The 57,671-nt window shown below is 47.3% G+C and carries 58 protein-coding genes (1 of these 58 cut by a window edge); 17 read left to right on the top strand and 41 right to left on the bottom strand.

Annotated elements, in window-relative coordinates; all coding sequences use genetic code 11:
- Positions 1-5: 5 nt before the first annotated feature.
- Complete coding sequence (locus KNQ05_RS06975; protein WP_214767516.1) at positions 6-881, bottom strand: SDR family oxidoreductase; 876 nt, start codon at positions 879-881, stop codon at positions 6-8.
- Positions 882-1,392: 511 nt separating this feature from the next.
- Positions 1,393-1,857, bottom strand: coding sequence for an NUDIX hydrolase (locus tag KNQ05_RS06980; RefSeq protein WP_214804895.1), 465 nt, complete (start codon positions 1,855-1,857; stop codon positions 1,393-1,395).
- A gap of 333 nt (positions 1,858-2,190) precedes the next feature.
- On the opposite strand from KNQ05_RS06980, the gene KNQ05_RS06985 reads away from it, so the two are divergent.
- Positions 2,191-2,925: a peptidoglycan DD-metalloendopeptidase family protein gene (locus KNQ05_RS06985; RefSeq protein WP_214804897.1), complete on the top strand. Its 735-nt coding sequence runs from the start codon at positions 2,191-2,193 to the stop codon at positions 2,923-2,925.
- A gap of 410 nt (positions 2,926-3,335) precedes the next feature.
- Entirely contained in the window at positions 3,336-4,265 is a 930-nt protein-coding gene (locus tag KNQ05_RS06990; protein ID WP_088836826.1) for a peptidoglycan DD-metalloendopeptidase family protein, read from the top strand.
- A gap of 46 nt (positions 4,266-4,311) precedes the next feature.
- Here the strand turns inward: KNQ05_RS06990 and KNQ05_RS06995 are convergent, their stop codons facing one another.
- The 9 genes from KNQ05_RS06995 to KNQ05_RS07035 form a co-directional block, all read right to left on the bottom strand.
- Positions 4,312-5,418 carry a glycerol dehydrogenase gene (locus KNQ05_RS06995; RefSeq protein WP_214804899.1) on the bottom strand — a complete coding sequence of 369 codons (1,107 nt, stop codon included), beginning with the start codon at positions 5,416-5,418 and terminating at the stop codon, positions 4,312-4,314.
- 94 nt (positions 5,419-5,512) lie between these two features.
- Positions 5,513-6,340, bottom strand: a complete 828-nt coding sequence (locus tag KNQ05_RS07000) for a sugar phosphate isomerase/epimerase family protein (protein WP_088836824.1) — start codon at positions 6,338-6,340, stop codon at positions 5,513-5,515.
- Complete coding sequence (locus KNQ05_RS07005; RefSeq protein WP_214804901.1) at positions 6,288-7,286, bottom strand: DUF6005 family protein; 999 nt, start codon at positions 7,284-7,286, stop codon at positions 6,288-6,290. The genes KNQ05_RS07000 and KNQ05_RS07005 overlap by 53 nt, the downstream gene beginning before the upstream one ends.
- On the bottom strand, positions 7,286-7,540 hold the full coding sequence (locus KNQ05_RS07010; protein WP_214767498.1) for a phosphopantetheine-binding protein: 255 nt from the start codon (positions 7,538-7,540) through the stop codon (positions 7,286-7,288). Before KNQ05_RS07010 ends, KNQ05_RS07005 begins: the two co-directional genes overlap by 1 nt.
- A complete protein-coding gene (locus KNQ05_RS07015; RefSeq protein WP_088836822.1) occupies positions 7,537-8,745 on the bottom strand; it encodes an AMP-binding protein in 1,209 nt (402 codons plus the stop codon). The genes KNQ05_RS07010 and KNQ05_RS07015 overlap by 4 nt, the downstream gene beginning before the upstream one ends.
- Positions 8,732-10,381 (bottom strand): IucA/IucC family protein, encoded by a 1,650-nt coding sequence (locus tag KNQ05_RS07020; protein ID WP_214804903.1) that lies wholly within the window; start codon positions 10,379-10,381, stop codon positions 8,732-8,734. The genes KNQ05_RS07015 and KNQ05_RS07020 overlap by 14 nt, the downstream gene beginning before the upstream one ends.
- Positions 10,338-12,065, bottom strand: a complete 1,728-nt coding sequence (locus KNQ05_RS07025; protein WP_214804905.1) for an IucA/IucC family protein — start codon at positions 12,063-12,065, stop codon at positions 10,338-10,340. Before KNQ05_RS07025 ends, KNQ05_RS07020 begins: the two co-directional genes overlap by 44 nt.
- A gap of 94 nt (positions 12,066-12,159) precedes the next feature.
- The gene (locus tag KNQ05_RS07030) at positions 12,160-13,077 is read right to left on the bottom strand and encodes an ABC transporter substrate-binding protein (RefSeq protein ID WP_214804907.1); all 918 of its coding nucleotides are present in this window, start codon (positions 13,075-13,077) and stop codon (positions 12,160-12,162) included.
- An 87-nt stretch (positions 13,078-13,164) separates the two neighbouring features.
- Positions 13,165-14,649 (bottom strand): helix-turn-helix domain-containing protein, encoded by a 1,485-nt coding sequence (locus KNQ05_RS07035; RefSeq protein WP_214804909.1) that lies wholly within the window; start codon positions 14,647-14,649, stop codon positions 13,165-13,167.
- A gap of 104 nt (positions 14,650-14,753) precedes the next feature.
- Between KNQ05_RS07035 and KNQ05_RS07040 the strand changes: the two genes are divergently transcribed.
- Together KNQ05_RS07040 and KNQ05_RS07045 are read left to right on the top strand one after the other, a co-directional pair.
- Positions 14,754-15,761 carry a FecCD family ABC transporter permease gene (locus KNQ05_RS07040; RefSeq protein WP_214804911.1) on the top strand — a complete coding sequence of 336 codons (1,008 nt, stop codon included), beginning with the start codon at positions 14,754-14,756 and terminating at the stop codon, positions 15,759-15,761.
- Positions 15,761-16,759, top strand: a complete 999-nt coding sequence (locus KNQ05_RS07045) for a FecCD family ABC transporter permease (protein ID WP_214804913.1) — start codon at positions 15,761-15,763, stop codon at positions 16,757-16,759. The genes KNQ05_RS07040 and KNQ05_RS07045 overlap by 1 nt, the downstream gene beginning before the upstream one ends.
- 42 nt (positions 16,760-16,801) lie before the next feature.
- Here KNQ05_RS07045 and KNQ05_RS07050 read toward each other — a convergent pair whose 3' ends face one another.
- The 3 genes from KNQ05_RS07050 to KNQ05_RS07060 form a co-directional block, all read right to left on the bottom strand.
- Positions 16,802-17,122, bottom strand: a complete 321-nt coding sequence (locus tag KNQ05_RS07050; RefSeq protein WP_214767482.1) for an antibiotic biosynthesis monooxygenase — start codon at positions 17,120-17,122, stop codon at positions 16,802-16,804.
- A 172-nt stretch (positions 17,123-17,294) separates the two neighbouring features.
- Positions 17,295-18,002: an AAA family ATPase gene (locus tag KNQ05_RS07055; protein WP_214767479.1), complete on the bottom strand. Its 708-nt coding sequence runs from the start codon at positions 18,000-18,002 to the stop codon at positions 17,295-17,297.
- 17 nt (positions 18,003-18,019) lie between these two features.
- On the bottom strand, positions 18,020-18,760 hold the full coding sequence (locus KNQ05_RS07060) for a hypothetical protein (RefSeq protein ID WP_214804915.1): 741 nt from the start codon (positions 18,758-18,760) through the stop codon (positions 18,020-18,022).
- A 149-nt stretch (positions 18,761-18,909) separates the two neighbouring features.
- On the opposite strand from KNQ05_RS07060, the gene KNQ05_RS07065 reads away from it, so the two are divergent.
- Positions 18,910-19,854: a DUF2268 domain-containing putative Zn-dependent protease gene (locus tag KNQ05_RS07065; RefSeq protein ID WP_214804916.1), complete on the top strand. Its 945-nt coding sequence runs from the start codon at positions 18,910-18,912 to the stop codon at positions 19,852-19,854.
- A gap of 160 nt (positions 19,855-20,014) precedes the next feature.
- Here KNQ05_RS07065 and KNQ05_RS07070 read toward each other — a convergent pair whose 3' ends face one another.
- From KNQ05_RS07070 to KNQ05_RS07080, 3 genes are read right to left on the bottom strand one after another with little or no spacing between them, the layout of a single operon-like run.
- Entirely contained in the window at positions 20,015-20,830 is an 816-nt protein-coding gene (locus tag KNQ05_RS07070; RefSeq protein WP_214804918.1) for a MetQ/NlpA family ABC transporter substrate-binding protein, read from the bottom strand.
- Positions 20,831-20,848: 18 nt separating this feature from the next.
- Positions 20,849-21,511 (bottom strand): methionine ABC transporter permease, encoded by a 663-nt coding sequence (locus tag KNQ05_RS07075; protein ID WP_088836810.1) that lies wholly within the window; start codon positions 21,509-21,511, stop codon positions 20,849-20,851.
- Positions 21,504-22,250, bottom strand: a complete 747-nt coding sequence (locus KNQ05_RS07080; RefSeq protein ID WP_214804920.1) for a methionine ABC transporter ATP-binding protein — start codon at positions 22,248-22,250, stop codon at positions 21,504-21,506. Before KNQ05_RS07080 ends, KNQ05_RS07075 begins: the two co-directional genes overlap by 8 nt.
- Positions 22,251-22,537: 287 nt before the next feature.
- Between KNQ05_RS07080 and KNQ05_RS07085 the strand changes: the two genes are divergently transcribed.
- The 3 genes from KNQ05_RS07085 (at position 22,538) to KNQ05_RS07095 (ending at position 24,308) form a co-directional block, all read left to right on the top strand.
- Positions 22,538-23,650, top strand: coding sequence for a GGDEF domain-containing protein (locus tag KNQ05_RS07085; protein WP_214804922.1), 1,113 nt, complete (start codon positions 22,538-22,540; stop codon positions 23,648-23,650).
- A 64-nt stretch (positions 23,651-23,714) separates the two neighbouring features.
- Positions 23,715-23,891 carry a hypothetical protein gene (locus KNQ05_RS07090; protein WP_167331096.1) on the top strand — a complete coding sequence of 59 codons (177 nt, stop codon included), beginning with the start codon at positions 23,715-23,717 and terminating at the stop codon, positions 23,889-23,891.
- Between the two features lie 12 nt (positions 23,892-23,903).
- Positions 23,904-24,308 (top strand): DUF350 domain-containing protein, encoded by a 405-nt coding sequence (locus KNQ05_RS07095; RefSeq protein ID WP_029333388.1) that lies wholly within the window; start codon positions 23,904-23,906, stop codon positions 24,306-24,308.
- A 41-nt stretch (positions 24,309-24,349) separates the two neighbouring features.
- On the opposite strand, the gene KNQ05_RS07100 is transcribed toward KNQ05_RS07095, so the two are convergent.
- The 3 genes from KNQ05_RS07100 to trhA all read right to left on the bottom strand — a co-directional run bounded on the left by KNQ05_RS07100 (position 24,350) and on the right by trhA (position 26,131).
- Positions 24,350-24,607 (bottom strand): hypothetical protein, encoded by a 258-nt coding sequence (locus tag KNQ05_RS07100; protein WP_088836807.1) that lies wholly within the window; start codon positions 24,605-24,607, stop codon positions 24,350-24,352.
- 68 nt (positions 24,608-24,675) lie between these two features.
- Positions 24,676-25,374, bottom strand: coding sequence for a ribose-5-phosphate isomerase RpiA (gene rpiA / locus KNQ05_RS07105; RefSeq protein WP_214767460.1), 699 nt, complete (start codon positions 25,372-25,374; stop codon positions 24,676-24,678).
- Positions 25,375-25,483: 109 nt separating this feature from the next.
- A complete protein-coding gene (trhA, locus tag KNQ05_RS07110; protein WP_088836805.1) occupies positions 25,484-26,131 on the bottom strand; it encodes a PAQR family membrane homeostasis protein TrhA in 648 nt (215 codons plus the stop codon).
- A gap of 115 nt (positions 26,132-26,246) precedes the next feature.
- Between trhA and KNQ05_RS07115 the strand changes: the two genes are divergently transcribed.
- Genes KNQ05_RS07115 through KNQ05_RS07125 form a run of 3 tightly spaced genes read left to right on the top strand, consistent with a single transcriptional unit; the run spans position 26,247 to position 28,392 of the window.
- Positions 26,247-26,768 (top strand): DUF1836 domain-containing protein, encoded by a 522-nt coding sequence (locus tag KNQ05_RS07115; RefSeq protein ID WP_214804924.1) that lies wholly within the window; start codon positions 26,247-26,249, stop codon positions 26,766-26,768.
- A 55-nt stretch (positions 26,769-26,823) separates the two neighbouring features.
- A complete protein-coding gene (locus tag KNQ05_RS07120; protein WP_214804926.1) occupies positions 26,824-27,798 on the top strand; it encodes a DUF4003 family protein in 975 nt (324 codons plus the stop codon).
- A 24-nt stretch (positions 27,799-27,822) separates the two neighbouring features.
- Positions 27,823-28,392 carry a class I SAM-dependent methyltransferase gene (locus tag KNQ05_RS07125; RefSeq protein WP_214804928.1) on the top strand — a complete coding sequence of 190 codons (570 nt, stop codon included), beginning with the start codon at positions 27,823-27,825 and terminating at the stop codon, positions 28,390-28,392.
- 112 nt (positions 28,393-28,504) lie between these two features.
- On the opposite strand, the gene KNQ05_RS07130 is transcribed toward KNQ05_RS07125, so the two are convergent.
- The 4 genes from KNQ05_RS07130 to KNQ05_RS07145 all read right to left on the bottom strand — a co-directional run bounded on the left by KNQ05_RS07130 (position 28,505) and on the right by KNQ05_RS07145 (position 32,738).
- Entirely contained in the window at positions 28,505-28,747 is a 243-nt protein-coding gene (locus KNQ05_RS07130; protein WP_214801197.1) for a hypothetical protein, read from the bottom strand.
- Positions 28,748-28,806: 59 nt separating this feature from the next.
- The gene (locus KNQ05_RS07135; protein WP_214804930.1) at positions 28,807-30,561 is read right to left on the bottom strand and encodes an EAL domain-containing protein; all 1,755 of its coding nucleotides are present in this window, start codon (positions 30,559-30,561) and stop codon (positions 28,807-28,809) included.
- A gap of 19 nt (positions 30,562-30,580) precedes the next feature.
- Positions 30,581-32,230: a sensor histidine kinase gene (locus KNQ05_RS07140; protein WP_251132424.1), complete on the bottom strand. Its 1,650-nt coding sequence runs from the start codon at positions 32,228-32,230 to the stop codon at positions 30,581-30,583.
- A gap of 70 nt (positions 32,231-32,300) precedes the next feature.
- The gene (locus tag KNQ05_RS07145) at positions 32,301-32,738 is read right to left on the bottom strand and encodes a YaiI/YqxD family protein (protein WP_214804932.1); all 438 of its coding nucleotides are present in this window, start codon (positions 32,736-32,738) and stop codon (positions 32,301-32,303) included.
- Positions 32,739-32,868: 130 nt separating this feature from the next.
- Between KNQ05_RS07145 and KNQ05_RS07150 the strand changes: the two genes are divergently transcribed.
- Entirely contained in the window at positions 32,869-34,617 is a 1,749-nt protein-coding gene (locus KNQ05_RS07150) for an ABC transporter ATP-binding protein (RefSeq protein ID WP_214801194.1), read from the top strand.
- The gene (locus KNQ05_RS07155) at positions 34,614-35,501 is read left to right on the top strand and encodes an NAD(P)-dependent oxidoreductase (protein WP_088836797.1); all 888 of its coding nucleotides are present in this window, start codon (positions 34,614-34,616) and stop codon (positions 35,499-35,501) included. The genes KNQ05_RS07150 and KNQ05_RS07155 overlap by 4 nt, the downstream gene beginning before the upstream one ends.
- A 995-nt stretch (positions 35,502-36,496) precedes the next feature.
- On the opposite strand, the gene KNQ05_RS07160 is transcribed toward KNQ05_RS07155, so the two are convergent.
- The 10 genes from KNQ05_RS07160 to acnA form a co-directional block, all read right to left on the bottom strand.
- Positions 36,497-37,129 (bottom strand): DUF975 family protein, encoded by a 633-nt coding sequence (locus tag KNQ05_RS07160; protein ID WP_088836796.1) that lies wholly within the window; start codon positions 37,127-37,129, stop codon positions 36,497-36,499.
- Positions 37,130-37,319: 190 nt separating this feature from the next.
- Positions 37,320-37,979, bottom strand: a complete 660-nt coding sequence (locus KNQ05_RS07165; RefSeq protein ID WP_088836795.1) for a copper homeostasis protein CutC — start codon at positions 37,977-37,979, stop codon at positions 37,320-37,322.
- A gap of 24 nt (positions 37,980-38,003) precedes the next feature.
- Positions 38,004-38,768, bottom strand: a complete 765-nt coding sequence (locus KNQ05_RS07170) for a DeoR/GlpR family DNA-binding transcription regulator (protein WP_029333368.1) — start codon at positions 38,766-38,768, stop codon at positions 38,004-38,006.
- A 205-nt stretch (positions 38,769-38,973) separates the two neighbouring features.
- Entirely contained in the window at positions 38,974-39,585 is a 612-nt protein-coding gene (plsY, locus tag KNQ05_RS07175; protein ID WP_088836794.1) for a glycerol-3-phosphate 1-O-acyltransferase PlsY, read from the bottom strand.
- Between the two features lie 17 nt (positions 39,586-39,602).
- Positions 39,603-40,616: a M15 family metallopeptidase gene (locus KNQ05_RS07180; protein WP_214804934.1), complete on the bottom strand. Its 1,014-nt coding sequence runs from the start codon at positions 40,614-40,616 to the stop codon at positions 39,603-39,605.
- A gap of 95 nt (positions 40,617-40,711) precedes the next feature.
- Positions 40,712-41,146, bottom strand: coding sequence for an acyl-CoA thioesterase (locus KNQ05_RS07185; RefSeq protein WP_034801290.1), 435 nt, complete (start codon positions 41,144-41,146; stop codon positions 40,712-40,714).
- Positions 41,147-41,158: 12 nt separating this feature from the next.
- Positions 41,159-43,402, bottom strand: a complete 2,244-nt coding sequence (locus tag KNQ05_RS07190; protein WP_088836792.1) for an AAA family ATPase — start codon at positions 43,400-43,402, stop codon at positions 41,159-41,161.
- A 76-nt stretch (positions 43,403-43,478) separates the two neighbouring features.
- Positions 43,479-44,186: a hypothetical protein gene (locus KNQ05_RS07195; RefSeq protein WP_088836791.1), complete on the bottom strand. Its 708-nt coding sequence runs from the start codon at positions 44,184-44,186 to the stop codon at positions 43,479-43,481.
- A gap of 198 nt (positions 44,187-44,384) precedes the next feature.
- Positions 44,385-44,849, bottom strand: a complete 465-nt coding sequence (locus KNQ05_RS07200; protein WP_214804937.1) for a DUF3939 domain-containing protein — start codon at positions 44,847-44,849, stop codon at positions 44,385-44,387.
- 65 nt (positions 44,850-44,914) lie between these two features.
- Positions 44,915-47,638, bottom strand: coding sequence for an aconitate hydratase AcnA (acnA, locus tag KNQ05_RS07205; RefSeq protein ID WP_214804939.1), 2,724 nt, complete (start codon positions 47,636-47,638; stop codon positions 44,915-44,917).
- 255 nt (positions 47,639-47,893) lie between these two features.
- Between acnA and KNQ05_RS07210 the strand changes: the two genes are divergently transcribed.
- Positions 47,894-48,388, top strand: coding sequence for a hypothetical protein (locus tag KNQ05_RS07210; protein WP_088836788.1), 495 nt, complete (start codon positions 47,894-47,896; stop codon positions 48,386-48,388).
- A 481-nt stretch (positions 48,389-48,869) separates the two neighbouring features.
- Here the strand turns inward: KNQ05_RS07210 and KNQ05_RS07215 are convergent, their stop codons facing one another.
- The 5 genes from KNQ05_RS07215 to KNQ05_RS07235 form a co-directional block, all read right to left on the bottom strand.
- Positions 48,870-49,529, bottom strand: a complete 660-nt coding sequence (locus tag KNQ05_RS07215; protein ID WP_214804941.1) for a hypothetical protein — start codon at positions 49,527-49,529, stop codon at positions 48,870-48,872.
- 1,418 nt (positions 49,530-50,947) lie between these two features.
- Positions 50,948-51,250, bottom strand: a complete 303-nt coding sequence (locus KNQ05_RS07220; RefSeq protein WP_088836784.1) for a type II toxin-antitoxin system HicB family antitoxin — start codon at positions 51,248-51,250, stop codon at positions 50,948-50,950.
- 557 nt (positions 51,251-51,807) lie between these two features.
- Positions 51,808-52,389 carry a hypothetical protein gene (locus KNQ05_RS07225; RefSeq protein WP_214804943.1) on the bottom strand — a complete coding sequence of 194 codons (582 nt, stop codon included), beginning with the start codon at positions 52,387-52,389 and terminating at the stop codon, positions 51,808-51,810.
- Positions 52,386-53,147 (bottom strand): hypothetical protein, encoded by a 762-nt coding sequence (locus KNQ05_RS07230; RefSeq protein ID WP_214804945.1) that lies wholly within the window; start codon positions 53,145-53,147, stop codon positions 52,386-52,388. The genes KNQ05_RS07225 and KNQ05_RS07230 overlap by 4 nt, the downstream gene beginning before the upstream one ends.
- A gap of 24 nt (positions 53,148-53,171) precedes the next feature.
- Entirely contained in the window at positions 53,172-53,669 is a 498-nt protein-coding gene (locus KNQ05_RS07235; RefSeq protein ID WP_214804947.1) for a cysteine hydrolase family protein, read from the bottom strand.
- Between the two features lie 113 nt (positions 53,670-53,782).
- Here KNQ05_RS07235 and KNQ05_RS07240 point away from each other — a divergent pair, with 113 nt between their 5' ends.
- Both KNQ05_RS07240 and KNQ05_RS07245 read left to right on the top strand, forming a co-directional pair.
- Complete coding sequence (locus KNQ05_RS07240; RefSeq protein ID WP_214804949.1) at positions 53,783-54,274, top strand: GNAT family N-acetyltransferase; 492 nt, start codon at positions 53,783-53,785, stop codon at positions 54,272-54,274.
- A gap of 101 nt (positions 54,275-54,375) precedes the next feature.
- Positions 54,376-54,906, top strand: coding sequence for a DM13 domain-containing protein (locus tag KNQ05_RS07245; RefSeq protein WP_214804951.1), 531 nt, complete (start codon positions 54,376-54,378; stop codon positions 54,904-54,906).
- A gap of 92 nt (positions 54,907-54,998) precedes the next feature.
- On the opposite strand, the gene KNQ05_RS07250 is transcribed toward KNQ05_RS07245, so the two are convergent.
- Together KNQ05_RS07250 and KNQ05_RS07255 are read right to left on the bottom strand one after the other, a co-directional pair.
- A complete protein-coding gene (locus KNQ05_RS07250; protein WP_214804953.1) occupies positions 54,999-56,189 on the bottom strand; it encodes an RtcB family protein in 1,191 nt (396 codons plus the stop codon).
- Positions 56,190-56,260: 71 nt separating this feature from the next.
- Positions 56,261-57,073, bottom strand: a complete 813-nt coding sequence (locus tag KNQ05_RS07255) for a LysR family transcriptional regulator (RefSeq protein WP_214804955.1) — start codon at positions 57,071-57,073, stop codon at positions 56,261-56,263.
- A 106-nt stretch (positions 57,074-57,179) separates the two neighbouring features.
- On the opposite strand from KNQ05_RS07255, the gene KNQ05_RS07260 reads away from it, so the two are divergent.
- Positions 57,180-57,671, top strand: partial view of a purine/pyrimidine permease gene (locus KNQ05_RS07260; protein WP_214804957.1) — the 5' portion only. 747 nt of this gene lie beyond the right edge of the window; only the first 492 of its 1,239 coding nucleotides appear in the window; its start codon is at positions 57,180-57,182; the stop codon falls past the right edge of the window.

Raw genomic sequence — 57,671 nt, forward strand, 5'->3', positions numbered from 1 at the left:
CCTCCTTATGATGTAATATAATCGCCGCCATTGATATGGATGGTTTGTCCCGTGACGTAACTCGAGTCGCGTGACGCGAGGTAAACATAAGCTGGAGCATTTTCTGAAGGTTGTCCCCGACGCTTCAGTAACGTGTCTTCCCCATGTGCTTCGACCTTCTCTTTCGAGAACGTCGCCGGAATTAACGGTGTCCAAATCGGACCCGGTGCGACGGCATTGACACGAATGCCTTTTTCGACGAGGCTCGATGCAAGCGAACGTGTTAACGTCGTAATCGCCCCTTTTGTCGCCGAATAATCGATCAACGTCGGTGCCCCGCGATAAGCCGTCACGGACGACGTATTGATGATTGTATCTTCTTCTTTCAGATGCGGTACGGCAGCCTGCGTCAAATAAAACATCGAGAAGATGTTCGTTTCAAACGTTTCCTGCAACTGTTCCGGTGTGATGTCTAAAAAATCATCTTGCGGAAATTGTTTTCCTGCGTTGTTGACGAGAATATTCAGTTGACCGAATTCCTGAAGCACCTGATCAATGACTGGTTTTGCGTTTTCCGGCCGGCTGACGTCTTTCGCAAATGCAAGGGCCTTAACTCCGTACCCTTCAATTAACTGCTTCGTTTTTTCCGCGTCCTGTCCTTCATTTAAGTAAACGATCGCGACATTTGCGCCTTCTTTTGCGTAAGCGACCGCGACGGCGCGACCAATCCCGCTGTCACCGCCAGTGATAAGCGCGACTTTCCCTTTCAGCTTCCCGGAGCCGACATACTCGGGATCGTCATAAATCGGTTCAGGATTCATTTCGGACTCAATTCCTGGTTGATGATCTTGTGTTTGCCCTTTTGCTTCTTCATGCATATCCCTCAGTTGCTTTTCGCGCATCTCACTCATCCCCTCTACTGTGATAATTGACTTCCTTAGTTAACATTCCCTTGCCATATATGAATAAACGTCATTCCATAAAAAAAATCCCCTTCAAAAAGGGGATACAGACTACAGACAAACTCTTATGAAACGTGACAGGCTATAAAAAGAGGCAATTCGTTTGCGCTGCCTTATCTCGCCTCGTCTCCAAAGCTGCAAGGTCGCGACCGATTGCTTTTCGCGGTTCTAAGCGATTCGAGACGAATTGCGCGCTAAACCGTCTGCATGCCTAGAGTTCTGTCACGGTATTACCTAAAAAGCGCCATGTTTCGTTGACTCCTATGGGAATTTAACGCGACTTGCCAAAGGCAGGCAAGACCCTGCTCGTTGTCCGTGAAGATCAAGGAGCAACGACTTGCGCCTCACTCGGGGAAAGCAACGAAAAAAGACGCTTGATCTCCCAATCGCCCGTTGTCTACAGCCAGAATCTCCTTCAAAAAAGGGTGCATACAAGTCTTACTCCAGGAATTCATTCTTTTATTAGACGGTCCCACTCACCTGTCTTCAGCATCGTTTTTAGCTGTAGGGGATAGAATTCGATGGATGGCAATTCGTCGATCGGGACGAACCGGTAAATCAGTTCCTCGCCCTCGACACCGTAAAAATCTTCCGTCGTCACATTGATCTCATCTAACAACTCGACTTCGTAATAAAAACCGACTTCATGAAAAGCGACGTCTTCATATGTAAAGAAATTTTCGTGAACGCACAAAAAACGTTTAACTTGTGCTTCTAATCCTAATTCTTCTTTGATTTCACGGACAACCGCTGTCTCCCCACTCTCCATCAGTTGAATCCGTCCCCCTGGTAATGCCCAAAAAGCATCTCGAATATTCCGATGAATTAAGAGACACCCTTCCTTGACGATCACGGCAGCCGCCCGGTGATTGAATCGTTGCTTCTCAAACTTAAAGTTAATATCCAACTGTTCCACACTCCTTTGTTATGTTTCGATACAATATCATAATTTCCCATAATTGACTTTGTAATAAAAAAGTCAAACAGATGACATGGACAAACCCTCGTCTCAAGGGATTGCGTAATTATCTCAAAACAAAGATTACAATATATATTATCTAAAGATATTTTAGAAATAAAATTGAAATATCGATTTGTAAATTCCGAATGCTATACTCAGTTTGTTCGAAAGCACCACTCACTCTACTAACTCAATCTACTCTATATACAACACATCCTATTTAATGACTCAGTCATTTCATTTTTCATTAACCCGTCACTTTGTTTTCACATCAGGAGGATTTACAACATGAAACGTATTTTGACAACTATGACGATGAGCGCGCTTGTCGTTTCAGGATTTGCAGCTACGGGTACAGGTAAGGTTGAAGCGGCTGGTACTTCTTATAAAGTAAAAGTCATGGCAGACGGACTTCGCGTTCGGACCGGCCCTTCAACAAAATACCGGATCATCGGAGGCGTCAACTCGGGCCAAACGTTTAAGTACCTTGGACGTAAAGGAAACTGGACGAAAATCATCTACGGTGGAGAAAAACGCTACGTATACTCAGGATACGTTAAAAAGTACAGCCTCAAGTCTAAAACTAGCACTGCAAAAAAAGCATCCGTCTCGTCTAGCTTTATTCGCCCGACAAGCGGGACTCTGACGCAACGCTATGGCAATGCAAGCGGCCGCTACGGATATACGTTCCATAACGGTGTCGACTTCGGAGCGAAGACAGGAACTCCTGTCTATGCGACAGCCACTGGGAAAGTCATCTCCTCAAAATATCAAGGCGCGTACGGAAACTACATCATGATGTCACATAAGGTGAACGGTTTAACCTACACAAGTGTTTATGCCCACCTCAATTCACGTAAAGTTTATGCGGGTCAAACGATTGCAAAAGGAACGAAGATCGGAACAGTCGGTAGCACAGGTAATGCGTTCGGTGATCACCTTCACTTCGAACTTCATCGTGGCAGCTACGTCTACAGCAGCTCTTCAGCCGCAAGTAGTGTCAACCCACTCAACTTACTTTAAACCAAAGAAAGGCACCTCTAATCAGGTGTCTTTTTTGTTTGGATTCCTATTTTGAAAACTTAAAAAATTTTTTAAACATCAAAATTACAAAAATTCAAATTTTAAAAAATACTATTATTTCCATTTCAACTTTATCTTAAACGACCTCAACTTGTCACACTTTTTTATTAATTCCCCAGTGTATGAACATTTTTTAAACATCTAAAATGTGTTGATATATATAGAAAAACCAATAAATGTCATATGTTATTTTTGGATAGCTTAAATATATTCTATTGAAACATTTCCGAAATGTTAATGTAATATTTAAACATTTTAAGTAATGTTATACTCATTTATGAAATTTAGTAGAACATATTTTCAACAAACAACTGACCTATCGTGTTGATTTTCAAGGAGGACATACATAGATGAACAAATTATTAACGACTTTAACAGTATCTGCCATTGCAGTAGCTGGACTGACAACATTTGCAGTCCCGAAAGTCGATGCTGCGACAACTTACTATAAAGTTAAAGTCATGGATGACGGTTTACGCGTCCGGACCGGCCCCTCTACTTCATCAAGCGTCATTACGGGTGTTGCTAAGGGAGAAACCTACAAGTATCTCGGGCGTACCGGCAACTGGACAAAAATTTTATACGGGTCAAGTAAAGTTTATGTTTCTTCGTCTTATGTCAAAAAATATTCAGTCACACGTTATTATAAAATCAAGGTAATGGCGGATAACCTTCGTGTCCGGACAAGTTCTTCGACAAGCAGCCAGCAGGTCGGTTCGGTCGATAGTGGAGAAACGTACCGCTACCTCGGCAAAAAAGGCGACTGGATTAAGTTCCTTTATAATGGCGATAAGCGTTATGTGCACGCCGACTATGTAAAAAAATACGCGGTCTTAAAATTAACGAATTCAGGTGCTAGTAAAGCCTCAAAAGATTTCGTCACACCGACAAGCGGACCGATTACACAAGGTTACGGGGCAGCGAGCGGCGTTTACGGTTATACGTTCCATAACGGCATCGATTATGGTGCAGCAAAAGGAACGCCCGTCTATGCGACAGCTGCCGGTAAAGTCACGACGTCTAAAAACTATGGCGCGTACGGGAACTACATCATGATGACTCATACAATTGACGGATCTTCCTTCACAAGCCTCTATGCTCACTTAAACAGCCGGAGCGTCTCAGTCGGTCAAACGGTCTCGCAAGGACAACTGATCGGAACGGTCGGCGAAACAGGAAATGCTTTCGGAGCACACCTTCATTTCGAGCTTCACCGTGGTACATATGTCTACAGCGCAACATCCGCTGCAAGCAGTGTCAATCCGCTCGATTACTTATAAGACAACACCCCCGACCACATTTGGTCGGGGGTGTTTGTTTTCTGACTCATTTTAATTTTGCTTGATAGGCTTTCGAGTAACGGTCCGCGGCGATGATCGCATCAGCCACTTCTTCCGCCGTTACGTCGAATCCATCATGGATTGTCTCACCATCTGCCGTCGCCGCTTCCCCGACTTTCAAGATGTCGTCGCGCGAGGAATCTTTGAGTTTGACGTCTTCGAGCGTGACCGGTAACCCGAGGTCCATATAAAATGCGATATACCGCTCGATTTCTTCTTGACTGTGTTGCTCAAGTGCGAGCTGGACGAGCGTCCCGAACGCAACTTTTTCACCGTGCGTCAAGTGGTGGATGTCCCCGTCAAGTGCTGTAAAGCCGTTATGAATCGCGTGTGCCGCGGCTAGTCCCCCACTTTCGAAACCAAGTCCACTCAGTAACGTATTCGCTTCGACGACTGCTTCAAGAGCCGGCGTAACGACTTTTGCTTGAACCGACTCATACGCGAGTCGACCATGTTCGAACAACACTTCCTCACAGCGTTTCGCGATCGCTTCCGCCGCAATCGTCGGCCGACCACCGGCCATTGTCTTCCCGCCGAATGCGATGACACTTCTGACCTCGACCCAGGTCGCGAGCGCGTCGGCAATCCCGGACGCGAAGAATCGCGCCGGTGCTTCCGAGATCAGCTTCGTATCGACGAGGACAAGATCGGGATTCTTTTTATAGAAGCGATAGCTCTCAAAAATCCCGGCGTCTGAATAAATGACTGATAACGCGCTCGTCGGTGCATCGGTCGAAGCAATCGTCGGCACGATGACGACAGGCACCGTCAGTTCGTCCGAGACGGCTTTCGCCGTATCCAGCGTCTTCCCGCCGCCGACCCCGACGACAAAGCGGACGTCCGCTTCTTTCGCCTGCTTCGTGATCCGTTCGACTTCATGGCGCGATGCTTCGCCGCTAAAGTCGACTTGTTCGATACCAATTTTTTCTGTTTCAAAGGAGTCATGAATCCGTTGCCCGACGATTTTAAAGACGACATCGTCTGCGATCAACAGAGCTTTGTCACCGAACGGGCTCACGTATGTACCGAGCCGGTCGATGACGTTTTTTCCTTGGACGTACTTGCTTGGGCTGATGAAGACACGTTCTGACATAATCAACATCCTTTCCGAGAAAACACGAAACAATGACGTACACAATAGTGTTTCCCTGTTCGCGCCGCTTCTTAAACGCTGATCTGTATGACCATTACATGAACTGCAGTTGTGATTTTTCTAATACATCGCGTACTTTACGACAATCTGTTTTTAATTGTTCATCCGGACTATCACCGAACCATTCAAGACTGGCCGTTTTCAATGTTAACGCTTGCTTCAGTTCTTCGAAAAATCTTTCGTAATCAATGATTCCATCAAACAGCGGTACCATACCGTCACGTGTTCCACCTGCCGCATATACGTTTGCCGGATTAAAGACTTCGAATTGATCCGTCCGGGCAATCGACTTCAAGTGAAGATGTTCGATAACTGGTTCAAGACGACGGTAAGCAGTGACCGGATCAGCACCTGATTCGACGACATGCAACACATCAAAGTTCAGCCGGCAAGCCGGATGGTTCACTTCGCGTACTAACCGTTCCGTCGATTCAATCGTGTCCGCTGCCGTATTTGGATGAATTTCAATTAACAGCAGTTGCTTGCTTTGATCTAGAATCTTACAAACGCCCTGCAACTGATAGACGAGCCGGACCCGTTCCGGTTCGGTCAACTGCTGACTTGACTTGTTGCCCGCAAAAATCCGAATACGCCTTGTTCCGATTCGTTGTCCTAAACGGGATAACGCTTTCGTCTGTTCAAGCAACACCGATAATGGTGCGTCAAACGATAGATAATGACTCAGCATACTGACCTCTATAGCATGCTCGCGTAAACGCAATATTTCATCGTCCTGTAAATGCTTCGCATGAACCCCCCAAACATCTAACGCATCAAACTGCTCCGCCAATGCGTAGGATAATAAGTCGTCAAACGAGCGGAGATGATGGCGATAGCTGATGGTACACAGTGCAATTTTCATCTGTTTCCCCTTCTTTCCGGCAGTATTCGTTAAATAATCCGATGAGCTGTTGTTTGATCGTATCTTCTAACATCGCCTGATCTGCGAGCAACGCTTGAATCTCAGTCAAAACAGCTGGATCGCACGTCATACTGTATTTAATTGTCCGGTACTGGATGACAGTATATTGATTGACGAGTCGTTCGATTCGATCACACCACCCGTCGAAATCGGAAGAGCCTAAATCGAGACCTAACTGTTCATAAAAATAAGCAAAAGCATGTTCATAGGCATATTTACGGATCGCGATGACCGGAAGTTGTTTTAGCGCAGAAGGTAAGCGATTTGGTGTTTTCTTATGATGCGAGACAATTTTTCCGACTGCTTCCGTCAACGGGTGGTGCCGCTTGAGACCACTCATGAAGTAAGCTGCGACCGTTTCCCGATCCGGAAGTTTGACGTGACTCCCGTCAAACCAGAACCCTCCGGCGACAGTCGGCTGATCGATTGCCTGGATGATCCGTACGCGATCCATTTCACCTTCATATCTAAAATCCGGGTCCATCATCCGCCATGTCTCTTCGTCATCCGTTGGTTCAAGCATCACATAATGTGGAAATACGTCATGGTGAAACTTGTTTTCCCGCTCCGGTAACTGCGCGAGATCCAGCATGACGATAATCGATTGTTCCGGTCGTTTCGTTTTCATGAGTCGTTCGAGGTTCATGATATTCGTAGCCCGTGACAGGGTCCGGTCATACCACTGATGGACTGTGATCCCGTACAGTAAACGGTACCACTCGAGCATCGCTTCATGATTAATCTCCGGGGCATGATGCGATAAAACAAAATCGGACGTCAAGCCAAAGTCGGCGTCCCAAATCCCGAAATAATACGGACGATGATCTGCTTGCGACCGCTTGATTGTTTCACAGACACAACTGACGAGACAGTGAACTTTTATCATCAAAGCACCTCCTTTTTTGTTAGCGCAGCTAAGAACATTTCAACCGTCATCTGTGGAAGCTGTCCGAGTTGCTCGTCGGCTAGAACGAGACCGTATTCAAGCTCCAGATGAACGAGCAACTGCAACAATCGCATCGAATCCAGTTGCAGTTCATCGCGAAGCCGCTCCTGTCCCGTCACTTCCATCGGTAAGATGACATCGAGTTGCGCCTCGACGATTTGATGAAATGTCTGCTGGTCGAGGAAGGAACTCATGACGTCACCCCCAGTCGGATTCGACTGATTTTTCCGTTCGGCAGTTTTTTTATTTCCGTAACAAACGTCCAGTCAGTCGGACATTGATGTGGAGCAAGATGCGCATGGCAAAACGAGCGTAATGTCTCCTCGGTCGCCGAACTGACGATCTGGACACAGACTCGTTCGCCTTGCAGACGATCACTTTTCTTGAAGACGACGGCTTCGTTGACGTCGGCGCGACGTAGTAATACATCTTCAACATCTGCTGGATAAACGGATAGACCAGATACATTTATCATTTCGTCCAACCGGCTGAAGAAGAACAATTCGCCGTTTTCCGACGCTCCGACCAAATCCTTCGTACCCGTCCAGGTTCCATCTGATTCGACTAGCAATTCAGCCGGTTGATTTATAGTTCCAGCCTCCGTTTGAAGATGTGGTAACGGATAGCCAATCGCCTGCGCTGTTTTCGGATCAGGGTGTAATGCGATGCAACCGGTTTCTGAGCATCCGTATTGCTGTAAAAGATGATCGGTCACGTCCTGAATCGCTTCAAACCAACTATTCGGCAACGTCATACCGGAAATCATCACTGCAAATAGCCGCTGCTTAAACTGACTGAGCAGATAGACAAGCCCCGGTCCCGCATACAAAATCGCATCCGGATGTGCCCGACAGACACGCAAGACATGTCGCGGTGCCGTATGTTCGAGAATGACGGGTACTGCCCCCCGATATAGCGTCGCCATGACACCGCAAATCAAGCCGAATGAATGTGATGTCGGACAGGCGACAATCGTTCCTGTTGCATGCGGTAACGGAAAACATTGATTGTATGCTGTCACTTCTTGTTCAATCGACAACCATGTCCGGTGAATCACTTTCGCCTCTCCGGTCGTACCGGAGCTGAATTGAATCAGACCTCCCGGACGAGGTTTTGCCTGCGTCAATCGAACCGGTTGTTGAAAATCACCATAAATTAAAAAGTCACACCCTGCTCGTTCCGCCATATCGCGTGCACCGGCTTCCGGTAAGTCCGGATGAAGCGGTACGACCGTTCCTTGTGTTCTTTTCATAAGTAAACAAAAGGCAATCCAGGCTGCCGTGTCTTTAGTACAAACTGCAACAACTGTAGTCCCGGGGTCAGCGAGCCAACTTAACTGGCAAACGGGATGATCTGTCAGCATTTGTTCGGTATAAAGCGTCTCTTCAATGTATAACATGCGTTTCGCTTCCCTTCTGCGTCCTTGTATATAATGTATTGCAAACAAGATGCCGGCACTGCCCTGTCTCGAATTTACGCGCGAAGAGGGACTCCGTGTACATGGTCGCTTCGCCGAATCCTAAGGCGGCAAAGCGATCCGGCGACAGCTCGAGTCGGTCGAGTACCGCGGCAGCCCATTTGAAAAATGTTGTTTCTTTCAAGCCGTACTTGTCCTCCAACTGATGCGATAATTCCGTCAAATGAAATACAAATACCGTATCGCTGACGAGCTCGCGTAATGCCTCGACGTCTTTCATTTCGTAATATGTCCCGACCGGCGAATTAAAAGCGGGATGGATGGTCTTAAAATCAGGTATCTCCTCCGGATGCCGGACAAATTTCCCGACATATTCGACGCTATCATGAAAATCCCGCAAAATTAGTCGCGTTGGCCAGCCGTCTTTTAACACGAGTAAACTATTTTGGGCATGTGCTTCGAGAGCAAGCCCTTCTTCGGCGACGAGACGGAAGACCGGCTGTAAATAAACGGTCAGAAACTGTTTTACCCACTGTTCCATCCCGTATTTCTTGAACCACGGGTCAAGAAACAGTCCCCCGTTCGCTTCGTTGAGGGCAAGCGCCGTAAAAGGGATGACTGTTTCCTCAGCTGTGACATTCGTCAGGACATTGTCGCGATAGAGACAGCCGATGCGGCCTGATAATTTTCCGTCCTTCGTCTCGACGACCTGACTGGCGAATTCGCGGAGCAACGTTACGGGAAGCTTTTCCGCTCTTCTGATCAGCCAATCGGATAACACCGGTGCCGCAACAATGCTCGGGACGTCAAACGTCCGTCTCGCCGACGTCTGGATGAGATCAAGCGGGAGCTTAATATGCGGAGCATCCGGTACGCCTGGTTGGAAAACAGTCCGGATTGATTGAGTCGCTTGAAACAGGGGACCGCTTTCTCCAAGGTCAATGCCGCCCGACTCGAGGACGTCCATCCCGACGCATCTCCATTGCCACGGGTGGACCGGAACAATTTGATAATCGGCGGAATCATTTGTTGCGCGGATTAGAAGTGCATTTAAGCACTCAAGGGTCGCTTGACCGAATGCCTGTTCCATCACGCCATTCATTTGTGTCATGTGGACAGTAGTAGCCGGAAGTGCGACGAACCGTAAACGAAACCGCTGTCCCGACTCCGGTCCATATCGCCAATGATCGGCGCGCGAAAATCCGATGCGGGACTTGAAGCATGGATGATACGGATGTCCTTCGATTAACGCCTGCTCTAAAGCACTGTATGTCATTTGCGTTCGTGCAACGATGGGGACGGGACAGCTCTCATCAAGCGCGACCGTTTGCTCGAGCTCTTGCCGGAGCGAATCCTTAATTTGAAAACACGCGATGATTTGCGCCAGTGTCATCGGTTGAACTTGATTGTTTTTGGTCAGCACACCTGTAGAAAGTTCGAGCCAAATCCGGTCAAATGCCCCACGTCTCCCGTTAATCGTCAGTTCATACGGGGGACGGATGAATCGAAACGTCGCACTGCCGTCTTGTCGCGGATGTTCACTGAACGGCTCGATCCGTTCGAATAAAAGTGCTTCAAGAAGTTGTTTGCAGACACGTTGTTCGCTCGTTTGCCTCATGAGGGACCTCCCGTTGTAATGGATTAGCGATTTCAATAAAGATGACCCGCTCCCCGCTGACTTCCAGCTCGTCGAGTGCATGCAGACGTGTCAGCAAGTTCGCCTTGTACGGTAGCGTCTGACGTGAGCGGACATAGTGAATCCAGTCTTGAGCCGGACCCGACAATGTTTGCTGTCGTTGATCAAGCCAAGTTCCGAGCCAATCGAGCATGTCCTGTTCCCGTAAGAGTCCGTCTCGGTCAAAACGGTGAAGCAGTCCGCCCAAATGGTTCCAGACCATGTAATACGTTAACCGTTCCTCAATCGTCGACTCGTCATAAAACAGTTCTCGTGCCTGATCCAATGATGGTTCCAAAGACAATAATTTCTCTTCGCAGGACAGGGCGAGATAATACCCTTGGTTATCGCGGAACTGATAACGGATAGGCCGTCCCTGTTCAACAGTAATCAGGCTGTTTTGTTGGTGTGCCTCAAGCGCGATGCCGTAGTTGTCGTACAACTCGAGCAACGCCCCGAGTGTCAGTTCGATATACGTTGCAAACCAGTCCCATGCAGCTTCTTCCAATGACTGATCCGCTTGTTTCGCTTCGAGGACGAGCGACATCAAAACGGAAGGTTCATTGTCCAGCGGTTCCTGGACGAGTGCAGCGACATTGACCGCGTCGGCTTGTGCTTCCCGGTAAATCACTTCAAAACCGGATTCTTCCGTATCCGTCCAAAGTGTGGCGTATGCCGGATCATGCGTAATTGAAAATCCTCGGGGCATCGTCAAATGCCCGGCGAGACGTTTCATGACTATCCCTGCCGTTAGTTCATGTCGTTTGTTGACTCGTCGTGAATTCGTTACCTGGACGGGAATTGAAAACTTCAACATGTGCAGGCCGTCGGTATGTAAAACCGTCCGGATTGAAGATGTCGCATAATACAGTGGACCGAGCTGCCCGAGGTGGCGAATCCGTCCCTGTGCCACTAATGCTTTAACAGTCGTTTGCGTCAACAAAAACTGAGTTTGCATAGGGTGTGCCGGCAGAAGCGCTTCCCCAGCTGAAAGTTTTACCGTTGATTCGAGTTGCTTGCACATCTGCTCACTGATCAGCCGATCCGTCGCACTTTCCTCAATCAGTAAAGTCCGATCGACGGCAAAATAATCGAGTTGGAAACCGTTTTTAAAGTCCGGAGCATATGCGATTTGTTCCCAGTCATGCATTCCTACCCGACTTTTCGGCGTCGGGTGAAACCAATGTCCGAACCGAACTGTCTGTTCATGTTCAAGGAATGTCTGAGCTCGCGTCGTCTCGTCCAACTGATGTGTGATGACTTGACACATCACCCGATGGCTATCGAGGACCCGGTATAGTAAATCCGTTAATCCCGGTACAAGCCGTTGAAGATGTTGGCAACACGCTATGATGAAGACAAGAGGTGCTTCTTCCACCAATCCGCTCGGAGTCTGGCGATAAATCCGCCCGATTTCATGTCGTCCAATGCGTGAACGATGACGGATTTCGAGGATATAGACTGTTGTCACATCAATTCGGCAACCACTCTTACCGCACTTCTCTCTCTCCTCCTCTTTCGGAATGAACCAATCAACTGTTTTGACTTCACGGAGATAACTATTCGCAAATGCCTGGAGCGTTGCCCGGGTTGCAATCTCATCGATACGTTCATGTCGTGTTGTCATGACTGCCACTATCCTTCCATCAATTGATAACGATTCTCATTGTAAGAAAAGAGAAAAACGGGTTTCCCCGTTCCTCTTCCTGCTCTGTAATTGATTATTTCAGTAAGACGTCTTCCAGTTCTTTTAACCCTTTTTCACGTTCAATCGGATCCCAGAAGCCCCATGTCGTTGATAGCTGATGAACTTGATCTTTTTTAACTGCCGTTAATCCTTTCCAGACCTTTCCGTTTGTTACTTCATCGTAGTAAGGACCGCTGCTGAAGTAGGACAGATCGATGATATGGTCCGGATTGTATTTCGCCAATCCTTCGATGGAAATGTTCTCCCCGAAATCTTTTGGTAAACCTTTCGTCGGTGTTAATCCGATATCGTCAAACAACAATGAGTTTGTCGCATGATTTGTCAGACCGTAAACGCGAATATCTTTTTTATTGACCGATACGGCCATAAACGTTTCGTCTTTGACACTATCCTTGATGCGTTGTCCGATACTCTTCGCTTCTTCCGACAAGTCATCGATGACTGCCTGCCCTTCCGCTTTTTTATTGACGGCTTCCGCAACTTTCAAATGATCTTCTTTCCAGTCCCCGCCGACTTCGACTGCGACAGTCGGAATCGTTTTTGCCAGTTTATCGTAAAGTGGTTTGTAACGGTCGCTGATGATCAGTAAATCCGGATTGAGCTTAACGATTTCTTCCGGATTAATTTCGTCGGCATATGGTAAGGCTTTCGTTCCTTGCAGTTCTTCCGTCAAGTGGGGCGGAAACTCATTGTCATACGCCATGACCGCATACGGTTTAACGCCGACTGAAACAAGTGAGCCTTCCCATGAGACGTGCGATAAGACGACGACCTTCTTCGGATTATCCGGAACTTCTGTTTTCCCGAAAATATGTTCGACCGTATGGACGGCTGTTGTCTGCTTAGCCGGCTGTTCGCTTGCTTCCCCTCCACATGCAGCTAAAACTGCACATGTCGCAAGGACTGATGTTACCCCTATGATTTTTTTCATTATTTTCTTTTCTCCTCTCAAACTCGTTCTTCATTAGTAATGATAATCATTATCACTTAAAAACGACATGGACGAACCCGTCAACTTTCATGGACAAATCAATCGTTTGTCCTGTTCGATGTAAATCAGGAATTGGCGTAACATATGAATCCGTCCGAGCGGTCCCCATGGATCCCAGTCAACACTGTCCGGACAAAAGACGCGATGCGTGCTGACTGCTTTGAGCGTTTGCCAGGCGGCATCATGTTGAATCCGTTCGATATCCGTCTGTTGGCTCCATAAAATCAATAGATTGTCCGGTTCAATCATTTTCAGTTCTGATAATGTGACAGATTGGTAAACCGTCTCCGGTAAACCGGTCGCACTTGTCATCCCTACATCGTGAAACAAAAAATCAAGCATCGTATGCTGACCCGTTCCATAAAGCCGCACCTCGTCCGGGCGAATCCAAACTACCGCCCACGTCCCCGTCCGGTGCCACGCTATCCGTTCCCGAACGGTTTGTTCCAACCGGTCGACCTCTTTCATAATCGGTTCGAGGCGCTCTTCCCGATCTGTTGCGATTGCCAGCAGACGCAGATACTCGCTCCAACACGTCTGGCGGGGCAATTCGAGGACGTGTTCTGGCGGCGACCAGCTGACATCATGCTGTTTATCGAGATCTGGTGTCTTGATGATCAAATCCAGTTGCATCGATTCAAACACTTCCCGCGGTGCGGGGCGATTGGCGTCATAAAACTGGGTACCTTCCAAATCGGTTAAAAATACAGGTAGGCCACTCGCACCGTATTCCGTCGGATAACTTGGTGCAAGAATCGGTTGCAGACCAAGCGCCAGCAAGTGGTCCTGCAATAAAAGACGGCTGGCGATACCGATGCGGGGTGAAGCACGCTTCAAAAAATGGGTGGGAGACGAACCTGTCCGCTTTTTGAATAAACGGCTAAAATAAAATTCATCTTGCAAACCAACCTTTTGAGCGATTTGTGCCAACGTCATGTCCGGCGACGTCAGCATCCACTCTTTCGCTGTTCGAATGCGGAGTTGATTTAAGTACGCTTTAGGTGTTTCGGCATATTGCTCCTTAAACAGACGATTAAATGTCGGCACAGACATCCCGAGCTCTACTGCCAGTTCGTTGACGGGACGGTTATCGCCTAGTTGTTCTAGCCATTCTTTCGTCACTTGTTCGAATACATGTTTTTCCTGTTCGTGGCTTAATGTCTCAAGCAACTCATAAACGAGACGCTGTTGGCGTAGCATACCCTTGACGGTCGTCGGACTCGTACTCATTCTTCGCAACTGTGCGTGAAGTTGTTCTGGATCCTGCCGGTAAAGTGGGCAACGGTCTCCGGTTACGGCAAGATGATAAACAAGACTGCTCTCTTTCGTAGCTGCCAGTACCTCCTGCGTTTGATCGACCCAGGCGCTTTCACCCGGTTGTAACCGTTGGCGGTCGTCATATAAAAACACCTTGCCGACAACAACAATGATGATGCCCGAACTGACCGGTTGCCGGTCCCCTTCCAGCAACCAGTATTTTTGGATGATTAATGGCTTTAAATTCACTTCCATAGTGTTTGCTCCCTAAAAAAACATTTGACAAAAATTTGCTATTCGATGTAAGTTTAATCGCGTTGATAATGAATATAATTCTCATTTAAAAAGGAGAGACGATTATGGATGCATCTGCACGCCCTCACCCTACAGCTATCGTTCTTTTGATTACGCTTTTTCTGTTTTTCTTATGTAGCGGATTATCACTCTTTTACGGAGCTTTTCCGGTTTCTTCGGATACAGTCCTCGCATCGTTCCATTCGTTTGATGCCAATAACCTGCAGCACCAATTGATTCAAGAAGTCCGCCTGCCGCGTTTAATCTGCGCAGGACTTGTCGGAATTGCCCTGGCTTTGTCAGGAACGATGATGCAGGGATTGACCCGTAACGCATTGGCCGACCCATCCCTGCTCGGCATTACCCACGGGGCTGGTCTTGGGGTCGCGATTTCCCTCGCTTTTGTTTCTGCCCATTCCTTCTTCAGTTCGCTGATGTTCTCTTTTGGCGGTGCAGCCCTTGGTACAGGGCTCATCGTTCTAATTACGGTTTTTGCACGTGGCCGTTTTTCACCTGTCACGTTGACCCTCGCCGGAGCCGCACTCAGTGCATTGTTCGGTGCGCTTTCAACAGGCATCACTTTGTTCCATCAAGTTGCCCAAGATTTAAGTTTCTGGTATGCCGGCGGGTTATCCGGCTCTAAGTGGGAACATGTCCATGTTCTTCTTCCCATCGTCTTAATCGGTATGGCGATTTCCTTACATATCGCGAGAAGCATGACCGTTCTCTCGCTTGGAGAAGAGGTCGCGGCAGGTCTTGGATCGTCGTTAACGAAAGTCCGGGTTCTCGGATTTTGCAGTATCGTCCTGCTTGCCGGGAGTGCTGTATCCATCGCTGGTGTCATAGGTTTCGTCGGTCTTGTCATTCCACATATCAGTCGTTTTCTTGTCGGAACGAATTATTATCTTCTCCTGCCGGTCAGCGCATTATTCGGGATGACACTTCTCATTGTCTCCGATTTACTCGCACGAATGGTCAATCCCCCGTTTGAAACACCACTTGGAGCCATTACGGCCGTAATCGGGGTTCCTTATTTTCTTTACCTTGCACGACGGAAGGAGTTGGCGATCTGATGGATATGTGGAACGCTCTTCAAAAATCACGTTTTACGTTTCTTAGCTTATGTGTTCTTCTTATCGTTACATTTTTATACAGCCTCTCAACCGGCATTCTTCCCGTTTCGTTCAGTTCAATCAGCCGGACCATAATCGGGCAAGGAACGGATGCAGAACGGTTAGTCCTGATTGACCTGCGACTGCCCCGGATGCTGCTGGCTCTCTTGATCGGATCAGGTCTTGCTGTTTCCGGGACACTGCTTCAGGGCATGTCACGCAATGCTTTGGCCGACCCGGGTATTCTCGGGATTAATGCAGGTGCCGGGCTGTTTGTCGTCATGACCCTGTTTTATTTTCGCTCCGCTTTACTTCAGCTCCCGCTTTTGCCATTCGTCGCTTTTTTCGGTGCAATACTCGTCGCCTGGACGATTTATCGGCTGGCAGGAGCGACTTCACTACAGCCTGCCCGCCTGTTGTTGGTCGGCGTCGGAATCAATGCTTTATGCGGTGCCCTTTTAATCATTTTTCAGTTGAAGATGGATCCAAGAGATTTCCAGCAAGCAACCGTCTGGCTGACCGGAAGCATCTGGCAGGCAGATTGGTCGTCCGTCTTCATGCTTACGCCCTGGATCGTCCTTTTCATCCCACTCGCATTTATGCAAAGCCGTTCGTTGAACTTATTGCAATTGAGCGGTTCACTGCCACAAACCTTAGGACTTCAGGTTGAACGTACCCGTAAACGTATTCTGTTCGTGGCTGCGGCTCTTGCTGGAGCCTGCGTGGCGGCTGGCGGAGGGATTTCATTTATCGGTCTGCTCGCCCCTCATATCGCGAGACGACTCGTCGGTCCGAACCATTACAGTCTGATTCCGGTTGCCGCGCTTGTCGGTAGTCTGCTCGTATTGTTAGCTGATTTAATCGGAAAAAATCTGTTGGCCCCAGCCGATATTCCGGTCGGGATCGTCATCGCCGTTCTCGGTGCACCGTACTTTATCGTATTGCTTTTTCGTAAATGAAGTGTGACCGATTCGTCAAGGTTTTAACGAATCGGTCACATGTTACACACTTTTCGTTTTTTGACCGAGCATCTCATAATATACTTGACTGCTATCGAGTATATAGGACGGTGCCGGCTGACCACGGCGCTCCCGATGACCTGCGAGATGGACATCGCTTGTTTCCCAGGCTTTCCAGTCCTTTTCGGATTCCCAGCGGATTAAAATCACGACTTCCTCATCGCCGCGTGTCCGCTTTTTTTTCAAAACGCTCAGATCAACGAATCCTGGCTGCTGTTCGATGATGCCTTCTCCTGCAAATCGTTCAATCATTGTCTCCGCGTAGCCGTGCTCAACACGAATGGTTTTCAGTTGGATAAACATATGTCTCACTCTCCTCAATTGATAATGAATCTCATTTTCATTATCAATATAGCATTATACTCCTTAAAATTGTCAATCCCGTACTAAATTTTATTTCATTTTTTTGAAATTCGAGTAATTCAACGCAAAAAAAAGATACACTCGCGTTCGAATGCATCTTGAACAGGTTAGTTTAGGCGGTTGGTTGCTCCGCCAAGAAACGCTCAAACGCGATGTCTGGATTATCGGTCTCATAACGCGCGACGAAGGCATGATAGGAACCGCTGTAGACGATTTTTCCGTGATGGAGAAAATGCATCTTGCACGGCAGGTGGGCGACTTCATGCAGTATGTGCGTCGACAATAATACGATTTTTTGACGGTCGAGTAACGCACCGATCGCCTCGACGACGAAACGCCGTGACTCCGGGTCAAGCCCGACCGTCGGCTCGTCAAAGATGTAGAGTGTACGATCGAGATGACAGACCGTCCGGATGACCAGCCACCGTTTTTCACCGGCTGACATCTGACCGAGCCGTAAGTCTTGCAGACGCTCTAACCGGCTTCGTTCCTGTTCGCGTAACGAGGCGACATATGTATCCCATAACGAACGGAACGGCTCCGTCCGGTCACTTTTCAAAATCAACCGGACTAAATCTTTTCCTTTCAGCATCGGCGGAAGCGGTGCCTGCTGCAATTGATAAAGAATCTCCGTCCGTTTAAACGGCGGTTGAAACCCGTCCGCCGGGAGCGCCCCGGCGACGACGTCAAACAACGTCGATTTCCCTGATCCGTTTAAACCAATCACGACGTTCAACCGTTCCGGATCGAGATCAAGATCCGCTTTATCTAAAATCATCCGTTTTTCATCATAGCTGTAATCGATTGTCCCGAGTTGCATTTGTCCGTCCCCTTCCGTTAACGATTTGTTTTTGACGTGATCGACAACCGCTGATAGGCAACGTAGCCGACTACTAAATAAACCAGGATGCCTGTCAGAATCGACAAGCCCATCATCCCGTCACTGACACTGCCTGTCAGGAAGCGGGCTTCATTCAAGATTAAATTCGCCGGATTCAGGAATGAAAAATACGCAAGCAATCGATTATCCGTCAGTTCAAATACATCTATGAAAATGAAGACGGCAAAAATTAAAATCGTCCCGAGCGGTGTCATCGTCTCCGGCTTCAATGGGAGTGCTGCAATCAGCAGGCTACAGGCAAAGACCGGTAACGGGATGATGAGCGCAAGCAATCCGGTCATCAGCACGGTCTTCAGCAACGGTTGATGAAACAAAACCGCCATCATCAGGCTGGCAGCGAACATGTTCAACGTGAGGAAAAACCATTGCGACATGAGACGTCCGAAGATGACCGGGAATTTTTGCCCGGACAAAAACGTATACATCTTCAAAAAGCCGCTCTCCCGTTGGTTGAGTAATGATATGCCAATTCCATTGATTGCAGTCAACACAATCATGATCGCAAAGAATTGAATCATCGCCGACTGAAAGACCGTCCACGTCGGGGAATCCTTGAACCAGTCGAAGTGATTGAGGAGAATGATGACGAGTGGTACGGCGAGCGTATAGAGATAAGCAAACTTATTGAAGAACATTTCTTTGTTGTAAAGCAAAAAGAATTCATAACTTTTCCGCACGCGGTTCCCTCCTAGTGTGTAATCCAATAAAATCCATAATCAAATTGATTCTTACATTATCTTACTATACGCTAACAAAAGAAGAAATGTTTCAAAAAATGGTTTCTTCGAACGTTCTCCCACAGACCAAAAGAAAGGATGTGATCGGAATGAAACGATTGATCGTGAGTGCCGTCTTGGCCAGCTTACTCGCCGGGTGCTCCGAGGAACCGGAAGCACAAAAAACCAAGCCGACGGGTATTACCTTCACGCAAGATGATAAAACAATTAAGATCATCCCACTTTACGATGTCTATCAGTCATATGTCGATGCAGCACTGAAAGCTCCGACTGAAAACGGAGCGCTGTTCGAAAAATACGTTTTAAAGGAAAACGATCGTATCCGTGAGCAGGAGCAGGTTTCGGAACAGCTTGGTGTCTATAATCCGCTCGACCGACCGATGAACGATCTCAAACACTTAAAAGAAAATGTTACCTACTTACAGCAGCATCAAACCGAGATACAGCAACAAATTAAACAATCGTTACAACAAGCATCAAAACAGTTACCCCGCCAAAACGATTTAGTCGTTCTAGTCGCTCCAATTAATTCAGATAATCCCGTGAATAACAAACGGATGGGTGGTGTGACAGGAATTGCACTCGCCAAAAACCTGTTAGTGCTTTATATCGATCGTGATGTCGATCAATCGATGCTTGCCTATACAGTTGCCCATGAATACCATCACACCGTTTTACTCGAAAAGCTTGGAATTTCATCGATTGCCGATAATATCATTTCGGAAGGAAAAGCGGACTTATTTGCGAAAGGTCTTTATCCAGATGTCAATCCACCTTGGACAGAACCGCTGCTCGACCATTCCTTTAAGCATGTTCTGCATGAAGTAAATTCGTATCACGCCAAATTTTCAGACTTACAGAACGGTAATTCTGATTTGCAGATCCCCGGTTGGTCGAATTATGCAATCGGAAATACGATTATGACCGACTTCATTCAGAAAAATCCCGACACTTCCGTTGAAAAATGGACGCATCTACCGACAGGCGATATTTTAGAGCAAAGCGGTTATGCAAAACAATTGACGGCACATTAAAGCGGTTTTGAGTTGATCAGGCAGACCGTCTATTGTGCTTTAATCAACAATCGTTTTAAAAAAATCACCTGCTTTACACGACGCCGAGCGGACGTGTGAAGCGGGTGATTTTTTAAACTGAGTTCTAGCGATTGTCCGACAAGTCACTTTTGTTTGAGTATCAGTTAAAAGCCGGTATCGCCGTTTCATCATAATTTTCTTCTAAGAACTTTTTGACTTCCGGACTCGTCATCGCTTTCGCAAGCTTCTGAATCGCTTCCACATCCTGATTGTCCTTCCGGGCAACGAGGGTAATCGCAAAGTCATTCTCGATGCCTTCCGTGACGAGTGCATCTTGTTTCGGCGTCAGACCGAGCGGTGCTGCATAAGCCGGTGTCATGACGACCGCGTCAGCATCATCATAAAGACGCGCGAGCATCAATAAGTCCACTTCCTTGAACTTGTAATCTTGTTTATTCTCAACGACGTCCTTAATCGTATAGTAAGATCCTGTCTTCTTTTTCAATTTAATCGCGTCATGCTGGGCGAGTAACGACAGCGAACGGTCGATGTTAGAGACGTCGTTCGCCATCGCGATGACGGCCCCCTTCGGTAGTTGATCGATTGATTTATATTCTTTCGAGTAGACACCGTAATTGGCAAAATAGATTGGTTCGATCGGAACGAGGTTCGCATCGTTATTCCGATTGAATTCCTCCATATACGGAACGTGTTGGAAGAAGTTTGCATCGACCTCTTTCGCTGCCAGCGCACTGTTTGGCTGAACGTTATCGCTCAGAACGACGACTTCCAGGTTAATCCCGTCTTCCTTTAACTGTGGTTTCACGAGATCAAGAATTTCCGTCATCGGTTTAATCAGTGACGCGACCTTCAAGGTTTTCGTCTCTTCCGTAGAACCGGTATCGCTGTCATCACTATTTCCGCAACCTGCTAAGGCCAGGACAACTATTGTCAACATCATCATCAGTTTTTTCATTTCATTTCCTACTTTCTTTTAACGTTTGTCAATCAATCGCGCTACTGTCGTACCTATGAATTGAATCAATTGGACGAGGATGACCATAATCAGGATCATGTACATCATCAACTCAGTCTGGAATTGCTGATACCCGTACCGTACGGCAAAATCTCCGATGCCCCCTCCACCGACCACTCCCATGATCGTCGAGTAGGAGATAAAACTGACGATCGATGTCGTCAGACCGAGAACGAGTCCGGACCGGGCCTCAACGAATAAAAATTTCACGACAACTTCTCGTGTCGACGCGCCCATTGAGATCGCTGCTTCGATGACGCCTTTTGGTACATCAAGTAACGATTGTTCGACGAGCCGGGAATAATGGGCGATCGCGATAATCGCAAGTGGAACGGTCGCTGCTGCCGTCCCGATGGCTGTACCGATAATCAACCGTGTAAACGGAATCAAAAAGACGACAAGTAACAAAAACGGAAAGGAGCGGACCGTGTTGACTAGCAGATTCAAACCGGAGAACAGGAAGCGATTTTCGAGTAACTGATTTTTCCGCGATAAAAACAGCAACGTTCCGACCGGCAGTCCGATCAGCACTGCAGCAAAAATCGAGACCCCTACCATCACGAACGTTTGTCCGATGGCAAGTCTGATTTCCCCTGCGTACTCGATTAATATGTCAGGCATCCGCGTTCCCCCGTTCGGTCAACTGCGTTAAGAACCAACCCGCATCACTCGTGATTTCGGCAACACCTGCAGGTTCAGTCGCGACCGTATCGCGAATCTGACCGTTCTCCATAATCGTGACGCGATTGCAAATACTCTGAATCACGTTCATTTCGTGGCTGACGAGCACGATGGTGACACCAAGCGTCCGATTAATGTTTTGAAGAACCCGTAAGATCTCCGACGTCGTACTTGGGTCGAGGGAGGACGTTGGTTCGTCACATAAGAGTACACGTGGCCGATTGGCAAGCGCACGGGCAATTGCAACACGTTGCATCTGACCGCCGCTCAGTTCGGCTGGGTACTTGTCAGGAATGGATTCCAATCCGACGAACCGGAGGCAGTCCTGAACCCGCACGGAACGCTCCTGCTTCTGCACGCGCGCGAGTTCGAGGGATACCAAAATATTCTGTTCGACCGTCTTATTCGCGACCAGATTAAAGTTTTGAAAAATCATCCCGATGTCTTGGCGAACACCCCGCAATTTATGGTGCGGTAAAGCAAGCAAATTGATGCCATCAAACTCAATGTCGCCTTCATCCGGTCGTTCGAGCAGGTTCATCAGCCGAAGCAGTGTCGATTTACCTGCTCCGCTCGCACCGATGATGCCATGAATCTCACCCTGTTCAATCATTAAGGATACTGATTGAATGACGGGTTGTTTGGAAAATGCTTTACTGACCGTATGTAATGTAATCATGTGCCCTCCCCCTTTTACCATTTTCCATTCTATCGTAAGCTCCCATTCCTTGTCATGCTGAATGCTTTTTTTCTTTCCCGCGTTATCTCACTAATTAAATAAACCATTTAGTCAAATAAACACATACATCTCATGTTCACCGTTGAGGACACCTGTATTTTTTGAAGTCATGAGAGAATATGCCCACTTCTTAACGATCAGACGAAGCACTAATGATATTTTTTTGAAAATCGATGTCGGCATTATAGTACAATAGACATAATTGGTTTAAAAGGAGTCCGCGACATATGAAAACAATCATCTATGATGTTCTTCACAATATCACTTTTTTAATGAGTGGTTTTTACTTACTCGGAAAATTATCTTCTCAACCGATTACACAGGATTCTAAACAGTCACTGCGTATTTTATATGGTCTATGTTTGAGTGTCCTCGCGATTGTGTTGATGCAGATGACGATTGAACCGGCCCCTGGAATTTTAGTCGACTTACGGCATATCCCGGTCATTGTCGCCGCCTATTTCGCTGGCCCATTGCCAACGTTCATCGTGACTGTCGCCATCATCGTTTACCGCTTTACCATCAGTACGAATTTTGCAGCTTATGCGGCATGTTTTTTCATCATCAGTCTCGCTGTCGGTATCTCCCTGATTGTCAAACTGATGCCTTTGTATTCAAAAAAGACCTTCATGACGGTGACGCTTTATGCGACACTTCTGCACGCTGTCATTTTAGGCATCGTCTTACGCGATACCGGTCAAATCGTCGAAATCCTGTCAGTCATCACCCCTGCGTCTTTCGTCAGTAGCTGGTTGACTTTACTCATCATCCAAGACATCCGGATGACGAAGCTTGCGTTACGGACGTTCCAACATAAAGCGCAAATCGACTTTTTGACGGGTCTTCACAACTCGCGTGCTTTTTCAGATTACTTAACGGACATTAAACGGCAAAGTATCTTCAATGAGCAGCAGGTCGCCCTCGTCATGATTGACATCGATCACTTTAAGTCGGTCAATGATACGTACGGGCATGAGGCTGGTGACGACGTGTTACGTCAATTCTCAAAACGGTTACGTGATGGAGTCGGAGATACTGGCTACCTGTCACGAAATGGCGGTGAAGAATTTTCACTCATCATCACAAATCTTGCGTTAACGCGCGTCTTGGCCCTCGCTGAAGAATTGCGTGAGCGCATTGAAACTGCCCCTTTCACGACGCAGACCGGGCAAACACTCCGCGTGACGGCATCCTTTGGTGTCGCAAGCTTTGAAGAGACGACTGCAAATATTGATCATTTAGTCCGCCATGCCGATCAAGCACTGTATGCTTCTAAACAATCCGGTCGAAACCAAGTCACGCTCCACTCCGTACAAGAAGAGATCGCGACGACGACGTGATTCAATTAAGGATGGACGTAATCAAAAAAATCAGCTACGTTTGATAGTAAGGCAGGTGAAGAATATGAAGTTAACAAAAGGACCGTACATTTTCATTGGTCTTCTCCTCGGTTTATTGTTTGGATTTATCGGAGATAATTTTTATCTGTATGTATCCGCCGGGATTTTAGTAGGTGCCTTACTTGAGCTCTATGTCGCGATTCAGCAAAAAAAAGACCGCAACAACAAGAAACGTTCTTAAGGGGGAAATGGTATGGCATTCAGTGACTTGTTTTTATCAACACTCGCCTATATCGGTGTAGCGACGCTCTTGCTCGCAATCGGTGTTGTCCTGTTTGAAGTGACGACGAAATCAAAGGAAATGGAATTGATTCGTCAAGGTAAAAAAGCAGCCGTCTATGCGTTCGGCGGACGGATCCTCGGACTTGCGATCGTGCTTTATTCAAGTATCGCAAACTCTGTCAGCATCCTCGACATGGTTTTGTGGGGGGCTCTCGCGATCGTTTTCCAAATCGTCCTGTTTTATCTTGCCGATCTGCTCATTCCGCGTCTCAGCATGACGAAGGAAATCGATGCCAACAACGAAGCCGTTGGTTTATTGTTATTGTTCCTCTCGTTATCAATCGGCTTAATCATCGCCGGGTCTCTTACATACTAAAAAAAATGACAGAAATCCGGAAGCGGACTTCTGTCATTTTTTTATTTATCTAATTCATCGAGTTCTTGTTGCGAACGCGGGAATCCGTTCGCTTGCCACTCTGATCGGTATATCGAATCAAGCTTCGTCAATCCTACTTCATCCTCGTCTTTATCCGCATCTTGACTCTCATCTTGATCGAGGTGGTCCAAATACTCCTTCAAATGACTCGGCGGGCGGCGTGATTTTATTTTTTTCATGACAAGTCCTGTACCTGCCAATACACCGGCTCCAAATAAAAATCGCTTCCGTAGCTTCATGACTGTTCCTCCTTAAAAAAACGAGTAATGATGCACTACTTATCTATCCCGACTACGTTGAGTCAAGTTCAAACGATTCCGCCACCGCTCCGTAGCGTCGGGTGGGCAAGCAGTTTGATATTTCCGTGTTCTAGAGTCAACACATGATCCGGTTGCCGCTCAAAATAACCGGTTTCGATGACACCACTCCATGACTTCAATTCCCGTACGAAATGGGCGACGTCCGGGACACGATCCAGGGCGACATCCAAAATCAAATGGCCTCCATCCGTCACGAATGCTTCTCCCGCCGTTTCGCGGTGTGTATAGGAAATTCCTTTGTCCGCAAGAAGTCGTTCGACGTGTGTCCGTCCGAACGGTTCGACTTCGACCGGTAAAGGTCCCATCAACTGGCGGACGAACTTCGAGCTGTCTGCGAGATACAACACTTCGCGTGCTTGCAGCGCGACGAGCTTTTCCCGGAACAATGCGCCGCCGCCACCTTTGATGACTTGGAACTGTTCATCAATCTGGTCAATTCCGTCGATGACGAGATCAAGCTGTTCGACATCACGTAACTGACGCATCGGTATTCCGAGCCGCTTGCCCTGTTCTTCCGTCTCAATCGACGTCGCGATCGCTTCGATTTTTAATCCTTCGTCCACTGCTTTTCCTACAGCATCAATAAAATAGCGTGTCGTCGAACCCGTACCGAGACCGAGTGTCATGCCGGGTTTTACATATGCGAGTGCAGCTTGCGCAATCAATGCTTTATCCTGTTCTTGCATCGTTCACCCTCCATTCTCTAATTCCAGTTCACTGATAGTTTTCCCGAATCCTGCGCCTTTTAATCAAAAAACCAGGTGCGACGTCTCCGTCGTACCCGGTTCATGAACGTTAAATGACGAAGAAATAGACGCAACAGAAGTGTGCGAGACTTCCAAGTAAGACAAAGACGTGGAAAATTTCGTGGAAACCAAGGTGCTTGAACGATAATGCGCTTGGTTTCAATCCGTAAATGACTCCACCGACAGTATAAAAGATTCCGCCGAGGAACAGTAAGCCGATTCCGACTGGCGACAGAACTGCGGCAAGCGGCGTGATCGCGAAGACCATGATCCAGCCCATTCCGATATAAAGCGTCGTCGATAACCAACGCGGACTGTTGAACCAGACTAACTTAAATGTGATTCCGAAGACGGCAATCAACATGACAATCGAGAACAATACCCAACCGGTCGGTCCGTTCAAACTGATGAGACAAAACGGTGCGTAGGATCCGGCAATCAATAAATAAATCATCGAGTGATCAAGGCGGCGCCAAATCGCGATCGCCCGGTCACTTGCAAGTACCATATGATAAGTTGCCGAGACGGAATACAGGGCGATCATACTGACTCCGAAAATGATGGCCGCGACAATGGCGATGGCCGCGCCCCGTTCAAGTGAGGCCTTGATGACTAGAGCAAGAAGTCCGACAAAGGCAAAGACGGCTCCCCCGAGATGAGTCAATCCATTAATCGGTTCGCGCATATACGTTTTCATAAGTTACCCTCCAAAAGTTATGTAGTTTTCAATACTACATGGCGTTATATAGATATCTTATCATATAGTAGAGAAATAGAAAGCATTACCTGTAAATTTCATGGAGGTTTTTTTAATGACACACGATGACGACAAATTGCGACCGCTCGATCGCCAACTCCAGTTAGACGATATTCCGAACATCGACTTATATATGGATCAAGTCATTCAATTGTTCGAACGGACGTTTGAAGCAACGACGCGGACAGAAGGCGAAACGATTTTGACGAAGACGATGATTAACAATTACGCGAAAAAGAAACTCTTTTTCCCCGTCACGAATAAAAAGTATACGAAGAATCATCTCATTTTGATCAGCTTGATTTATCAACTGAAAGGAACCGTCTCAATCAATGACATCAAAGCAACATTGACTGAATTGAATCAAGGTGTCGCAAACGAGACGCTCAATCTGGAAGCCTTTTATGCAAGCTACCTGGAAAACACGGTACGGAATCTAGAGACATTCGAAGCTGAGCAAGCGTCGGCTGATGAAAACGAACCAATCGATCAGCTGCAACAAATCCTTTCACTTGCACATATGAGCAATCTCTATCGACGTGCCGCCGAACGAATGATTGATCAACTCGACGGTTAACTTCTACCGGGTGCTCATGGTAAAATAGGGAAAATGAAGATGGGGGTGGGCTGTGATGGAGGAAAGCACACGCTTTTTGCATCAGCTCGAAGACGTAGGACAGTATTTTGTTAGCTACCAAGACAATATCTTGATCGAACTTGCTTTTGATCAAACGATTGGTCATTATGCGACAGAATTTTCGACGCTCGAACAGACTGCTGATTACATCGAACTTCACTTACATTCGCACCAGACCCAGGCACTGCTCCTCGCATCGAAAATCCACGCTTTTGATGCGTCTCCGTTTGAGCGCATCACGGAAATGATGTCGATTCAAAGTTTTTTTGCGACGCATCGCATGACGCATCCTGCAAATGCCTTCTCGACCGCTCTGCTGATCAGCCGGCTTAATCCATCGGATGCTCACTTACATCGGACGTTATCCCTTTACCGACTCGCCAAAAAACAACACCGTTTCATCGTTTCCCCTTTACTCGGCTCATTCTTCTTTTTCCAATGTTACAAGCGCGGTGAGGTCGAGCATCTTCTTGCACGAGTGGAAGATGCTTACGATCTGTTGAAGAAACCGTTTGGTCGCGCCCAACAGACCTATATCGTCGCTCTCCTATTTTCACTTTTACCTGCAGACGATTTCGAGGCGTATGTCGACCAATTACGGGCGTCGCGCGCACGTTATCGTAAATCTCACATCCCACTTGCATTCCACGGTCTGCTCGCCTTACTCGGTGATCCTGCCGAACATGCTTCAAAACTCGACCAAATCGTCGAGCAACTCCGCTCGGATGTCCACTTCAAGCATCGAAAAGACTTACTTTTTTTAACGGCTGTCCGGCTCTATCTTGCGAATCATCCGACACTGCAACAACTGTTTGCTCAACTCGCTCCGACGATCGACGACATGGCGACGGAAACAGTCCCCTTTTTACTGTTTCCAATCGATATTACTGACACGTCGCATGCGACAGATGGCGGAATGGTCGACGGCGGATTTGACGGCGATGCGGGGAGTAGCAGTAGCGATGCTTGACGATGATCCTACAGGAGGTTTCCCATGAAAAAAGTTGCGTACGATACGTATTATTTAGATGAAAATTATTTCGGACAGCCTTATCCGGGACTCGTCTCTTTTTTTAGTGAATATCAACCGAAGGGACACGTGCTCGATTTAGGATGTGGTCAAGGACGGGACGCCTTGTTACTCGGACAGTTGGGTTATACCGTGACGGGTGTCGATCATTCCGTCGTCGGCATCACCCAGCTCAACCAACACGCTTCAGTAAAGGGCTATGTTGTCGAAAGCATTGTCGGCAATGCTTATGCCTTTCCGATTTCCGAACAGATCGATGTCGTGTTGTTAGACTCGATGCTGCATTTCCATAAAATTGATTTAAAGAACGAAACGACGTTCGTAAACAACATCTTGAACCAGTTGCGCGAAGGCGCAGTCTTCGTCAATTGCATGCTGCAAGGGACAAACCGCGAACAGGTATTAAAAAATATTCTTTCTGATTCTCCTTATGAATGGGAAACGCTCGCTGACACATATACTGAATATGCAGAAGCAAATGCAACATTCCATCTGCTCGCCGTAAAAAAGCGAGGTCCCGTTCCGCCCGATTGAACGAAAAAGAAGTCTTTGCCAGACTACCTCTTTATTTGCATTCAAAAAGGCATCGACTCATCTGAAAGAGTGGATGCCTTTTAGGTGCGTGGAACGAATACGGTTCGCTCACTTAGTTATCTTGATTCGTTTCCTCGTTCGCTTCGACGTCAGAGTCATCGTCTGCTTCATGCGAAAGATCCGGTTGTTCGGACGCATCGTCTGATTTCTCAGCATCCGCTTTTTGGTTTTTTGCTTGATCGTGCTTGTCGCGAGTATCCGGTGCCGCGTCTTTATCACGTCCCGCAATTTCATCGTTCGTCATCTGATTACCTGATGTAATCGGATCTGTTTCTTTATCGTGTTGTTCATTCATGAGAAATCCCCCTTAACAAAATTAAGCTACAGTTAAGAGTATTCCCTGAACGATTTCCGTTAAACATCAAGAGGTTGCATTTTCTTCGCAAAGTCCGTAATCAACTTATCGAGCGGTTGCGGATGATGCAGATAGTGCCCCTGGACATATAAACGTTCGCCTAGCATTTCTACCTGCCTGTATTGCGATAATGTCTCGACCTCTTGAATGACGAGCGAAACACCGAGCGCCTCCGTCAAGGCATAGACCGACCGGATCATCGACTGTTCGAGCTGATTTTGAGCCAAACGTCGGGTGAAGATCGGATCGAGTTTGACCGCCTGGACCGGTAGATGAAGCAATGAATTGAGCGATGCATAATGGCTACCGAAATGATCGACCGTCAAGCGGTATCCCGCGCTTCGTAACAGTTGAAGGCGCTCAATTGCTTTTTTCCGTCCTGTCTGCAATACTTCTTCCCGAATCTCGAGGACGACACGATCTTGTTTAAAGTTTGCTTGCTTCGAAAAAGACAAGAGTTCTTCTAACAGTTGATTCGACTGAAATTGACTCGCGGAAAGATTGACCGCAACCGAAACCGGTAAGTCGAATTCTGCTTCGAACCGTTCGCGATCGGCAATCGCTTGGCGAATCGTAAATCGACCGATGTCGCCAAAGACCCCCATACGTTCTGCAATTGGAATGAAGTCAGTCGGGCTGACGAATCCGAGCACCGGATGGTTCCAGCGTAATAAGGCTTCGACCGCAACGGTCATCCCTCGCTTCATATCAAGAATCCGCTGGTAATACAGTTCGAATTGCCCGCGTTCTAACGCATGCGTCAACTCTTCTTCAAGAACGGAAGCGAACGGATGCTGTTCGAACTCCCGCTGTTGATTGACGAACAGCATTCCATTTTTCCCATCGAGCTTCACTTGTTGCATCAAGGCCTCTGCCGCATAGACTTGCGTCTGTCGGTTCGTATAATCCCCCGTCAACAAACTGACACCGGACGACGCCGTCAAATGAATTGGTTCAAATCCGATGTCCGCGATCGGCGCCTCGATTGCTGCCATGATGTAATCGGCATACATCGCACCCGTTTGTTCAAACTCTCGTTCATCAAGCGGCGCAAGAATGATGAATTCATTGCCGTCCTTCCGTCCGACAACATGATTCGGAATCGGAACATATTTCAGCCGGTCGGCGAGGACTTGTAAAACCCGGTTGCCGACACGGTATCCGAATTTGGCATTGACAGCGTGAAAGTTATCCAGGTTCAAGACCATTAAAAATGCCGGATGAATCGTCACACTTGAAATCAAACGGTTCATGTACCGTTCATTGTACACATCCGTCAAGGCATCTTTAATGACGTATGTTTCGACACTGATCGATTTGCTGATGATATCAGCGTAATGTTCAATCAATGCTAAATCGCTCGCCGAGAAGTCATATGGTCGATCGTCAAAGGCACAAAGCGTTCCGATTTTCTCATTGTCGGCGTTTTTGATTGCGACGCCAAGAAAGCTCCCGTTTCCTAATGCCTTTGTGACGGGATGGTCGACCGTCAATGGACTCGTCAATAACTCATTGATTTGAATTTTCCCTGCATTCTCATCGATGACCAGTTTACAAAGGACGTGGTTGAACACATGCGTCGATCCTTCTTCAATCAATTCTTGATCTTGATTGATTGCTTTGACGATGAAGTTGCTACTTGAATCATTCAGTGCGAAAAATAACGAATTGACGCCAATTTTTTCACTGAGTTTCTCTAAAATTTCTTCGACGAGCGGATGTAAGGCTTCGTAGCGGCTTTGAGAATTATCCATTGTGCTGCCTCCTTTCGTATCATGACATCGGATGAATCGGGAACTCAACGATGAAGCGACTTCCGACACCAACTTCTGACTGAACAGAAATCGCCCCCCCATGGTCCATGACGATCATTTTACAAATCGCAAGTCCGAGACCTGTCCCGCCAATTTTCCGGGTATCTGAGTTATCGGCCCGGTAGAATTTATCAAAAATGAACGGTAACGCCTTATCCGGAATACCGATCCCTTCATCTTCGACTTCAATCCGGACGTCTTGTGCTGTCACTTCAGTACGTATCTCGATGTTTCCACCATTCGGTGAGTATTTGATCGCATTCATGATTAAGTTCGTAAACAATTGCTTCATTTTTTCTTCGCTTGCCATCAAGAGATGCGCCCCTGAACCGAACGCCATCCGAACTGTATGTTCACTGCTCGCTAACTCGAACATCGTTTTCATTTCAATCAGCAGTTTCTTTAAATCAATCGTTCTTTTCGTTGCCCCTTGCGTCAAATCTTCACCCTTTTGAATTTCGAGGATGTCGTGGATCAGCTCAGACAAACGGACGGTCTCGGAATAAATCGTCTCAAGGTATTTCTTTTGACGGGGTCCGTCGAGGGAACGCTTCATCAACAATTCTGTGAATCCCATGATTGAAGAGAGCGGCGTCCGCAGTTCGTGAGAGACGATGGACACGAATTCAGCTTGCTTCAAGTCGAGTTCTTTATCTTTCGTCACATCGCGCAAGACGAGCATCATGCCCCACTCGACGTTCGCAATCGCAATCCGCTCCGCATAGGCACTGAGCAAGAGATTGCCTCGAAAGGCTGACAGTTCAATCGTTTCACCCGGTATATCACCGTTCATCAGCTGACCAATATAATCGTGCAACGCATCCGGTTGGTCGACGTGCTCAAACAGCGATGTCGCCCGCTCGTAGGCATGCCGAAATCCTTGTGCTTGATTCAACAGTTTTGGCGGGAACATATCGAGCAACGCTTGGTTGGCATAGATTTGTTCGCCACTACTCTCGATGTAGAGGACTGCTTCGCGAATCGAATCGAGTAACTGGTACGTCTTGATTTTTTCATGCTCCATCTGATGGAACAAGAGGTGTCGCTCTAACGTCATCCCGAGCTTGCGTGACAAGTCTAAGATGTCTCCGACTTGTTCTAAATTAAATTGCTCGAACTCATGCTTTAAATAAATCAACCCGACGACACTGTTGTTACTCGGTGACTGGATTGGAATCGCGGACTCATATCCTCCTGTTTCAATCGGCAGTTGGACGGACTTTCGCATCACGAATGCACGGCGCAAAACGGAATATTGATCTAAGTCCTTTTCAATCAACTCCATCTCTTCCACCGCCTCTGTCACGACATGACTGAGTTGTTCGCGCCGGTAGAGAATGATTGCACCACGCGTCAATCCGATGAGTGGAAGTAGCTTCAACAGAAGCGTCTCGCACGCAGATTCGACGTTTTGTGTCGCGAGTGTTTCCATGATTTCATTTCGGTGTTTTAATTTATCTTCGGCTGCGAGCAAGTCGTGTTTCAGCTGACCGATTTGTTGCTGATCCGTCGTGACGTCCGCACTTTGCTCGATCGAAGGAAACGATCCACTCTTCAAACGATATGGTCGTGTTTTTTTAGTTGGACGGTACCGCATGACTTTTTTCAATGAATTTCTTCCTCCTAGCTGAAAAATCGTTTCTAAAATTATACCACGCGTATGAGAAGGCGGGCATACATCATTTGAATTCTTCTTGCTTCAGTAAGGAGCGGAAGGACACTTCAAATTGCTCGTTTTCTAGGCGCGTCCGCTTTTTCGGTCCCTTCGTCCGTCCGCCGGCCCGACGAATTTGTTGGTCGACATGCCGCGTATGCAAGAGAAAATCAATATTGTCATCTGTAAAGATTCGTCCATTTTGGTCAATCGGCCGTCCTTTACGTGCTAAGGCAAGTGCCGCCAGTCCATAATCTTGTGTGACGATGATATCACCCGGTGAAATCCGGTTGACGATTGCATAATCGACCGCATCCGGACCTTGTCCAATTGTAATTGTCGTCGCCCCCGCCCGGTTAAATTCATGCGCTGTATCACAGACTAAAAACACGTCCGCCCCGGCGCTTAACCGGATTGTCAAATCAACGACTGGACACCCATCGGCATCGACTAATACTTTCATTTCCCTCTTCCTCTCTGTTTACCTATCTGTCTTCAGTGTCCGCGAGAAACAGAAACACTGTCAAGCGAATCGCTATAAGTTGACCCGAGTCCGTTTTCGCAAGACAATAGATAGGAAAGGAAGTGCCCGTATGGAGCAAGCTACATTCAAATCATTTTTACATCTTCTCAAAAAAAGTAATCCCCCTGTCGGTCTGCTATCAGCAGCCGTCGCCGTATCGGTCATCCAGGCATTAGCAGCACTGATGATTCCATGGTTTCTGAAATCACTGATTGATAATTTCTCGGTCGATCGGCTGACACCCGGACTGATTTCCTTATTCATCGTCGTTTTTCTCGTCCAACTCGTCAGTAACGCCTTTTCGATTTACTGGCTCCAGATTGCCGGGCAACGCATCGTCGCCAACTTGCGGACATTACTGTGGAAACATCTCCTCGGTCTACCGGTTCCATTTTATGATGAAACAAAATCAGGGGAGCTCGTCTCCCGCCTCAACAATGACGCGACGACGTTACAACAGTTGTTGTCGGAGCAGCTCGTCCGCCTGTTGACATCCGTCGTTTCCATCATCGGGGCCATCACGATTTTATTTTTCCTCGATTGGCAGATGACGCTTGTCATGGTGATCGCCGTTCCGTTGACGTTACTGATCATCATCCCGCTCGTCCGGAAACTGCATGAGATTTCCCGGGCGACACAAAAAGAACTCGCTGGATTATCCGGCTTCTTCGCCGAGATGTTGAGCGAAGTCCGGCTCATCAAATCGCAAGCGACCGAGTCTTACGAAATGGACCGTGGAAACGAAAAGATTGAGAATCTCTTCGGCTTCGGCGTCAAAGAAGGTCGGATTCAAGCGATTCTGTTACCGCTGTTCAACGTGACGCTGACATCGATGCTGATCATCATCATCGGCTTCGGTGCTTACCGGGTCTCGACGAACCAAATTTCTGCCGGTGAGCTCGTCGCCTTTTCACTCTACTTGTTCCAAATCATGACCCCGCTCGTGACGATGACCGAATTCATTTCGAAGCTCCAGAAAGCACGCGGGGCGACAGAACGAATTTCGGAACTTCTCGAAGAACAGCCGGAGCAACAAGGAACGCGTGACGTCACCCGTCCGTTCGGAGCGGTTCAATTCAATCAGCTCTCGTTCGGCTATGATGAGACGACGTTACTGCATGACGTGTCCTTTTCTTTGCCGCACGGCCAGACGACGGCGATCGTCGGACCAAGCGGTTCTGGAAAATCGACGTTGTTTGCGTTACTCGAACGGTTTTATCAACCAACGTCAGGTGATATTTCACTCGGACCGGACGGCATCGAGACGTTCCGGCTTGAAAGCTGGCGCCGGGCAATCGGCTACGTCGCCCAGGATTCACCCGTCTTGTCGGGAACGATTCGTGATAATTTACTGTACGGACTCGTCCGTGACGTGACGGAACAGGAAATCCGCGATGCTGCCGAAATGGCGAATGCCGATGCCTTCATTCAGTCGTTCCCGCACGGCTACATGACGGAAATCGGCGAACGCGGGGTCAAACTGTCGGGTGGACAACGGCAACGAATTGCGATCGCCCGTGCCTTGCTGCGTGATCCGGAACTCTTACTGCTCGACGAAGCGACGTCAAGCCTTGACTCAGAATCGGAACGTGTCGTCCAGGAAGCACTCGAACGTCTGATGCGCGGACGGACGACGTTCGTCATCGCTCACCGCCTGGCGACAGTCCGTCACGCGGATCAAATTATCGTTCTTGAGGACGGACGGGTTTCCGGCATCGGGACACACGACACCCTCGTCGAGACGAATGTTTTGTATAATAAACTCGTAACGCAACAATTCATCGGTCAGACCGATGCAATCAGGGGGAATCACGGATGACGAAAACGGTAGGATTTATTGGACTCGGTGTCATGGGGCAAGGAATGGTGCGGAACTTACTGAAATCCGGTTTTGCCGTCAAAGGCTATAACCGGACAAAAGAAAAAGGCTTACCGCTCGAACAGGACGGGGCGACGATCGTCGACACGATTAAAGAAGCCGTCACCGGCGCAGACGTCGTCATTTCAATCGTCGGGTACCCGGAAGACGTCGAACAGATTTACTTCAGTGAAGACGGAATTTTAGCGAATGCTGCGCCCGGGACGATCGTCATCGACATGACGACATCAAGCCCGGCGCTCGCCGTCAAAATCGCGGAGCAGGCACAAGCAAACGGGCTCGTTTCACTCGATGCACCTGTCACAGGTGGAGACCTTGGTGCGAAAAACGGGACACTCGCGATTCTTGTCGGTGGTCAAGAACAGGCTTTCGCTGACGTCAAACCATTGTTTGAGGCGATGGGACGCTCGATTTCATTATTCGGCGGTCCCGGAAAAGGACAATCGGCGAAACTCGCAAACCAGATTGCAATTGCCGGTTCAATGATCGGGACAGCTGAGATGTTATTGTTTGTCACGCGCTCCGGTATCGACCCGACGCAGTTCGTCGAGACGATTAAAAGTGGTTCTGCCGGCAGCTGGTCACTCGAGAACTTGATTCCGCGTGTCATCGCGGAGAATTATTCACCAGGATTTTTTGTCAAACATTTCATCAAAGACATGCGTCTTGCACTTGAACGGGCGGATGAGATGGGAATTTCGACACCGGGTCTCGCGCTCGTCAAATCACTGTATGACGAGCTCGCAGCGATGGGGCACGGTGAGTCTGGTACACAAGCACTCTATTTATTACTCGCTGAAAAGTCACAGCAGCAGCAACCGTAACAAAAAGGTCCGCCCGATTCAGTTGGGTGGACCTTTTTTGATTACTTGATATCGATTAATGAGAAATCGTATGTGACAATTACTTCTTGCTTCTCGTGCTTTTCACATAGGAATCATAAAGGCAAAGTCCGTTTGTTGCAGCAATCGCTTCTTGCTTCTCGTGCTTTCCACATAGAAATCATAAAGGGCAAAGTCCGTTTGTTGCGGCAACCGCTTCTTGCTTCCCGTGCTTTCCTCGGGCGAGCCGCAAGCCGTTGCTCCTTGCTTCTGACGAACAAGGAGCAGGGTCTCGCCTGGCTCTGACAGCGCAAGGTGACCTTGCGCTTTTTCCCGTAGGAGTCACGAAAAGCGAAGCGATTCTGAACATATTATCTTTGGCTTCTTGAAAATAGAACAATTCAACCGAGCCGTCCGTCTTGAATCGCTCCCTAGCGAATAGCAGTGCATTTGTGACCCTGCAGCGCAGCGAAGCGGCACAAATCACTGCCGCTTGGGAGACGAGGCAAGACTGGAACGAGCGACCGGTCGGTTTACTCCGAATTTACCATTACATGACTCACAAACAGCATACCTCTGAGCATATTATCTTTGCCTTCTTGAAAAATAGAACGATTCAACCGAGCCGTCCGTCTTGAATCGCTCCCTAGCGAATAGCAGTGCATTTGTGACCCTGCAGCGCAGCGAAGCGAAGCGGCACAAATCACTGCCGCTTGGGAGACGAGACAAGGGAGGGAGGCGCAAACGGTCGGTTTACTCCGAATTTACCATTACATGACTCACAAACAGCATACCTCTGAGCATATTATCTTTGCCTTCTTGAAAAACAGAACGATTCAACCGAGCCGTCCGTCTTGAATTGCTCCCTGGCGAATAGCAGTACATTTGTACCACTTTGTGAGACGAGGCAAGGTAGGAAGGCGCGAACGGTTGGTTTACTCCAAATCCAGTCCAACTTAAAAGGTCCTCCGATTTCTCAGAGGACCCATCCGTACCAATCATTCAGCCGCTGTCGGCCGTTCTGCTTTTAATTTCTCATAAAAATGCGCCATCGTCGTATCGAAATACGGCGTCAGGAAGATGACACCGACCGTACTCAACAAGGCGAGAATTCCCCAACCGATGAAGCTGATGTAGAGTTTGATCAAACGTCGTTTCTGTCCACGCATCATCCGTCGGCTCTCTCCTAATACTTGAATAAACGACAGTTCCGGACGATCGACGAGAATATACGGGACGAGTCGGTAAACAAGATAGAAATAGATCGCCGGTAAAATCAAAAATGATCCTGCATAGACGAGCAGTGTAACGACCGTGTACGAAAGAATCGTCCGGACATATGATTTCAACGAAGCGAATCCTTCGAACAACGTTCCGATGCCGGCTTTTTCTCCTCGAACGAACCGTAAGTAGGAAATCGTCCGTCCGACCGTGACTGGTGCCAAAATAATCGTGACGACGATGTTCAAGCCAACGAACTTCATCATACTTCCGATGTCTTCTTGATCAAACGACATTCGACTGGCCGCTAAGGCAAAAATCGCAAAATAGACGATTGAAATGCTTAGCCCAACAAACCAGTTGCCTTTTAATGTCGCGAGTGCTGTTTTTTTGTACGCTGAATTTGTCATCATAAACCCCTTCTCACTTCACTTTCCCATTTGATTTTAACGTAGTCCCGCTTGAAAAAATAGGGACGTGCTTCGATTTCAGAGAAAGTTGTGACAAACTACTGAAAGATGGACGGACGACAGCAACAAACAAAAGGAGAGGCACACCCTCCCATTCAGGGAAGATGCGCCTCTCGTAACCGATGTTTCTTTAAAGAAGTGATTTCAAAGCCGACACTCTTGATGCATCGACTTTTCCGTTAACGAGAACTGCTGAGCCGACGTGGAGTTCGGTCGCTTTCGTCGTTTCCAATAACTCTTTTGCTGCTTCGACGGTAATGCCGGAGCCCGGTAAAATCGTCAATTCCTCGTGGCGTTCAACAAGTTCCGCGATGACCGCTTGTCCTTCGAGCGCCGTTGCTTTGGCACCCGACGTCAAAATACGGTCGACTTCCGGGAAGTCGGCTAAGACCTCTGCTGCTTCGTGGATATCACGGCTGCTGTCGATGGCCCGGTGGAACGTCAGCGACAGCTCCCCTTTGTGTTTGATGACGCGACCAAGGAATCCTTCATCAATCCGTCCATCCGCTGTCAACGAACCGACGACGATGCCGGCAGCCCCTAATTCACGAATCAGATCGATATCGGTGATGATCGTTTCCTGATCCGCTTCTGAATAAACAAATGACTTACTATGTGGCCGGACAAGGACATGGACCGGGATTTCTACCGCTGAAAGAACTTGACGAATCAATCCGTAACTTGGTGTCAGTCCACCTTCCGATAAGGCAGATACGAGCTCGAGTCGATCTGCGCCTGCTTGTTCTGCAGCCGTCGCCTCTTCGACGGTTGCTGCGATTACTTCTAACATGTACATCCCTCCCGCATCAGTGTATCACGAGACGACGGTCCAGTTCACCCGTTCGTTAAACAACTTCATCTCCCATGATGGTGGATAGGTCGAAGGACTGAGGACGATTTTAGCCCGTCGGAACTCGGCGACTTTATACTTGCGGTTCCCCTCAAACTCGTCACATGCTAAAAAGGCATAGACGTCTTTCGTACAACCGATGACGGCTTTTTGAATCAAGGATGACTCGATGTCGTCACTAACGAAGCCTCGTTCGATTTCTGCGCCGTCAAATGCAAGGAAACAGGCATCAAACGCATAGGAATCAAGTGCTTGCAACACTTCGACACCGACCGTTTGACCATAGGTGTCGACAGTTCCCCCAAGTAAGCGGATTTCACCGCTGAACGGTCCATTTTTACGACATTGTTCCAGATGGTTTGCGATCGACAGCGAGTTCGTCACAATCGTCGCCGTTCCCGTTAAGTACGGCAATAAGTGCTCGACGGGTTCCCCTTTTCCTAAAAAGATACAGGAGTATTCACTGAGCCAGCCTTTCGCGTAACGCGCGAGACGACGCGACAATTGATCCGTCCGACGGGAAATCGGCGATTCCGGTTTCCCGCCTTGATAGATGGCTCCCCCATAAACACGTTTGAGTTGGCGGTCCCGCTCGAGTTCCTCCAGGTAGCGACGGACGGTCTCCCCTGAAACATCCAATCGATCAATTAAATCTTTCGTCATGACTTTCCCTTCTTCTTCCAGCCATTTCATGATTTGTCCTTTTCGTTCTTCTCCGAGTAACGACACACGACCTTCCCCCTTCATTAACGAGTACTAGTTCTAGTGTACCGAACGTCTGTAAAGGTCTTGTAAATCCGGTGTAAAAAAACGTGTGCTTCCTATGAATTGTTGTTGAATTCCTCATTTTTTCAGAATTAACACGTCCCTCAGACAAAAAAAGTCTACCTTTATTCACGGATGACATGAATAAAGGTGGACTAAAGTCAGACTGTTATTGCTTTTCTTTATCGAACAATGGAATCTTCGACTCTGTCCCTTGACGAATCCGACCGATGTTATCGCGGTGCTTGAAGATGACGAACAAAGCAAGTACGGTAAAGAACGTCGGAACGATCCAGTCGTGTTGTACGATGCCGATCGACACGGCAGCGACGATTCCGATGCTTGCCGCGACAATCGAGCTGAGCGACACCATTCGACTGAAACGAAGCGTCGTTAAGAACGAGACGAGCAAAATCAAGAATAAGAGTGGACTCGTCACGAGCAACATCCCACCTGATGTCGCGACAGCTTTTCCACCTTTGAACTTTGCGAAGATCGGATAAATATGTCCGATGACTGCCGCAATACCGGCAAAGAGTGGATGGAGTTCTGACGCGAGCAGAATTGGGGCGAGACTCGCGACCGCCCCCTTACCGAGATCCCCAATCAAGACGATGATCCCGGCTTTTTTACCTAAGACACGAAACGTATTCGTCGTTCCTAAGTTACCGCTCCCGTGCTGGCGGATATCTATCCCGTGTCCCCATTTTCCGACAAGTAACGCAAATGGTATCGATCCAAGCAGATAGCCGAGAATCAAAATCCCAATGATTTCAATCATGGTCAACCTCCAAAGTATTAATGACCGACCTTCATATATTCTTCGAGAGTCTGTCCATTATTTTTGATTTGTGTTGCAGGACCGACACCGACGTAACGAATATGCCATGGTTCATACGTATACCCTGTCCGCGCTTGGAACCCTTTATCATAACGAACGATGAAACCATACTTCGCCGCATTGTTCGCAATCCACTTACCTTCTTTTGTGTTGCCGAGTTCAGCTGTCAAGCCGTTTCCGACGCTCGGTGCTGAAATATCGAAGACGAGCCCTGTCTGGTGTTCACTGTGACCAGGACGTGCCGAATATTGATCGGCTGCTGCTTTCCCGTCTCGTGCGACATAGTTATTGTAGAGGACCGTCTGGCGTTGACCGGACCGGAAACCACTGACCGCATTCAATGTCACGCCGTCTGCTTTAGCGGCTGCGAACATCTTCTCAATTTGTTTTGCGGCAGGTGCGCGCATGTAACTTTGTTCGAGCACACCCGAATAAGAGAAGCTGATGTCTGGAACGACGAGATCAGACGGTTTGTAGTCGATTGGCAGACTGTATTTCTTGTTGACGACGACGAGTTCATTGAGTCCTAAATCGGCTTTCGTATCCGATTTATCGACGTCCGGTGTCTCTGATTCCGGTTCAGACTTTTTATCCGGCTCAGGATCTTGCGACGATGTTGTTTTACCATCATCCTTTTTATCCTCAGTTGCTTTATCGTCTGCGGCTTTTTTATCAGCAGCGGCTTTCTCTTCTGCTGCCTTCTTGTCTGCTGCTGCCTTATCTTCTGCTGCTTTTTCTTCCGCAGCCTTCTTGTCAGCAGCTGCTTTCGCGTCCGCTTCTTTTTTTGCTTCTTCTGCTTCTTTTTCTTTCGCTACTTCTGCGTCTGTCTTCTTATCTTCTTGGGCGACGTTGTCATCCGTTTTTTCTTTTGTCGCATCTTCTGTTTTAGTGGCATCTTCTGCGCCTTGATCCCCAGGATTACATCCTGCAAGGAGGAGCGCTAACGTGCTGACTGCTACGATTTTCTTCATCGTGTATTCCCCTCTTCCTTCGTGCTATTCTATGTTACCTCTAATTGACGCAATAGAAAAGCCCTCCAGCAAGAAATCCTGCTGAGGGCTTAGGCTTAGTTCGAAACGAGTCGTGCATCCTCAGCACTCATCTGTTCATAGATGGCATGCCAGTTCGGAAAGACCTTTGGTAAACGAATCGGTCGGAAATTCTCTTTTTTGACGACGACATGGGTCGTTTTTCCAGCGACAGCAAGTTGACCATCCGCATTTTTGACTTCATAGCCGTAAATCGTCCGAAGTCCGTCGTAATGGCTGATCCAGACCGAGACCGTCGCCGTATCGCCATACGTCAATGACCGTTTGTAGTCGAGATTGACGTTCGTAACCGGTGAGACGTAGCCTGCCTCTTCCATTTCCTTATAATCAAGACCGAGCGACTTAATCAGCTCCGTCCGGGCGATTTCAAGATAAACGAGATAGTTCGAGTGATAGACGATCCCCATCATGTCCGTTTCCGCATAGCGAACCGGTATTTCAATCGTGTGCATGTAGCTTCCCCCTTAAAAATCCTCTTTTTCAAGATAGGACCATTCTGAACCGCTGACACTCGCTTTGTCAATCAATCGGACGGACTGTTTCGCGATTGCCCGCTCGACGATCGTAATCGCGGCACGGGCGTTTCCGTTCGGCACGACCTGAATCTGTTCATCTAACGCCAGACGCGCTTCTTCCGTCAAGACATACCCGTAGCGTTCCGCGTAGTTGACGATGATTTCAATCAACTCGTCTTTCGCGTAGTTCGGGAAGTGGAGTTCCCGCTTAAAGCGTGACTTCAGACCGGGATTGCTTGCGAGTAATGCTTGCATCGGTTGCTCGTAACCGGCGAGAACGACGACGAGATTATCGCTATGTTTCGTCATCTCATCGACGAGCGTATCGATTGCTTCCTTGCCGAAGTCATTTGCCCCGCCGTTCAACGAATAGGCTTCATCGATGAAGAGGACACCACCGAGTGCGTCACGGATGACGTCCCGCGTCTGTTGCGCCGTCTGTCCGACATAACCGGAGACGAGGTCGGCGCGACTGACGACTTTCAAATGTCCGCGTTTCAAATATCCCGCTTGACGCAACACGTCAGCATAAAGGGCGGCGACCGTCGTTTTACCCGTTCCGCTGTTGCCGCTAAAGACGGCATGCAGTTCGACCGGTAAGACTTTAAAGCCTGCTTCCTGGCGACGCTGTTGCATCGAGAGCAGTGCCTGGATTTGTTTGAGTTCTGCCTTGAGTTCCGTCAGACCGACGAGTGACGCTAACCTTGCATCGATCGACTCGTCTTCCGGTGCCGCGAGTTCGAAATCCGCTTGTTCGAGCAGGGCAAAGTCTTCATGACTCGCACTTTCGCCGAGACTCGCACCCTTTTTGAAGATTGCATCGAGGACGATGTTACGGACGGCACGCCCGTTTCCGAAACTCGAGTCGACCCGTTCGCGCTCGAGTCGCGCAAGTAGCGTCCGCTCCGCTTGATCCGTCAGGACATAATCGTTAGACGTCGCAATCGACCGACCGATTTCAAGCAATTCCTGATCCGTATAGTCGGCGAGCAGATAATGGTTCGATTCCGGAAAACGGCTCCGGAGTCCCGGATTCGCTTTTAGGAAGTCACGCATCTCTTCCGGATAACCGGCGAGGACAACGGCGAAACGTCCCGCGTATTCCCCGCTCGTCATCGCCGCAACGAGCGTATCGATTGCCGCCTGTCCGTAATCATTCCCGCTTTGACCGGACCGTTTCAAGGCATAGGCCTCATCGATGAAGAGGACACCACCGACCGCCTCCCGGACTTTACTCATGACCTGTTCTTCTGTCTGACCGACGAATGCACCGACGAGCGACGACCGGTCCGTCTCGACGACTTCCGCCCGTTCAAGCAATCCGAGTTCATGATAGATTTTCGCCATCAGACGAGCGAGCGTCGTTTTTCCGGTACCGGGGTTACCCATGAAAATCATGTGCAGTGACGGCTGGTCACTCGACCGGTAACCGTCTTCCGTCCGTTTTTGCTGGTACTTCAAGAAACGGTACATTTGATGGACACGTAACTTGATGTCTTCGAGTCCAATCATCGCATCGAGTTCCTCGAGTGCCGAGCGTTCGACTTGTTTGATCTCAATCGGGAGCAGTGAGACGACACGGCGTAATTCTTCCGTCGCCGTCACCTTCAGCTCTGTCATCTCCCGAAAGGCTTCGCGTGAATAAAACCGTTCCTGTAAACTGTTGACAAAGTCCGTCGCCGTCTGTTCGAGTCGGGCACTCGACAAGAGGAGCGCTTTCGCCGCCTCGAACAATTCCGTCCAGCGCGTCGCATCGATCCGCCGCAGCCGTTCCGTCAATTCGACGACTTGTTCTGTTTCTTGTACGATTTGACTCGCCTGCTGAATCATATCTTTTGTCGCCGATCGTTTCGCATTGGCATTATCCGTCTCACGAATCGTCGGGAACGTGTTCGCGACGAGCAGTTGATAACTGCCTTGTAATTGTTGTTCGATCATCAATTGCTCCAAGCGTTCCGGTAAGCGACCGTGTTGTTTGATTTCTTGAATCCAGCTTTCTGCCAGCGCATCAATCCGTCCCGTCATGATGTACCGGTGTTCGACGAGTAGCGCGAGAATCCGGACGAGTGCTTCCGTCTCTTTTAACAGCCGACTACTTTGTGCGTAGCGTAAGGCGCGGACCTCCTCGACTTTTTCACCCTGTTCCCAGGCTTCAATTTGTTTGAACATCTCCTCTTTCGAGAATGCTTCCATCGCTTTAGTCCCTCCTACTTCTCGAAAAAACCGACTTTTGTCGCCACGATGTGCGACGTTCAAGTCGGTTTTTCGATTACTTCATTTTTAACCAAGCTGGATCAAATTCATCCAACGACTCGATTTTTTTCATTTTGACGGAATAGAATAACTTACCGTTATTCCGTGACTCCGCCCCTAAGACTTTCGAACGGTCGGATGCGACATAATATGTCGCTTCTTCTTGATTGTCTTCTTTATCGAAGAACGATGGATACTGTTTAATCCACTCATCCGGAACCGTGCTTGCCGGTTCTTTTTTGACGTAGACGTCTGCTGCATTGCCGGCAATATCCGCCTCGCCCTCGATTTGACCAAAGTCACCTTTATCGATGAAGTCGAGGATTTGTTCATTGAAGCCACGCGATAAGAATGGGCGCGGCGCACTGACACTTTTCGATGCTTCCGTCTCATTGACTAGCTTGCCGTCAGCGTCGTATTCCCGGAACATTTCACCGTCCCAAATCGCCGTCGTGCCTGTCGAAGGTCCTTCAATGACTTCCGTTCGGAAATGACCCTGATCGTCAAATACGACTTCGTACGTCCGAGCTTCGAGTGCATCTTCCTTCGTCGATAATTTCTTTTCGACATACTGGATGCGGGACATCGTATAGAACGGTTTGACGGGAGTCGCTTCATCCTCTTTAGAGGTCTGTGTCGTATTCAGTAAATAAAAATTATAGGCAAGGAGTATCGCCATTGCCACGATTGCTACAGCAATCCATGTACTCGTTCGTTTCGTCATGCCATGTACACCATCCTAATCAGTCTCGATTCATAGTTAATGGTATCGGTTTTACGCCTAGAATACAAAGGGTTTGTCTAAGTTCAACTGATTTCTGAGGAAATACGGCAGACTTTTGAACGATTCCGTTCATCGAACATACAAATTGACAAAAAAAGACGAAATGAATCACGTGCGCGCGATTCATCCCGTCTTCGGTTAATTTTCTTTTGGTTCACGTGCGATGATCATCGATTCGTCGACGAGGTAATACGAATGCTGTGGCAATTCGCGTAAATAGCCTGTCGCAAACAACATCGCACAATCGACTTGAAATGTCTTCGTGTACTTTTTCAATGGTAACTTGCCTTCTTTATCAAAATAGCGATCAACGGCGAGCTGGACGTGATCCATCTCATAGACGATGTCCCGGTCTTTTGCTTCCATGATTGCGAACGTCTCCCGCGACATGTAAAAGCTTTGTGTCGACCGGACACCGAGGTGGACAGCCAGGCGGTCTAAATCAATTTTCTGTGCTTCGTCGAGTAAGACCGTCCGGTTCGTCCCTTTCGGTAACATCAACTCAAATTCGTGGGTCGCTTGTTTGACTTCATCGAGCGTAACATCACGAATCGGTAAAGGTTCTTCCTCTTTCGGCTGAAACCACTTTTTGAACCGACTCATCGGCTGGCCTCCCTCCTATAGAAAAAGGCGGGGTTCCCCCCACCTTTTCAATCAACGACAATCCCTTATTTTTGAAGACGTTCGCGAAGGACCATCGGTAAGATTCCACCGTGGCGGTAGTAATCGATGTCGACCTCCGAGTCAAAGCGGGCAATCGCTTCAAACTTCGTGACTTTTCCGTCAGCAGCTGTCGCTGTCAACTGAATGATGTCACGTGGACGGACAGATTCGTCGATTGCGATACTGATTGCTTCCTCACCTGTTAAACCAAGTGACTCAGCAGACGTACCGGCGACGTATTGAAGTGGTAGGACACCCATCATGACAAGGTTCGAACGGTGAATCCGCTCGAAACTCTCGGCGATGACGGCTTTAACGCCGAGCAAGTTCGTTCCTTTTGCTGCCCAGTCACGCGACGAGCCCATACCATAGTCTTTACCAGCGAGGATGACGAGACCTGTGCCATCTTCTTTATACTTCATCGCAGCATCGTACATCGCCATCGTTTCACCAGTTGGCCAGTACGTCGTGAATCCGCCTTCTGTTCCCGGTGCGACTTGGTTACGGATCCGGATGTTCGCGAATGTCCCGCGCATCATGATTTCGTGGTTACCACGACGTGATCCGTATGAGTTGAAGTCTTTTGGTGCAACGCCTTTATTGACGAGGTATTGACCGGCTGGTGTCGTTTTCGAGAATGATCCGGCTGGTGAAATGTGGTCTGTCGTAACAGAATCCGCAAATTTACCGAACACACGGAGATCATTCAATGCTTCAACATGTCCAGCTTCCTTCGCCAAGTTCTCGAAGAACGGCGGGTTTTGGATATATGTCGACGCTTCGTCGAAGTCATATTGATCGCCTGTCGGGACGTCGAGGTTGTTCCAACGTTCGTTTCCTGTGAAGACTGAATCATATTCAGCACGGAAGCTTTGTGGTGTGACGACTGTGTTGATGATCGTCTGAATTTCGTCACGTGACGGCCAGATGTCCGCGAAGAAAACTTCTTGTCCGTCTTTACCTGTTCCGAGTGATGCGTTCATGATATCAACATCAACTGTTCCCGCGATTGCGTATGCAACGACGAGCGGTGGTGATGCCAAGTAGTTGGCTTTGACGAGCGGGTGAACCCGACCTTCAAAGTTACGGTTACCCGAGAGGACAGATGAGACGAGCAGGTCTGAACCGAGAATTGCATCTTCGACAGCACGGTCGAGTGGACCCGAGTTCCCGATACATGTCGTACAACCGTAACCGACCGTGTTGAATCCGAGCTCATCGAGGTACGGTTGAAGTCCTGATTTCTCAAGGTAATCCGTTACGACTTTTGATCCCGGAGCAAGTGACGTCTTGACGTATTTTGGAACTGTCAAGCCGAGGTCGATTGCTTTTTTCGCAACGAGTCCGGCACCGATCATGACGTAAGGGTTTGATGTGTTCGTACAGCTTGTGATGGCTGCGATTGCTAGGTCCCCTGTACGCATTTCGACCGCTTCGTCTTCGAACTGGACGACTGCGACTTTATCTTTTTCGTCTTCAGAAAGACCGAATCCAGCATTGCCTTGCGGCGCTGTCAACGCTTTTTCGAATGACGTGTGGACGTCTGTCAAATCAATCCGGTCTTGTGGACGTTTTGGCCCAGCAAGCGCAGGAACGATTGTTGAAAGATCAAGTTCAACTGTTTTCGTGAACGTTGGATCTTCGTTTTGTGGTGTGTAGAACAAGCCGTTTGCTTTCGAGTAGTTTTCAACTTTCTCGATCAACTCTTCTTCACGACCTGTCAAGCGAAGGTACGTCAACGTTTCTGTATCGACTGGGAAGAATCCGCATGTCGCACCGTATTCTGGTGCCATGTTGGCGATCGTCGCACGGTCAGATAATGACATCAAGTGAAGTGATGGACCGAAGAACTCAACGAATTTACCGACAACGTTTTGTTGACGGAGCATTTCCGTCACGCGAAGGGCAACGTCCGTTGCTGTTGTTCCCGGGTGCATTTCACCTGTGATGCGGACACCGATGACTTCAGGAACTGGGAAGAATGACGGTTGTCCGAGCATGCCGGCTTCCGCTTCGATTCCACCGACGCCCCATCCGAGGACACCAAGACCGTTGATCATCGTCGTATGTGAGTCTGTTCCAACGAGTGTATCCGGATAGACGTCGACTGTGCCGTCTGCCGTTTCTTTTTCAAGGACGACTGATGCCAAGTACTCGAGGTTGACTTGGTGGACGATTCCTGTTGCCGGTGGAACGGCACGGTAGTTGTCGAATGCCGTCGTTGCCCAGCGTAATAATTTGTAACGCTCTTCGTTGCGTTCGAACTCAAGATCCATGTTTTCAGCGAGTGCGCCAGCGAAACCGTAGGCATCGACTTGGACCGAGTGGTCGACGACGAGGTCAACTGGAACTTCCGGGTTGATGACTGATGGATCTCCACCGAGGTCCTGCATCGCTTTACGGAGTGATGCGAGATCGACGACAGTCGGAACACCTGTGAAATCTTGCAAGATGACGCGTGACGGTTTGAACGGGACGTCGATATCGTTCGAAACTTGGGCAGTTCCCCATTTCGCCAAGTTTTCGACGTGTTCTTTCGTGATTGAGCGACCATCTTGTTGACGAAGAACCGATTCAAGCAGGACACGGATTGAATATGGAAGACGTTTGACTTCCGTTAGTCCGAGTTCTTCTAATTTTTCCAGGCTGTAATAGTTGTAATTTTTACCGTTCGCTTCAAACGAACGGCGTGCACCAAACACGTCTTGCGTTGATTGCGTTTGTTTCATGCTGATTCCCCCTTTAAGTGTTGACGACATCAAGCCCCTGATACCGCTTACTTGTACAGCTCTATCATAGTATAATATGGGTCTCGTTACAATTTGAAAGAACAAAAGACTTGTGATAAGTTTTCCTTATCGCCTAATTGAGAAGTTATATCAATCATATGCTTAGGCGGAGTTAACGTTTCTAGTTTTCGATACTTCCGTTCCGGGTACTACTAAACTGTAGAACGACATCAGAACTTTCTGGAGGCGGAAATTATGGCAGAATATAAAAATGATGCAACCCACGTCGTTACGACGATTATTTTCAACGATTTAGAAAAAGCCAAAACTGGCTTTGAGATGATCAAGGACCTCGAAGCGATTAAAGAAATCGAGATGGAGCAGATGGTTTTAGCGAAACGCGATGAGACGGACGGGTTTTCGTTCATCGATGCGATCGACTTTACGCAGCAGGATCAATCGTTCAAAGGCTCAATGATCGGGATGGCAGTCGGTGTCGTCGGTGGACCATTCGGGATGCTCGTCGGTTCTGTTGCCGGATACTTGATCGGCGCAAACCGGGACGAAAAAAACGAACGCGATTCGTTTGATTTATTTAACCGGACGCTGAACCAAATCAGTGCCGATCACTACGGTGTCATCATCATCAGTGAAGTCAATGAAGATTCAGAAGCGATCAATGCAATTGCGGCCGAACTCGAAGCGACCGTGCGCCGGACGGGTGAAACGTTTACGGATGAGACGGTGTGATTTAAAAATTTAAGGTGTTTGCTTCGCCCCCCCTTTTTCGGGGGCGTTTTTGATGTAGATAGTTGATGAACAATTGTATGTCGCTCATCCAAATGGCTTGGTCTAAAACAAAATATGAAAAGAATCTCGGATCTCCAAACGATAAGTCCGTCTTCAACAAGCGGAAAATCGAAGTCGAGTCTGTGTTTGGGTCCATCAAACAGAACTGGAATTCGGGTTGGTAGCTATCGCTCATAATCTCCGAAAACTGGTCAAAAAACCGTTTCTAATCTAATACATCAATTGAAAAAGAAAGAAAAGGGAGGCAGATAATCGGATTTAATCCAATCATCTGCCTCCCTTCGTTCAGTTTAATCAAAAGACGCACTCTCTTTTGAGTCAGTCCCCTTGTTTAAAATCTGAATTGACTGAGAGATTGGCATTTAAAATGTTATTTATTCTTCTTTAAAAACAATATAATTATTTGGCTTATATGTCTTTCTTATTGAGAAAACATGCCAGTATAAATTACGTTAGCTGGTAAAATCCCAGTAAATCTTAAATAGATACCTTTACCTTTATTTGTTTTATAAAACATCGCAGAGGAACCACCCAAAACAACTACCGCACTTGTAGCTACAGCTTTCACAATAGCCGTAGGAGCTGAGAACCAAGGCGCCCAAATAGCTACAAGTGCAGCAGTACCAGATCCACCCGCCAAAGCCTGAGCTGTAGTATTTGTTAAATTGTCATTTAAAAATACCTTATAACCCCACCAGTGAACTTCAAGAGCATTTTTACCTTTACTGCTAGCTCTTGCCGATACATTTTGATCTAAAAACTGAACATGATTATCAACTACAGCTATGCTGTCAAGTTCTTCTGTTGTAAGTTCACTTAACAAGGCATTTTTATCAGCAATCTCTGCATTAACTTTAGCAAACTCTTCTTCACCAATTTTAGTGGTTAGAATCTCAGTATTTTCAATCACAAAATTATTATCTTTAAAAACTATAAAATTATCCACTAAATCAATCGTTTTTTGATTTAGTTCATTTGTATTTGATGGTGAATCATCTGCACTTACGTAGTTTCCACCTGCAGCAAAACTACTTAAAACTAACAAGATAGACAACAAGAGGAAAAATCCTTTAAATTTCAACAAAAAAACCTCCTATTAAAATTTGGGATATGATTCTACTAATAGTAGTGTTAGAAACAATAAGTTGATAATTATTTTGTAAAACCTATTTACTTACAATTTTTTTACCATATCTGTTTTCCATAACAAAAAATACAAAAAGTGTTATAAGAACAACAAATGGAACTGTACTGTACTTCATTATCTCAAAGTATGGTAAAATTAGAGATAGAAGTATCAGAAATGTCGCTACCAATCGAATGGTAATAAGATTTTTATAATATTTCTTATTTTCCAATTTAAACCCTCCTTTTCTTGATATAACCATAACATAGCGTTTAATCTAACGAAACCGGTGTGCTATTAATCACATGATTTCTTCATCCAACACGTTATGTCATCTGCAATAATAAAAATTTTTTTCTTCTGACTACTCGTTTAGTCTTTATTAGTTCAATCGTTTAACTAGGTGATTTGAATGTCAGATGATTAAGAATATAAAAAGAGGATGGTTAGACTTAACTGCTCCTCGTCAAATAGATAGGGAAAATAACATAAATCTCTTTATCGGCTTAACTCTGTATTTTAACTGAGCTAAGCCGTTTAATCGTTGTTGATATCGTTCTTCATTGTAAACGTACTTTGGTCGTAAGCTGGGGTTCGTGAACTCCACAAATTTATGTAGATAATAATTTTCACATTTCAACGCTCGCTAAGGGGATTCAATCGGACCTTTATCAATCCCATATCTTCTAGAGAGACAACTTGCTTATCATAATCGAGTGCTTTATGAACTTCGATATGTTCATCACGAGGTGGAACGAAATCTTGGCAGACTATCGACCGAGAAAATAACGACTCCCATATCATTCATGGTGACGTGAACGATACGTCATGTACGTGATCCTATCACATCGCGATGACGGAAGTACCTTACTTGAATACTACGTTCTTCTGTTTCTTCTTTTGATCTCGCGATTTACTCTTCCATTCAGACTGTCCTAACCCTAGATGATTTAACGCCTCTCTAGCTAACTCTTCATGTTCGGATAGAGTTCGAAGATTAGCGAAGTGAAAAAAGAAATTCCCTACATGCACTCTCTCGTCAGGATGCATGTAATCGACCGTAGCTTTATCTGGAGGGATATGTTCCTCAATACGTCGTACATCCCTCCAAAGGAAAATTAGAAGTCTCGATGTAAAAAGCATCGCCAAGCTTAACGATATATAAACAAAGAAGTTCACAGTGATCTCCTTGCAAACGTCTGAAATGAGGATAGCGTCCCCTGAAACCATGCGAACGTAATACAGGGACGATTGTATTTTTAAGCGCGTCTCGTATCATCGATCTGTCGTTCACTTATTTTCTCCCCTTTTCATATTCATTGGTTCGCACCCTCTGAACTTTATCGATAGAGCCGTTCAGGAAGCACTGGCGCTCAATCCTCATCGGCATAGATACCATCGATGAGTTCCTGCTTGAAATCGCCATCCGTTCCCTTAGGTGTAACGTGTACCTCAACAGCGATCAGACTCTCCCCTTCCTCAATCTTGAGATCGGAGACGGGGCTAGGTGTATTGAACTTCGTATTGTAATCGATCATGACTTCTAACATTCCCTCGAGCACCTCTTCGGCGTGTTTCACGGTTTCCAAGAGTGTCTCGCCATCAGTGAAAACATTCTTTAGGTCTGGAAATCGAACGAGATAGCAATCATTCTCCAAATCTGGGGTGACCAGCATAGTATTTAAATGTTTGCATGGATGTACCTCCTTGATGAAATCTTATGTGCATCGTCGAGTATCATGAAATACGGACATTCGAACTGATAATAGCTATATTCCTATACAAAAACTAACATACGGACTATATAATAAGCAAAAACCAATTTTTAGGATTAAATTTCAAATAAAATACACTATTCTTTCAGGATGGCGTATTTTACAGTTTGAATACATATCCAATCCATTTTTTGAAAAAAATTCTGCGGAGACGTTGATACTGCTGTTCTTGTCAGGATTCGACGTTCGTAACATCTTTGACACATCAAATAGCGATTGAATTGACAGAATAATATGCTAAATTCTAACTATCACCAGGAAGACATTGTCATACTGTGGTTCTCGAAGGAAAGGAACATGTACTATGTACCGATTCGGAGAGTAGTTACGACTTAAACGTCTAGAGCATTGATGGAGTCATGTGCAATTGCGCGTCTAGTGATGCTGAAGAATGTTTCAATAGAGATAAAAAACGACAGAACTCATACATTCGTGAGTTCTCTCGTTTTAGTAAGAATTTACTTCAAGTGTTCTAATTCGTTGATAATCCTCTTTACTGCAAGTTTTGTCGTTCCCAGGTCTATTTTACTTAGTTTGTTTTGTTGGACGGAAATCACTAAATTCTTGTAGCTGATAAGTATTAAATCAGATTGATTCGCGAGTTTTTGATTCAATTTGTCATAGCCCGAGCTGCTGGGATACTGGATCATATCTTCGCCTATGTAGTGGTCGGTGTAGGCAAAGTGGACCGACAACTGCGTCGTCTGTTTTTTATCTTCGAAATATAGGCTTTCTTGTGTTGAGGCACTATCACTACTTCCATCAACGGTTAACCAATTTCTTTTACCAAAGCTTAATTCCTTGTCGATGATTGTGAAATCTGAACCCCGCGTACTTGCTTTTAGCTGAAAATGATCAATCTTCAAGTGTTCGTTCATGTGTGCAAACAGCTGTTCAAACTGGTCATGATTCATGATTTGATTTGTAACAGTGACTTTTTTATTTTCTGATTTAGGCTTAGATGTCACAGCATCGTCTGTGCATCCCGCAATCAAAAAAACACTGGATAACAAAATCAAGTATTTTTTTCTCCATTTCATTTAATGTTCTCCCTCCAGGACTCCACATACGAAACGACGTACTCTTTTTTCGTCCGACTGTACTTCATCTCGAAGAAGTACAGAGTATTCTCTTTCTGATTCAAAACGGAATACGAATACGTCTTGTACGCCTTTGGAAAAACAGGCTGTTTTTTACCGGATTGCTTCCCGACTTTTGAATAGTCGATATACGAGACGGCTTCGTATCTCCCGAGCCCTGTTCCAGTCAGCACGTCATCCAACTGCTTTTTCGTCATGCCTTTTTCAATTTTTTGATTGTTGTAGACACGTTTTGAATTTTCGACGGATACGTCAAACCAATGTTTTTCGACAAGCTTTAACTGCTTGCTGTGCTCTTTTGATTTAAATACGAGCAACATCCGGACGGTTTGGAACGTCACTTCATCCGTATTGTCCGATTCATTCGGCACCTTTGAATCTGGGTACAGATAAAACTCATACTTCAAATATTTTAGCTTCCCGCTTTTATCGTATGTATTGGAATCGTTCAATTCACCACTGCATAAAAGATTAACTTTCACTTCATCTTCTGAGCGGTCACACAGATGTTTTTTATAGTTCTTGCCATACATGACTTCCGCAACGCTGGTCATCGACGTATTCAGTTTCAGCTTTTTAAAAGTGTCATGTTGTGTTTCTTTTTTGTTTTTCGCCACGGCTTCGTTTGACGGAAAACCTGTCAACATCAGACCTATTGAGACGGACAAAACAATCAGTACTTTAATTACATTTTTCATGTTACCCTCCCTCCTTCAACAGCGTTAATCAACCGAAAGTAAATCCTTGAACTGGATGATGCTGCTGCCTTTTTTCTCATAGTATTCAATCATCTCCGGAAGCTTCTTTTTTTCATAGCTGGTAATCCCGTCTGTAATCACTGTCACGTCATAATCCAGTTTACGTAAGTTAAAGCAGGTCGATTTGACACAAGCTGTCGCGTCTCCACCGGTCAGATAAAAGTCGGTGATCTCGTGCTGCTCAATAAACGCCGCGAACGCTTCGCTTGTTAAAGCATTCCCCTTGTATTTCGTGAAGATATTTTCGGAAACGATTTTTAAATCGGGTACTAACTCGGCACCACGTGTCCCGGTTTTAAACGTTCTTGTTCCCGCCGATAAATTCTCATGCCGGATGTAGACCACATGCATGTCCTGTTCAATCGCCCAATCGATTGACTGATTGATCGTACTGATGACTTCCTTATAATTTTTTGTCATGTCATTTTGAATATCAATGACGACTAACGCTTTCTTTTGCATGTAAATTCCTCCTGATCAATGAACGGATTTTTAGTTTTGATGATGTTATGCTTCCGATTCGTATCGGATAACGTACACTTGAGGTAAGAAGCAAATTCAAGGAGGAATGCCCCATGAAAGAAAAATACTATTTTGACGTCTTTCCTGAACTGACGAGCGAACGGCTGTTATTAAAAGAAATTCGATTAAGTGAAGCGAATCAAATGATTGAGATTACGGTCTATGATGGGCAACAGGCAAAAAACAGCCTTGACGTAGTCAACATCTTGAGTCAGATTGCTCTTGATTACTTCAATGGGGACGGGATTACGTGGGGACTGTACTTAAAGTCGACCGGCGAATTCATCGGGAACTGCTGTTTTTGCCGCGGCTACCAAAACAACATTGCTGAGATCGGCTATGTCCTGAAACCGGACTTCCGCGGCCACGGTTATATGACGGAAGCCGTCAAGACCGTTACCCAGTTTGGTCTGCAGGAAATGAAAGTTTTACAGGTCTGTGCCTATACAGAACATGAAAATCGTGCCTCCCAATCCGTACTTGTAAAAGCAGGTTTTCTCCGCAGCGCTGATGATGGGGAGACTTACAAATATCTAAGTAACTAGCGTCTTCTGATGAACGGATATCTTCCACATATGATAAAATTTAACCAAGACGCAGATGTCCGAACGCTGCACTGAAAAACCTCTGAAGTGGAGTGATGCACATGAAAACAATCACGAAGATTCTCCTTGGCGTCGTCATCGTCGGTATCCTGGCAATCAGTTGGTGGTTAGTCTCGCCGCTTCTTTTTGATAAAGCAGTTGACGAAGGACTTCCCCCGACTTCCTCTGACGTCAAAACGGAAGAACAGACACCGGATACTGAAGATGAAACGGAAACTACGACACCTAGCACGCAGGAGGAAGAGCTTACGTTCTCCGGTAAATTCGTCGATGGAGAAAAAAACTACAAAACCTCAGGAACACTCAAAACGATTCAAGCAGATGACGGTCAGTATCTCCGGTTTGAAGATTTCAAGACGACGAATGGTCCAGATTTATTCGTCTATCTCATTCAACCGGGTATGGAGCCAAAAGAAGGCATCAACTTAGGGGCATTAAAAGGCAATACCGGCAATCAAAATTATGCTGTCCCTCAAAATGTCGATTTCACGAAGTACAATACCGTCGTGATTTGGTGCCGTGCCTTCAACGCCGACTTTGGTACGGCAGTAGTAAAGACTGACAACGAGTAAATATTATGTAACCGATCCCCTCACCACTGATTCATTTCCAATCAGAAGGTCGGGGGATTTGGTCTGGTTCAAAGTCACGGACGCCTGCCGGATCACTTCGCCTTAAAGTTATAGAGCGGCTTGATGACTTTGAGTAATTCGACCGTATCTTCTGTGTTCCGGATGATTTCCTCCATCGGTTTATAGACGAATGGCGACTCATCACGTGTCGATTCGACGACCGAACTCGACCAGACGTCCTGCATCGTCGCTTCAAATTCTCTCAAATTAACGAATTTAAAGGCTTTTGAACGGGACATGATCCGTCCTGCTCCGTGTGGCGCCGAATAGTTCCAGTCCGGATTGCCTTTTCCTTTGACAATCAGTGAACCGTCACGCATGTTCATCGGAATGATGGCAACTTCACCGGCCTGTGCGGAAATCGCACCTTTCCGGAGAATCATTCGCTCGAGATCGATGTAGTTATGAATCGTATCGAACTGTTCCGTGATCGACCAGCCCATCGCATCAACAATGACCTCCGTCATTGCTTGACGGTTCAGCGCCGCATACGTTTGAGCGATTTTTAAGTCATGCAGGTAGTTGTCCATATCAGGACCGGACACGTAGGCTAAATCTTTATTTGTTTCATTGAACTGACTCTTCAGCTCGACCAAAGTCGATTGGATGTCCTGCTCCCGTCCCTGATCTTTCAGTGAGGCGACGACCGACGCAGTATCGACGGTGAATTGTGAGCTTTCCGCCAACTTTTGATAATGTTCAGCAATCGTTTTTCCGAGGTTCCGGCTGCCGGAATGAATCACGAGATAGAGATTGTCTTCGTCGTCCGCGTTCAGCTCAATAAAGTGATTCCCGCCACCTAACGTACCTATCGACAATCGGGCCCGTGTTTCGTTGAACGGTGCCAACACCTGCTCAAACGGAATCTGTTCCGACAAGCGGTGCGGCTGATTGCGAACCGACATGCCGCTCGGAACCAGTGCCTGAATCGCAGCATCCAACTTCTCATAATCGACGCCGGCTGTTCCTTCACGGTTGATTTGTGTACATAACATGCCGCAGCCAATGTCGACACCGACGAGATTCGGAACCACTTTATCGTGAATCCGCATCGTCGTTCCGATGACCGAGCCCTTGCCAGCGTGACAATCGGGCATGATTCGGACATTGCCGTCGACGGCAATGTTTTCGTTCAGCATCCCCGTCACTTGCTCAATCGTCATGTCATCGACATTGTGTGTAAAAATCTTCGCTTCGCCGTACTTTCCGCGAATCGTCTTCATTTCATCCTCCCCCTTACCTTCCTGTCACTTGTTCAAGTATCCTATAAAATCCCTTTTTTAACAATTCGTTCTTACTCGTGGACAATCGAGATCCATTGTTGGGTCAGCGCCGATTGACCGTCTTCCGTCAACCAGACAAGAGCCGTCGTACTCGTCGCGTCCGGTAACCGTTCCTGCACCAGTCCCGTCATGTCGAGCTCGCGGAGCGTACTTTCCGGTAACAGCGTCACCGCTTGTCCACACCGGACGAGACCAATCAAGGTCAAGACGTCGGAACACGTTTCCTGTGAGACGACCCCGAACTGTTGGCTGAGCGTCTGAAAGACACCCAGTCCTTCCTGACTCGGAATAATCATATCGGCATCCGGAAAATCAGGATGATGGATTCGGTAAAACGGTTCCTCTTCCATCCACTCGATCGTGACGCCTTGCGCCTCAATCGGCAGCCGGACGAGTGCCACGTCGATCGCATGATCCTTCAAACGATCAATCAAAGCAGCAGACTCGCCCTGATGGATTTGTAGCGTAATCCGCGGATGACGGCGTTTCATCTCTTGCACCCAGCCTGTCAAGCGGCCGGCGGACAACGTATTGACGCCGATCCGTAAGATTCCGGTCCGCCCTTCCTTGATGTCACTGACTTCGATCCGCGTTTCCGCTTCATAGCGCAATAGTGAGACGGCCCGTTCATAGAGCCGCTCACCGCTCGCTGTAATCCGGATGCCGCGTCCCGCCCGTTCAATCAGCCGTACGCCAAGCAACTCTTCCATCTTCCGAATTTGTTGCGTCAAGGCAGGCTGAGCCATCCGCAGGCGTTCTGCTGCCCGCGTGACCGATTGTTCTTCGACGACTGCACAAAAATAGCGATATTGCCGTAAATCCATATTCATCATCTCTTTCATATGTTTTCAGTCATAAATATGTATGAATCATAACATCAATCATATGATAAGATGCTGAAATCAGCGATTTTTAAAGGAGACGATTTTTGTGAAACGTACGACGTCCACAGTCCAGTGGATTATTTTCTTATTAGCCAATACGATTGCCTTGCCGATCGTCGTCGCGAGCCTGTTTAATCTCTCAAATGTTGAAACGGCCGCACTTGTCCAGCGATCCTTTTTTGTCGGCGGGATTGCCTGTTTTCTCCATGGTGTGTTCGGTCACCGGTTACCGATCGTGTCCGGTCCTGCCGGTTCATGGGTCAGCATCTTTGTTGTCATCGCCGCTCTGCCGGTCGATTCAAAAACGGCCTTTACGATTGCGATGGCTGCTGTCGTCATTGCCGGCGTCGTCCTGATTTTCCTCGGGTTGACGGGATGGACCCGCTTTTTATTACCGGTCTTCACCCCGCTCGTCAGCGGCACGTTTTTGCTTTTATTATGTATTCAACTGACCGGCGTCATGCTGAGTGCCGTTCTCGCCGTCGAAGCGACACGTTTTGCCGGCATTCTGACATTCCTGCTTGTCCTCGGACTGAGC

Origin of the sequence: Exiguobacterium sp. s125 (assembly GCF_018618605.1) — a bacterium.
In the GTDB taxonomy this organism is placed as follows: Bacteria; Bacillota; Bacilli; order Exiguobacteriales; family Exiguobacteriaceae; genus Exiguobacterium_A; species Exiguobacterium_A oxidotolerans.

Bases quoted from the DNA above. Each gene is read 5' to 3' on its own strand.
- KNQ05_RS07090 (WP_167331096.1), top strand. From the start codon at position 23,715: ATGAAGTTAACAAAAGGACCGTACATTTTCATTGGTCTTCTCCTCGGT.
- KNQ05_RS07210 (WP_088836788.1), top strand. From the start codon at position 47,894: ATGGCAGAATATAAAAATGATGCAACCCACGTCGTTACGACGATTATT.
- KNQ05_RS07135 (WP_214804930.1), bottom strand. From the start codon at position 30,561: ATGGATAATTCTCAAAGCCGCTACGAAGCCTTACATCCGCTCGTCGAA.
- KNQ05_RS07130 (WP_214801197.1), bottom strand. From the start codon at position 28,747: ATGAATGAACAACACGATAAAGAAACAGATCCGATTACATCAGGTAAT.
- KNQ05_RS06990 (WP_088836826.1), top strand. From the start codon at position 3,336: ATGAACAAATTATTAACGACTTTAACAGTATCTGCCATTGCAGTAGCT.
- KNQ05_RS07245 (WP_214804951.1), top strand. From the start codon at position 54,376: ATGAAAACAATCACGAAGATTCTCCTTGGCGTCGTCATCGTCGGTATC.
- KNQ05_RS07225 (WP_214804943.1), bottom strand. From the start codon at position 52,389: ATGAAATGGAGAAAAAAATACTTGATTTTGTTATCCAGTGTTTTTTTG.
- KNQ05_RS06985 (WP_214804897.1), top strand. From the start codon at position 2,191: ATGAAACGTATTTTGACAACTATGACGATGAGCGCGCTTGTCGTTTCA.
- KNQ05_RS07240 (WP_214804949.1), top strand. From the start codon at position 53,783: ATGAAAGAAAAATACTATTTTGACGTCTTTCCTGAACTGACGAGCGAA.
- KNQ05_RS07165 (WP_088836795.1), bottom strand. From the start codon at position 37,979: ATGTTAGAAGTAATCGCAGCAACCGTCGAAGAGGCGACGGCTGCAGAA.
- KNQ05_RS07195 (WP_088836791.1), bottom strand. From the start codon at position 44,186: ATGACGAAACGAACGAGTACATGGATTGCTGTAGCAATCGTGGCAATG.
- KNQ05_RS07100 (WP_088836807.1), bottom strand. From the start codon at position 24,607: ATGAAGCTACGGAAGCGATTTTTATTTGGAGCCGGTGTATTGGCAGGT.
- KNQ05_RS07230 (WP_214804945.1), bottom strand. From the start codon at position 53,147: ATGAAAAATGTAATTAAAGTACTGATTGTTTTGTCCGTCTCAATAGGT.
- rpiA (WP_214767460.1), bottom strand. From the start codon at position 25,374: ATGCAAGAACAGGATAAAGCATTGATTGCGCAAGCTGCACTCGCATAT.
- KNQ05_RS07050 (WP_214767482.1), bottom strand. From the start codon at position 17,122: ATGTTTATCCAACTGAAAACCATTCGTGTTGAGCACGGCTACGCGGAG.
- KNQ05_RS07030 (WP_214804907.1), bottom strand. From the start codon at position 13,077: ATGAAAAAAATCATAGGGGTAACATCAGTCCTTGCGACATGTGCAGTT.
- KNQ05_RS06975 (WP_214767516.1), bottom strand. From the start codon at position 881: ATGCGCGAAAAGCAACTGAGGGATATGCATGAAGAAGCAAAAGGGCAA.
- KNQ05_RS07120 (WP_214804926.1), top strand. From the start codon at position 26,824: ATGGAGGAAAGCACACGCTTTTTGCATCAGCTCGAAGACGTAGGACAG.
- KNQ05_RS07065 (WP_214804916.1), top strand. From the start codon at position 18,910: ATGAAACGATTGATCGTGAGTGCCGTCTTGGCCAGCTTACTCGCCGGG.
- KNQ05_RS07180 (WP_214804934.1), bottom strand. From the start codon at position 40,616: ATGAAGAAAATCGTAGCAGTCAGCACGTTAGCGCTCCTCCTTGCAGGA.
- KNQ05_RS07200 (WP_214804937.1), bottom strand. From the start codon at position 44,849: ATGAGTCGGTTCAAAAAGTGGTTTCAGCCGAAAGAGGAAGAACCTTTA.
- KNQ05_RS07045 (WP_214804913.1), top strand. From the start codon at position 15,761: ATGGATATGTGGAACGCTCTTCAAAAATCACGTTTTACGTTTCTTAGC.
- KNQ05_RS07220 (WP_088836784.1), bottom strand. From the start codon at position 51,250: ATGCTGGTCACCCCAGATTTGGAGAATGATTGCTATCTCGTTCGATTT.
- KNQ05_RS07185 (WP_034801290.1), bottom strand. From the start codon at position 41,146: ATGCACACGATTGAAATACCGGTTCGCTATGCGGAAACGGACATGATG.
- KNQ05_RS07005 (WP_214804901.1), bottom strand. From the start codon at position 7,286: ATGATAAAAGTTCACTGTCTCGTCAGTTGTGTCTGTGAAACAATCAAG.
- KNQ05_RS07235 (WP_214804947.1), bottom strand. From the start codon at position 53,669: ATGCAAAAGAAAGCGTTAGTCGTCATTGATATTCAAAATGACATGACA.
- KNQ05_RS07255 (WP_214804955.1), bottom strand. From the start codon at position 57,073: ATGGATTTACGGCAATATCGCTATTTTTGTGCAGTCGTCGAAGAACAA.
- KNQ05_RS07250 (WP_214804953.1), bottom strand. From the start codon at position 56,189: ATGAAGACGATTCGCGGAAAGTACGGCGAAGCGAAGATTTTTACACAC.
- KNQ05_RS07145 (WP_214804932.1), bottom strand. From the start codon at position 32,738: ATGAAAGTATTAGTCGATGCCGATGGGTGTCCAGTCGTTGATTTGACA.
- KNQ05_RS07040 (WP_214804911.1), top strand. From the start codon at position 14,754: ATGGATGCATCTGCACGCCCTCACCCTACAGCTATCGTTCTTTTGATT.
- KNQ05_RS07025 (WP_214804905.1), bottom strand. From the start codon at position 12,065: ATGACAACACGACATGAACGTATCGATGAGATTGCAACCCGGGCAACG.
- plsY (WP_088836794.1), bottom strand. From the start codon at position 39,585: ATGATTGAAATCATTGGGATTTTGATTCTCGGCTATCTGCTTGGATCG.
- KNQ05_RS07075 (WP_088836810.1), bottom strand. From the start codon at position 21,511: ATGCCTGACATATTAATCGAGTACGCAGGGGAAATCAGACTTGCCATC.
- KNQ05_RS07085 (WP_214804922.1), top strand. From the start codon at position 22,538: ATGAAAACAATCATCTATGATGTTCTTCACAATATCACTTTTTTAATG.
- KNQ05_RS07070 (WP_214804918.1), bottom strand. From the start codon at position 20,830: ATGAAAAAACTGATGATGATGTTGACAATAGTTGTCCTGGCCTTAGCA.
- KNQ05_RS07080 (WP_214804920.1), bottom strand. From the start codon at position 22,250: ATGATTACATTACATACGGTCAGTAAAGCATTTTCCAAACAACCCGTC.
- KNQ05_RS07055 (WP_214767479.1), bottom strand. From the start codon at position 18,002: ATGCAACTCGGGACAATCGATTACAGCTATGATGAAAAACGGATGATT.
- KNQ05_RS06995 (WP_214804899.1), bottom strand. From the start codon at position 5,418: ATGTCAGAACGTGTCTTCATCAGCCCAAGCAAGTACGTCCAAGGAAAA.
- KNQ05_RS07035 (WP_214804909.1), bottom strand. From the start codon at position 14,649: ATGGAAGTGAATTTAAAGCCATTAATCATCCAAAAATACTGGTTGCTG.
- KNQ05_RS07020 (WP_214804903.1), bottom strand. From the start codon at position 10,381: ATGAGGCAAACGAGCGAACAACGTGTCTGCAAACAACTTCTTGAAGCA.
- KNQ05_RS07000 (WP_088836824.1), bottom strand. From the start codon at position 6,340: ATGAAAATTGCACTGTGTACCATCAGCTATCGCCATCATCTCCGCTCG.
- KNQ05_RS07095 (WP_029333388.1), top strand. From the start codon at position 23,904: ATGGCATTCAGTGACTTGTTTTTATCAACACTCGCCTATATCGGTGTA.
- KNQ05_RS07150 (WP_214801194.1), top strand. From the start codon at position 32,869: ATGGAGCAAGCTACATTCAAATCATTTTTACATCTTCTCAAAAAAAGT.
- KNQ05_RS07015 (WP_088836822.1), bottom strand. From the start codon at position 8,745: ATGTTATACATTGAAGAGACGCTTTATACCGAACAAATGCTGACAGAT.
- KNQ05_RS07160 (WP_088836796.1), bottom strand. From the start codon at position 37,129: ATGACAAATTCAGCGTACAAAAAAACAGCACTCGCGACATTAAAAGGC.
- KNQ05_RS07155 (WP_088836797.1), top strand. From the start codon at position 34,614: ATGACGAAAACGGTAGGATTTATTGGACTCGGTGTCATGGGGCAAGGA.
- KNQ05_RS07115 (WP_214804924.1), top strand. From the start codon at position 26,247: ATGACACACGATGACGACAAATTGCGACCGCTCGATCGCCAACTCCAG.
- acnA (WP_214804939.1), bottom strand. From the start codon at position 47,638: ATGAAACAAACGCAATCAACGCAAGACGTGTTTGGTGCACGCCGTTCG.
- KNQ05_RS07190 (WP_088836792.1), bottom strand. From the start codon at position 43,402: ATGGAAGCATTCTCGAAAGAGGAGATGTTCAAACAAATTGAAGCCTGG.
- trhA (WP_088836805.1), bottom strand. From the start codon at position 26,131: ATGAAAACGTATATGCGCGAACCGATTAATGGATTGACTCATCTCGGG.
- KNQ05_RS07010 (WP_214767498.1), bottom strand. From the start codon at position 7,540: ATGAGTTCCTTCCTCGACCAGCAGACATTTCATCAAATCGTCGAGGCG.
- KNQ05_RS07125 (WP_214804928.1), top strand. From the start codon at position 27,823: ATGAAAAAAGTTGCGTACGATACGTATTATTTAGATGAAAATTATTTC.